Below are 42,054 nucleotides of genomic sequence, written 5' to 3'. Positions count from 1 at the left end.
AAAAGTTAATTGGGCAAGGACTAGAACCCCGCACTTAGGAGAAGGGCAGATCTAAGGTCTGGAATTCAGCGTTTAGAAGAATAAAAAAACTGGGATAAACCCAGTTTTGTGCTTTGCGGCGAGCCGTTCACCTTATCCGGACTCAGAATTGAAGTAAAAGAAAAAAGGTGGATAGCAATATAATTTAATACATAATTATATAGCATAAATATATAACATTGACAATTATTTTAAATAATATATACTTAATATATAATAATTATTCAAAATATATATATGAAATATAATCCGTTTAATCCAAATTCAGTTGTTGCTCCGAATTTATTTGCAGGAAGAACAAGTCAAGTAGTAGATATTTGTAAAAAATTATCCCTAGTACAACATAATATGCCTGCAAGCTTCTTTGTTTATGGAGAAAGAGGAATAGGTAAAACTGCTCTAGTAAAGCTTATAAAAAGCGTTGCGGAAAAAGAGAACAAGATCTTTAAAGACGTGAGAATGCTCACCTCATATTATTTAGTTGAAAATGGTCAAGACATTGGTAGTGTTCTCCAAGAAAGTGTAAATCGTTTGACTGCTCAAATGAGTACAGGTGTTATAAAAAGACTTGGCAGTAAGCTTGGTGACCTTTTTAAGAATGGAAAATTTACTATTGGGGCTTATGGATTAAGTGCTGGTGTTGAAGCGGGTGAAGTTGAAAAAAGAAACATCACGATTAAAGATCAAAGTGTTGCAGTTCTTTCAAGTATTATTGAGTCAATAAATGAGGACAAGGGCGCTGAAGATGGTGTAGATGATAAAGCTGAACCAATAGACAAAGAAGATGGTGTTTTAATTATAATTGACGAAGTCCACAACCTAAAAGACAAAGAAAATGTAGCTTCAATTTTAAGGAACATAGTAACGACACTTGATGTAGAAGGCCTCGGTTCAATTTCTTTTTTGCTTGTTGGTTACAAAGAAGATATGGAAATATTTTTTGCTGGAGACCCATCAGCCCACAGAACATTTGATGCAATTCCCTTAGGAACTATGCCCGACAATGAAGCGTCGGATGTATTAAAAAAAGGTTTTGAAAAAGCGGAGGTTGGTTTTGAAGACAAAGCATTAAATGAAAATATTTCAGTAGCAGGAGGTTACCCACATTCACTTCAAATGTTAGGACATAAACTTCTAGAGACTGACAACGACAGCAATGTAGGCGACAAAGACTGGAAAGATGCTATTTTTAATGCATCTATGGAATTACGAACAAAAGAATTTTCAAGAATGTATTCTTTTGATAAAAAAAGGACAGCTAAAGATAAAATACTTGATTTTTTAGCTGTAAAAAATGAACCGATGTTTAAAAAAGAGATACAATCAGAATTTGAGAAATGCAATGCTTACCAATATATAAAATCACTAAAAAAATCTGGTGCTATAAGGGAAAACAGTGATGGCAAAATTTATTTACAGTCACAATTATTTAGAACAGCAATTTTGGTTGATATATTTATTAGAGAGGGAGAAAGAAAAAAAGTGAGAGAAAATTCCAGTAACATAAAAGAGGAAGAAAATAAAAAACGGCCATCCTAAAAGATAGTTTATTATTCTATTTAAATTGGGACTGTCAAGAAAAGATTACAAATAAAAAGAAGTCGCAATAATGCAAACCGCAGGACTTCCCTAATTAACAAAACAACTGCTAGACAATAAGGCTGATCAATAATAATAATGTTGATTAATTATTAGCTTTACAACATTTTACTTGTATGTTGCTTGGGCTTAAGCTTTTTTATCTTGGAATAATGCCGATATTATCAATTATGACAAATATCAGTATAAATATTAGAATTAACATTGAATTAGCCGTGATGTAGAGGTTGGTTACTAAAATTATTCGGTGTTATTGGTAAGGTAAATAATTTTGCTCAACTTCATAATACGCGGCTACGCGGGTTCAATTCCCCCGCTCTACAAAAATAATTAAGTTTAAATATGACATCAGAAATTTCATCTGAGGATGTAAAAAAATTTTTAGAATCTACAGGGTTTCCGTTTGAAATGTCTGCAAAGGAAACTCTTGAAAAAAATGGATTTAAGGTTGAAATAAATAATGCCTTTTATGACCTGGAAGAAAATAAGGACAGGGAGTATGACCTATTGGCTACTAAAAATATTAACGGGGTGAAGGTGTATCTGACTATTGAGTGTAAACAAAGCAAAGAGGATTGCTGGATTTTTATTTGTCCTGAAGCAAGCCCAGCTCGATATTATAGTTTTTTAGAGTATTATCCTAGTTTTGTTAATAGTGAGGTTAAGAATAATTTCTTTAATAATTTTTATTTATTAGATTCAAGAATTCCTTTAGCCAATAATTTTATAGCCTTTAAAAAAGGTAGCAAAAAACCTACCAACAATACTCAAATAAAAGACGGGGTTTCAAAAGTTGTAAAATCAAGCATATCTGTAATTGCAAATAATAGATATGATGAAGAAAATGCACTTTTCATAAAAGCCTTATTTGTAAACGCTCCAATTTTTTTAGCAACCTATGATAAAAGGTTATCTATTAAAAAAACAAACTACCTTCAATATAAACACTTTTTCAGAAGTCAAAAATATGAAATAACCAAAGAAGAGGCTAAGGAAGATGCGGAAGAAAATTCTGTTAATTCTTTATACTCATTCAACACACTCTATAATCGTTATGCAAAAAATGGAAGAGAGAAAGATGTTGCAGAACAAAAATTAATTTATAAGCAAAATGGGGGCTACAAAAATATTGATATTGTTAGAAAAGAAGGTATTGTTAGTTATTTGAAAAAACTAGAGAAGAGCGTTGATGATTTAAATATGGATTTGTGGAAGGCAGAGAATCCAGAAAAAGTTTTAAGCGATATTTTAAAACCAGAGAAAAAACAGAAATAAACCAACTTTGACAACGCAGATATTGTCTGCTATAATTTTAATTAGTTCCGAAACCAAAGATCAAAGTGTAAAAAGATCGGATCGAGTAAAGATGTTTTGCTTGGGATCCGAACTATTCAAAGTCCCAAGTTGGGGACTTTTTTGTTTGCCCTAAACTGTTTTAATCAGTATGGCAATGAATATCTTTTTCGGGTGGGTTTGCCCACCCGCCCGAAAAAGATGTCGTGCCGATTGAAAAAGCAGAAAAACAAAAGCTCCCTTTGACTGTTATTTTGAACATAAATAATAAAAAACAATAATATGCCATACTTTAATACCAATGATAAAGAATTAGCGAATAATTTCGTTAATCTCATAAATAAAAAGCTCGGTTATAACGGTGCTGTATATTTCGTTCGTGTGAAGCCCGAATTTATCGAGAAATACGGACTATACAGAACTGGCCTCAACATGGGTCAAGCCACAAAAACTGGAATCGATCCAAAACTTGGTTCTGGCTTTACCGAGGAAGAAGTAATTGAGCTACTCAAAGACAATCAATAGTCCCGTTCTCTCTTCTATAACTGGATTATATACACACATCTAACCGCTACTACGGTACTCTTTGTTATGGCACATTCTACAATTTAACCTATGGCCGAATCCTACGATTTTAAAGTGATTAAATCAGGAAAAGAAATCGAAGTATACGATTACAAGGATAAGGAAGTCCTACGAGGATACAAAAGAAAAGAGAGAAAGAAGAAAGAGAAAAAAGTGTTCAAAGGTCAGCTCGATATGAATGAGTACAAAAAAGAACTCAAACGTATTAAAGAGCAAGAAGCCGAACACAAGATCAAAAGCAAATTCTCAATCTCTCGTACCAGAACAAACATTCGTCGACTAACAAACTCAAACCCGAGCTTGGATAAGTTTTTAACTCTCACTTTTGCCGAAAGCACCACCGATCTCACAAAAGCCAATTATCTTTTTAACCAGGCGATGAAAAGGATTATTCGAAAAAGAACATCCTTTGAATATATTGCCGTGGTTGAATTTCAAAAAGATGTTGACTATCATGGAAGACGAAAAGAGAAAGGCGGGTCAGCTCACTATCACCTGCTTTGTAACTTGGAAATGCCCCAAACCAAGGATCTCAAGGATTTGTTTAGTTGGGAAAGATGGTTTGCTCTCCGCTATTGGAAATATGGCTTTATCAAAATTAAGAAAGTTGATCAAGTCACGAACATGGGGGCTTACTTTTGTAAGTACCTAGGCAAAGATATGTTTGACCGACGAATGTTTGGCAAGAAGAAATTCTTTTGTTCTCAAAAACTCAAAAAACCAGTTGAGTTAACTGGTTACAAAGCTGTACTATTTCATGAACAACACATAAGCGGACTTAAGCCTGTATTTGAAAAAACTTTTTCAAGCGAGTATGCAGGCACGATTAATTATTCCGCTTACACGCTTCCAGAGGACATACCTGTTATTTTGAACATTGCAAAACAAAAATGCTCAAAGAAAAATATGTTTTGGAATACCAAAGACTCTACAAGAAAAATTTCAACGAAGAGATAAGCTATGAAAAAGCTTATTCACTACTAGAAGACCTAGTTGAACTAGGAAAAATCGTATATAGCCCTATATACAAAAAAGACCTAGAGGTCTTGAGAAATTAAATAATTCTGCTACTATATAAATGCTTACTCGAAACAATAAAATAATACCAAGAGGATTTTTTTATAACTACATCCCAGAGATGGGCGGTTCTTCCGATGAAGTTATCTTTTTGGTAATTGTTTCGGGTAAGCTAGAACCGTCCTTTTTTGTTTTTAATCTTTGAAAAAAATAATGGGCAGCTAAATATCAGCTGCCCAAGAGCATTGCAATCTTCCATAGTGTTATGTCAGCAGATATGCAAACCACTGTAAGGTGAAAGAATTGCCGGTTAACAAAAAAAGAAACTCATCAATCATGCCCACAACATTGCATAGCAATAAAACAACTATGCATGTAACTTGCACACTTTTGGGAATGAACATTCCCACTCTTCTTTTGTATACTTTGTGTGTTCGGTCAAAAATTCGACCAAGTTCTTTTTCCTCTTTTTTCACGCGAATTAAATTTATCAAAATGTACAATGTCCCAAGCAACAGAAAGGCTAGGATCCCTGACAAGAAAAACGCACCAATAGTCATAAGTACATAACTTGTATAAATTGGATGTCTGACATGGGCATACGGACCCCAGGTCACAAGTTCATGTTGTCGGTATATTGCCATTGTTGCTGACCAGTTTTTGTTTATCGTTCCATAGGACCAAGCTTTTAGCACAACAGAGGTTAGGGCTAAAAATATTCCCATGTAGGAGATCGATGACGGAAACTTAACCTTCATTAAGAATGAATAGCTACCGTCAAAAAGATAAACAATAGAAACAGTCACAATTGTAAGCATTACAACATAATCCTTTACAAACATGACTACACGAAGAGAAAAGCCAACTTTCACGATGTTTTTTCTTACACCGTATCGGTTGTTTTTAATCCACTGGAATAAAGATAAAAACACATGCGAAAGAACGATAATAAACAACCAAATCTCCATGACCACCCCCCCCTATAAAAAAGTTAGATTTTAATCATTGCTATATCTCAATAATAATTAACAAACAGCTAATTGTCAAAGATTTATTATAAATAATTGTATGAAGTATTTTGTTTATGTAAGAAAATCAAGTGAGGGCGAAGAAAAACAAGCCCTATCTATTTCCAGTCAATTAGACAAAGCGAAAGAGTTTTTTAGCGATCTTGATATTTTGGAAGTTCTGGAAGAAAAACACTCTGCTTTTAAACCTTACAATCGCCCTGTGTTCGAAAGTATGATCAAGCGAATACGAAAAGGCGAAGCCACGGGAATAATCGCTTGGCACCCTGATAGACTGTCCAGAAACGAGATTGACGCTTCGACTATAACTTACTTGGTACGAACTGGTGTAATTGATGATTTGAAATTCGTATCATACAATTTTGATAATTCTCCCGAAGGAATTATGATGTTGCAACTGGCATTATCTCAATCACAATACTTTTCTTCCAAACTAGGAAAGGATGTTCGACGTGGACTAGAAAAGAAATTCCAAATGGGCTGGCAACCAAACATTGCTCCGAATGGTTACAAAAATGTCATGCTCAAAGACAAGGGTTATCGGATTATCAAAGTTGATAGAAAAAGATTTGATTGCTTACGAAAAGCTTTTGACTTAATGCTCACTGGCAACTATTCGGTTCCAAAAGTCCTTGATATATTAAATGACGAATGGGATTTTAAAACACGAATCAAAAATAAAGAACTTTCTCGTTGTTCCATGTATCGAATATTTACCAATCCTTTTTATGCAGGCATTATTCAATATGACGGAAAACAAAAACAAGGCAAACACAAAGCAATGATCACTTTGAAAGAATTCGACCAGATACAAGAACTACTTGGCAAAAAAGGTAGACCTAGAATGAGAAAGAACAAGTTTGCCTATACTGGATTAATCCGTTGTGCAAATTGTGGGTCTCTAGTTAGTGCTGACAAAAAAACAAAAATAATCAAAAAAACTGGTAAAGAAAAAACATTTGTATATTATCGCTGTAATCACAAGAAGCCTCGTATAAACTGCCAAGAGAAAGCTGTTAGTCTTCCTGTGCTAGAAGAACAAATTGAAAAGGAATTAGAAAAATATGATCTTCTGCCAGACTTTCAAAAATTGTTATTCAAAATTATGAAAGAGACAAAAAACGAAGACCCAGAAGAAAGACAAAATATCATTGATAATCTCAACAAGAAGATCGAGAAGAAGAAACAAGAAAAAAGCAACTTAACCAAATTAAGTTGCAGAGGTTTAATTTCAGACGATGAGTTCACGGATCAACGAAATGACTATGAAAAAGAGATAAACTTGTTACAAGAGAAAATCACCTCTCTTAAAGGCCAAAATTCCACGAACGATGAAAAATTGGAAGACGTTAAATTCGCCACGCGCGCTTTAATCAAGTTCAAAAAAGGTGACGATGATACACGTAGAGCCATCATTAACAGATTAGGCTCGAACCGAATGCTAAGTACAAGAAAATTGCTAATACAACCGCATAATCACATCTTGGCGATTGAAAAGTATCTTAAACCCCTAGAGGCCAAATTTGCTACGCTCGAACCAGAGAAAACCCTTGTAAAGACAAAACAAAACCCGGCTTACACCAGGCTTTGTATCGATATGCGGGGGGTAGTGAAGCTGATTATAACCTACTTCCAGGAGCTAGACCGATATTATATCGTGCCAAAGATTGGGGAATATTCGGTGTAATATGGTTATTTAAGTTAATCATGATGAACGGCTCACAAATGGTGAGAATCGGGCAAGAACGGGGTTACACGGGGTGGAATGGGAGGAAATTGGGAACTGTTGGGAATTGACTAGAACTGCTCAGGAATGGGTGGTTTTTTCATAACCTGATCTGGGTATATATTTTCAAAATCATTTGGAAAAAAATAGTCTAGTGATTTAAAATGCTTTGAATAATTTGAAAATAAAAATTGACCAAAATTATGCCCGTTATGCTCAGGCTTAAACCAATCATTCATAATAACATTGATTTCTATATTATTTATAACTTGTACTAGATGTTCATAATTTTTTATTGAGCAGGTGGTATAAGGCATCTCATCTAAACAATTTAATGATAATTTAGCGGTAATTAATTTTTGTTTTACTTTTTCTTTTAAATTATTTACATCTTCACCGAACAAATACCAGTCTTCAAGAGTAACTAATAAGGGATATATGATTATCGATTTGTCATATTTGAAATGCTTATAGCATCCGTTTTTGTAATCTCTTATTGTTTTATATATCTGCAAAATATCTTCAGCAAGAATATTCAAATCTTTTTCCATTGTTTCGTTTGATAATAATTGGGTCTTTGATTTGTTCTGAATTCTTTTTGCTTTGGCTTCAACAAAAAATGCTAAGTTATTTTTCTTTATTATAAAATCGACACTATCTTTTTGAGTTTTTGTATTTACATAATATTTCTCTTCAGGGATAAAAGCTATTTTTTTATTTTTAAAAACCTTTTTAGAAATTTCTTCTATATAATCTTGAAAGGCGAATCCAAAATTATTGCCAAAATTTTTTTCATTTACTAAATCAAAATAAATTCCGGATGTCATCCGCCAAATTAAAAAAGTAATTATTGGACAATAATAATATTTTTTTATTTTTATCAACGGGTAATATTCAAGAGGGTTAAATGCATATACATATTGGTCATCATAATCAACATCTCTCTGAATTATCTCCTTTAAATCTGTTAAATTAGTAGATGTGAAATTTATAAAAATATCGAAATGTTTTTTTGTAATTCCGGCTATGGTTATTTCAGAGTCTATGTTCAATTTTGGATGTGAAAGAATGCCACCTGTAATTGCTGTTCCGATTGTGTACCATTGTTGAATTGATAATTTTAATTTATTCTCAGCTATTTCTTTTAATCGTTCATTATTATATATTTTATAGTATCTAATAAAATCTACAGAGTTGGGTTTTTGTTGCCAAGGGAATTGTCTATGTGACAATCTACGTAATTCAGTTAAAATATTATTTTTATTTATATATAATTTGCTTAAGTTGCTTTCGAACTCTTTTATTTTATTTATTGCATTAGAAAAATAGTTGTAATTCTGAAAATTTTTTGTCGCACCACTTAAATTTTCTTGTCCGTTGACTATCATTTCCCTTGCCAACAATGACAGCTCCCATTCTGATAAAAATCTTCTAGCATCGTTTTTGCTATCGGTAATAATCTTATCTACCTGTATGTTATTTGGAATAGCGTTGTTAAACTGAAAAAAATTCAAATAGGCCCAAATCGCATAAAAAGCATTTTCAATACCAACCGGCCTGAGATGATTTCTGAGTGGCTTATATAAATTGTAAACTTCTTTTTTCATTGTCTTGGTCGTTCTAGATGTTTTTTGAATTTTTCCTTATTTAATGATTCAGCTTTTATCTCATCATTTATTTTCCGGTATTCTCTTAACTTGGAAATAAAATCATTGGTAAAAATAAGCATATTGCTATCTCTATTTACTCCATAAATAATATCCATAATATTGCCGGAAATATGAGCAATATTCCATAAATATGCCTTAACTAAATCTTTATCATCTTTATCAAAAAACGAATAAGAAAATTTATCTCTTTCTAATTGAAATTCTTGAAATGCGTAAGCAAGACTGGCATGAGAGCAACTTGAATTAATTTGGTCTTTCGATATTTTTATTGCTTTCGAAGCATCTGGATATTTTTGCTCTAACCATTTATAGGACTTGTTTAGGATATAATCTTTAAAATTTTTATCATCTTTCATGAAGTTTTCTTTTTCAGTATGAACTAGCGAATAACAAGCGAGGGAAGTTGCTTCCAATGCTTGTCTTAAATTAGCGTCTGATTGAACATGATGTAGTCTTAAGGTTGAAAAAAAACTTAAAACGATATGTTTTCTTATGTATGATAGAAAAATATTAAATAACCAGCTATCAAGTTTAGTGCTCTTGATAAAATTTTGGAGCAAAGAAACTAAATTAAGACAGTTAATATATTCTTTATCATACTCATTTTTAGCTTTTAGCAATAATTCGTTCTCTGTATCAATTAAATCTTGAAATGTCATATATTTTTATTTAGATTATGTAATTCTTTGGAATAAAGTTTTAGGTGGCTTTCTAGAATATTTATATTACGAGAGAAAACATTGTCAGTACAGCATAAATATTGGCCGAAATTTAATAGTTGAACAAGGTCATTATTATTATTTTCTATTGGGCCGTCTTTCTTTTTAGATTTACAACAGTAAAAGATTGCCTTTCGAGGAGAAATTGGCATAAATATCCAAAAATCTTTTTTACCTATTTCCCACCAAGGAACAAAATGCAAAATAGATTGACGTTCGAAGTCTAAAAAAATAACAGGATTATCGGAAATAACAAATTCATCATTGGAATTTTGAGGAATTTCTAAAATATGTAAATTGCCTCGATTAATTTTTTCTCCTACATCTGAGGCAATAACTAATGATAACAATAATTTTTGTGGTTTACCTCCAGAAACTCTTGTGTGTATATTATTTTTTAATAATTGATCATAAGTAATCCCTATTTCATTATTGGCGACCTTTTTTGTAAGAACCTCTTTGTTGCCCAAATCATTATACGTAATAAGTCCTTTGGAATAGCCGATTGAAAAAAAGCGCAGTAGATATTCGTGAAATAATGGAACTCTTGTTATTTGATGACCAATAAAAACAGCGAGCGTGCTTTCCTCTAAATACGTTAAATCTAAATTATCTGTAGTATTAATTATTTTAATGACGCTGGAAGCTTTATCTTCCAATAATTCAGCAAATAACTTTTTTCGAACAAAATCGCTTGGCTCTCCATTCGCGCTAGCAACCTCCCAATCGATTTCACCGGCAACGCTTTTTATAGGTGTTTTTTCAATCATTGCTTTGTTTTTTGACCAGCAATATAATTGCCCTTTATCTGTACCGGATTCAGCAATGCGCCAACGATTCAATAAAAGCCTAGGAACATAATGGTCAAATTTATTAACTTCGCCTGTATTTAAATAAACTCTTGTTTGGAAAAAGTCAAAAAAACTCATAATAAAAATAATAAGTTTTGCAGACCACCTTTTTCTGCCAAGCCGTTTTCGAAATACCAAGTTCCTGAATTTATTTCCGGTTTTATAAAAAAACCAAATAAGAAAATTTGTTTTATTTTTTTTCATTTAATTAAATTTTGCTTTTGAACTTTTTTAAGCATAATGTTATTTTAATTTAATATTCATAAATTTAATATAGAACATAAACTAGAACAAGTCAATACGTTCTTGCACACATCTTATTCACATGTTATAATTATTATAGTTATTAACAGGTATGTTTTATGAAAAAATTACATCCAAAACAAGAAAAACTATTGGAATTACTTAAAAGCAATATTGAAGAGCCTTTAACTATTCGTGAGCTTCAGGATGAAATTGGTGCCTCATCTCCTAGTATTGTCCATCATCACATCAAGCAATTAGAATCAAAAGGGTATTTAAGGAGAAATCCGCATAATTCGCATGATTATCAAATTCTTGCTGATGACCCGGATAAAAAAATTGCTTTTTTGAATCTCTATGGCATGGCACAATGTGGTCCTAACGGCTCAATGCTCGATGGTAATCCTATTGATAGAATACCAATCTCAACAAAAATTCTAGGTTTTTCATCTTCTGAAGCTTTTTTAGTAAAAGCCAAAGGAGATTCAATGGAGCCAAAAATTAAACAAGGCGATTTAGTAATTGTAAGAAAAGATATAAATCCAGAAGATGGGAATATTATTGTATGTGTAAATAACAATGAAGTGATGATAAAAAAAATTCAAAAAATTGATAAAGATAATATCTTTCTCACTTCATTAAATCAGGCATACAAAGCAATTTTAGCGAGCAAGGATAATTTTAAGATTGAAGGAGTGGTAAAAGGAATTTTATCATACACGATATAAATTTTAATAAAAATAATTTTAAATATTACAATGATAAAACTATTTCAAACATACAATTCAATATGTTCAAAATATATTAATAAAAAAGAATTGATTAATTTACTCTTTAGCTTTCTAACCGAAAAACCTTTAATTAAAAATACCGTTGATGATTTTTTATATAAGAATTTGAAAAAAAATAATAAGATTGACCCAATTTCTGTTGTTCAATTAATTGGATTGATTCATCAAAAAGAAAAGGAAAATACCAAAATGGATAAAACAGATGAAAGAAAACATTTTGGTATTTATTATACAGATTATGAAATTGCGAAACAAATAACAAAGGAAGCTTTAAAAGATAAAAAAGATTTATTTGATTTAAAGTTTTTAGAACCTTGTTCTGGTATTGGTATTTTTGCATTAGCATATATCGATTATATTTTTTCTTCAAGTTCAAAACTAACTGATAAAAAAGTTCAACAGGTTGTTGAAAATATTTATTGTGCCGACATTGATCAAGAAGCAATTAGACTATTAAAAAATATAATTCCTCTGTATATCAATTTTAAATATAAGATAAAAATTGAATTAAATGAAAAGAATTATTACGCTGGCAATGTTCTTTTTAATATTACAGAAAATGAAATTATAAAAAATGATCTTAGAAGTATTTTTAAAGTTAAAAATGGTTTTGATATAGTTTTGACAAATCCTCCGTACAAACTTTTAAAGGAGAATTCAAACAAGTATGCCCAAAAAGTCGATTTTAGAAGTATAAAAAATTTAGTTAATTTTATTAAAATAAATAAAGTTTATAAATATAACGAAGGAACTTTAAATTATTATAAAATTTTTATTGAGGAAATATTAGAAAATTATACAAACGGGAATAGCAATGTTGGACTATTAATTCCAATAACATTATTAAATGATTGTCAAAGTGAGAAATTAAGAAAAAGAATGATAGAAAATTATTCTTTTTCAAAAATTTATATTATTCCTGAAAAAAATAGTTTTTTTCCTGATATTTCTCAAGCCTTTTGTTTTTTTGCATTAGATAAAAGCAGGAGAGGTAAAATACTTGAAATAAATCCTGAAGTAATAAGTTCTGACGACATGGAAAAAAGAAGTATTAAAATTAATATAGAAACCATTAAAAGTATTTCTAAATCTGCTCCAATCATTGTGGAAGATGAGAAGGGGTGGGGCGTTCTTGAAAAAATAAATAACCATCCAAGAGTTAAATCATTTTCTGATATTAAAAATTTACGAGGAGAGCTAGACTTAACTTTAGATAAATCATTTATTACTGATAAAAAGACAAACTTCCCTTTATTAAAAGGAATTAATATAGCAGAATTTGATTTTGAGTTAGGTAATTTATATGTTGATGATAATTTCATTATGAAATTAAATGGAAAAAGAGAGCATGTTTTAAGAGATAGGATTGTATGTCAACAAGTGTCAAATATTCATGGTAATAAACGATTAAAGTTTTCAAAAGTTCCAGCTAATATTGTATTAGGAAATTCATGCAACTATATTTCAAAACATGAAAATCTTTTTGAGGATAAAAACATATCTCTCGACTACTTGTTGGGAGTTTTAAATTCATTACTTTTAGATTGGCGATTCAAAATAACAAATTCAAATAATCATATCAGTAATTACGAAATTGATGAACTACCAATTGCAGTACCTAGTGAAAAACAAAAAAATAGAATTGAAGCCCTGGTAGGTAGAATTAAAAAAGAAAAAAAAGATGAAGATGTTGCTAAATTAAATTTGGAAATTTTTAAATTATATAAACTAACAAAGGATGAAATTAGTTTTATCTTGAGTAAGTATCAAGAAGGAAGTTTAATAAGTACAATAAATAAAAAAGTTAATTATGCTATATAATCACATAACCTACTCTCTTAGCGAGAACGATTTAAAGATGGTCGTATCTATTCCTGCGGGAGGAAATTGGAAAAATATTCCTTTAAATATACCATCTAAACGGCTTGAGAGAATAAGAGAAACAGGTGGTAGGACTACCTTATATGGAAGATTAAGATGGGAGAAACCAAGCTACACAATTACCACATATTTTAATAGGCCAGGAAACGGAGCTTATATTCATCCCAAAGATGATAGAGTAATAAGCGCGAGGGAAGCGGCTAGATTACAGTCTTTCCCTGATGATTTTATTTTTGAGGGTTCAAAAACCTCTCTTTGTAAACAGATTGGTAATGCTGTCCCTCCCTTGCTCGCATATTTTATTGCAAAAAAAATAAAAGAGCAAACTAAAACAAAAAATGTGCTTGATCTTTTTTCTGGTTCAGGTGGCTTGAGTAAAGGATTTGAATGGGCAGGATTCAATATAATTGCAGCCAATGATAATTTTAGTCATGCTTGCAAGACTTATGAAAAAAATCATAAAGGTACTACTATGGTTGAGGGGGATGTGACTGATGTAAATGTGAAAAAAAGAATTTATAGTGCTATTAAAAATAAAAAGGTTGATATAATAATCGGCGGACCCCCTTGCCAGGGATTTTCTTATGCCGGCAAACGTCTTGTAGATGATCCTAGAAACTTTCTCTTTAAAGAGTTTGTTGAAATAGTAAAAAAAATAAAACCAAAAACAATTTTAGTTGAGAACGTCGAAGGTATTTTGACAAGCAATAAAGGAAAAACATTTGAAAGTATAAAAGAAAGTTTTTCAGAACTTGGTTATAAAATGCATGGAAAAAAAATGTTAGCAGTTAAGTTTGGTGTTCCACAAAAACGAAAAAGGGTTGTCATAATAGGGGTTTTAAAAGGTGATCCTGAAAAATGCTACCCTGAAGAAATAATTGCGAATGAAGACAAGTTTGTTTCTGTGAATGATGCTATAGGAAACCTTCCATCAATTGAGGTTAATGGAGGAGAGAACTATTTGAAACAAAAAATAGCCCCAAAAGGACTCTATCAAAGATTAATGGCTGGACTAATTACTCCAGATAAGTATGAAGAGGAATTGATTAAAAATCTTTAGCTAATTCTTTACTTAGCTCAGAACACACATTAAGCAAACTCTTTTTAGCTAGTGAGTGTTTTTTGTTTTTAAGTAATAGTAAAGTTTTATCCAAAGTATTTTGGACATTTTTTGATTTAATTGCTTTTGTATTTCGATTTTTAACTTTTTTATAAGATTCAAGCGACTCAATAGATATTCTGATATATCTTTTTGCGTTATTTTCATATTGTTTTTTCTTGCCTGGTGTTTTTATCATTTCTTTATACGTTCCATCTTTAGAATTAAAACCCTTAAATGAAATTGAAAAATAAGCAAATTCTGGATGCAGAAAATTTGATATTAAAAACTTGTCATATCCAGCTTCTGAAATTTGGGAGAGAGATATTAAAATATTATGTAAATTCCGACCCATTATTTTGCTAAGTTTTAAAGCATCCGAATTATTTTTAACTTTATTTTTCAAAAGATCCCAAATGTATTTTGAGTGCCAAGATACAACACTTTTTCCCTCTTCCTCGAGTTTTATTAAAGTTTTAACATCTACAAGTGTCATCCGGTTGTTCTTAGCAGAGTTTTTTGCAGGAGTCATTGGGTTAAATTGAGGATTATGTGAAAATCCAAGAGATATTGGTCCAATATGATCTGGGCTAACTTTATGTTTATTAAAAACTTTCATCAGCCAGCTGGCCGCTTTCCAATCGCCATCAGCCCAATTTTCATAAGCCCGCCTATCTTCTCCATAACGATTTAAGTTTTCCTTATGCCTCCCTGTATCTTGGGTACTTCGACAACATAAATTATAAGTATGAAATCCATCAAGACGATCAGGAGCATTACTCATAGCTCCAGGGCTAAAACCGTTTCTTTTATTTGGATAAATATAGTCCAAGCTCATTTCTTTGCCACATATTTGGCATGGTTTTTTTCCTGTTGGGTGAATAGCTCTTGCAACTTTTGATATCCAGGGACCATCCTTTTTTATCTTTAATTCTTTTCTCTTATTATCCCACCATTTATATCGCCTTTGTCCAATCTCACTTTTGCCACTGCAAATCCACCTGATATTTCCATCAGTCTTTCTCAAGTCAGGCATTCCTTTGTAGTTAGGATGACTAACAATAAATTTCATGTATTTAAGAAAATTTTTATGCCACGTTCTTTTTATCTTTTTTGCCATATATCTAAAGGAAGTAGTTAATATCTTTTTTATATAAATCAGCAAATTTTTTCATTTCAATAACATCAATTCTTTGTTCTCCATTTTCAATCTTGGAAATATAAGACTGAGGCTTTTTCAGCCTTTTAGCAACATCACCTTGTGTAAGGCCAATTTTGAGTCTGGCATCTTTCAGTCTCGTAACCAGTGCCTTGTATTCTTTTGAGTATATTGACTTATTCATGCATATATTATATATTCTAAATATGAATATTCAAAATTAGAATAATATATTTATTACTAATAATTACAAAAAATATGAACAATATAAATTTTGCCAGAAATTTAGTAAAAGGAAAAATAGCTGAAACTGTATTTGCTCAAATGCATAGAGAGGCGGGAGAATTTACGGTGCTGGAGTTTGGATATGAAAAAATTATCCCCGAGCTTGTCCAGCAGGGATATAAAGAAAATAATGGAATGATAGAAACTTTGAGAACGGCGCCAGACTTTGCAGTAATTGATAGAAGAACAAGGAATGTAAAGCTTATAGAGGTTAAGTATATGCGCGCTTTGAATACTGGCTATGTTTTTAAAGATGCTGAAAGAATGAGCCAATCATGGAATCCTTCATATTTATTTATAGCCACTCTTGAAGGATTTTATTTTGATGAAATAAATAAAATTATCGACTACAAAGGAGATATTTCTAAGCTTGATAACTCTCATATTTCAGATGATTTGCAAAAACAATATTTGCAGATTTTAATTGATTTTGAAAAGAATAATTAAAGTATTTATGAAAGATAAAATCATTGAATCTTCCGTTGACGAAATAATGGGTGCGCCAGTTGATATTTCAAATTTCAACGAAGAAAATTGCTCAAGAATTGCATTTGATTTATACAAAGAGGCAATGTCTGCAGTAACTGTTGTCTGCGGATTATGTAATCCTGATGATAAATCGGAATATATTTACGGACGTGATCAATCATTGATTGTTGGCCTGCTGGTTAGGATTGTGAAATTTATGGCATCGGCTACGGCTTTGTCTGTAGATAAAGTTAAAGAGCATGGCGAAGTAATTTTAGCCTTGAACCGAAGTATCGTAGAGTCTGCAATAAACGTTATTTATTTTTGCACAAAGGCAAAGCCAGAAGATGTTGATATTTTTGTTAGGTCAGCGCTTAAAGCTGAAAAAAATTTATTTAATTCAATACAGGAAAATATCAAACAGAGAGGTAAAAAATTACCAATTGAAGAAAGAATGCTGAAGTCAATTGATCGTTTGTTTAGGGCATCAGAAATAAACGGCATTGAAGATCTAAAACAAATTCCAAGGTGGAAAGATTATAAAACCATCCTAAGGGAAATTAATCTCGAATGGGCTTATCCCGTTTTACAGCAAATTCCTTCCCATTCAATTCATGGAACATGGTCAGACATTGCGATGCACCATTTAGAATACAATGGTGAAAAATTTTCTGCCAAACTGGAATCGATTAGAGTTGATGCTCGATTACTTTCACCAATAAGCAAATTAGTTTTGATTGCATTAAAAGCATACTTGGAAAAGTATTATGGTGATGTTGAAAATCATCCTTTGCTATTGAGGGTAAACGATTTAATTGAACGCAATGAAAAAATTGAAAAAATGCACGAGGAAATATTATCAAAAGACAAAAAGTAGAAATTAAATATATTTAAATAAGTAAATAATACAAATGCCGGCCAATTATCCGGCATTTTGTTTACCATTTGATTTTTTTATAGTTTTTTACTAAGATAAACTAAATATTACAATTATTATAAATATTACAATTATTATTAAACTATGTTGATAAATAAAGAGTGCATAGAACTTTTGGAATCATTTTTTGCTTATAAGCCGGACATGGAAATAGAGCTGAAAGGAGAATTTGAAAATAATCAATTTAAATCATTTTTAAAGAGATTGGAGGGCAGAAAACTGATTAAAAATTTAGAGATAAGTAATATTCCAAAAACAGAAGCATATAAAATAAAATTTGAAATAGTTGATTGGGCAGAGTTAGAGTCTTTTGCTCAATATACTTTTGATGACCTAATAGAAGAGCCTTACGGCATCAATAGACAATTATCAATCGTAGCAGATCGCATACTTGAAAAAGCGATTGAATTAGATAGTATTATATTTACAGTTACAGAGGCAGACTTTGAACAATATGAACGGGAGCATATTCAGTTTTTAAAAACTTTTGAAATACTGGAAAAACAAAAATTTCTATTCCAAAGAGAATCAACCTATTATTTAACTGATCAATCTTTTTCATTCAGAATACTTTTATTTAAAAACCTAGATGATCATAAAAAGGAACTAAATAAAGAGGTGATTAAAAAATCTAAGAAAGAAAATGAAAAGCAAAAACTAGTATTTGAAAATGGAATTTTAAAAGGAGGCTGGAGCAATAGCGAGCTAAGAATAAAAAGTGAAAATAGTTTTGAATATCAATTATTAAGCGTAGCTCTAAATAGCCCTTTGGGAGAAAAGATTGACTGTTCAACGGAAAGCATCGATATCCCAAAATTTCAAAAGATTTATGACACCGCCTTAAGGTTGAATAAGAAAATAGAAAAATCTTTAGGTATAAAGGATTTTTTTGACATAGATTATTCAAATAAAAACATCATGAGGACTGTTGAGTAGAACACTCAAAATTTGTCAGCGTTGAGTCAACAACTTTTTGATATAGTCGAAGTATAATAAGCTTCGGCTTTTTGTTTTGAAAAATTAATCTCTAAATTATGATTACGCAAAAAGATAAATTTTTAACATTTGATTTAGGCCTGGCATCTGCTTTGACCACTTTAGGTTATGAACTTTGGGAGATTGATAAAACAAATCCTAGAAAAGCCCAGTTTATTTTTAAAAGAAATAAAGATATCGATATAGCAGTTAATGATTATTGGAACAATAATTTAATGGTAAATGCCAGATCAATTGTAGATAATCAGAAAATGATAAAGAACCGATTGTATAGCCAATAAATTAAATGAATATATTTAAATTACTATTACTATGGAAAAATATCCAAGATTCTGGATCCGAAAGGATTTTATCAGGCATCACGCAAAAAATATTAAAACGATAGATCAGACAGTTTATATGGCTCTGTCTTTTTTTGTGAACAAAGAGAGAAAAACTTTTGTCGGTTACAGGACGATTGGAAAGATTTTAAAAATTAATAAAAATACTGTCATGAAAGCGGTTAACAATCTGATAGCGTATGGTCTGGTCAGACGGTTAGACAAAAAGGAGAATGGGAGACCGTCTGAATTGCAATTAACCACCGTCTTATTTGGAGAGCTTGAACCGTCTGAAACTGTCAGACCTAAAGAATTAAAGAAAGAATTATTGAAAGAAGAAAAACGTTTTTTCAAAAACAATAAACCAGAATCAGTTGGTCAAATAATGGAAAAATATAAAAATATATCAGGTCTAGAGCGATTAAGGGAAACAGCCGAGAATTTGCGCCAAAATCAGATAAAAAAGACGAAAAATGGCATGAGCAAAGGTAATGAAAGTAACACTATAAAAAAGGGAGGAATTTTGACAGATTGAGCATATAATTGTGTCAGCAATTTTTGATGAAAAAAATATGATTTCAGATCAAGGTTTAAACAAATTTATAAAACTGTATGAGCAAAAATATTCTGTAAAATTGAAAAAACAGGAGGCTTTGAATTTGTATATTAAACTTTTGAGAGCGGTAAAAATAGCTGTTTCTGATAAAAACCAAACTTGAAAACTTGAATAAAATTACGAAATCAGGTTTGCTAAACAAAAAATAACTAACTTTAGACAAATAAATTCTTCAAAAATTGCTTTTGCCAATTAATCAAGTTTACGTTAACATCATCTCCATATAAATTATAATTAAAATTAATGGAAAATAAAGACAAAAAAATTAAATATGTCATATATCGGCGGAAATCATCTGATTCGGAAGATAGACAAATATTAAGTTTAGATTCACAAAAAAGAGAATTAGCGGAATTTGCCAAAAAGGAGAAATTGAAAATTGTGGGAGATTTTCAAGAGTCAAAATCAGCTTATAAACAAGGACGAGAAGAGTTCGCCAAAGTTATTAAAATGATTCAATCTGGCAAAGCAGATGGTGTGTTGGTTTACCATATATCTCGCTTAGCCAGAAACATGACAGATGGCGGAATTATCATAGACATGTTAAAAGACGAGATTTTGCAGGAGGTGCGTACTCCATCGGAAATCTACGCCAAGAACTCAGGACAGGAATTTTTCCTGGCCTTGCAGTTTGCCATGTCCAAGAAATCATCAGATGATACGTCGGAGTTTGTTAGACGGGATTTACAAGCCAAAATTCTCAAAGGCGAATATCCCGGTTTTGTTCCGTTGGGATATTTAAATATGGATAAAGACGGGAAAATATCAGGTAAGCAATATAAATTTGAAAAACAAGAAGCATTAGAAAAACTTAATCGAACACTGAGAAGAATTGAAGTTGATCCGATGATGGGCCCTTTGGTTCAAGAGTTGTTTGAATATTGCGCTACCGGCCAATATTCTTTGGCCAGGCTAAGAGAGATAACTAATGGTTGGGGATTAGTGGGAGAAAGAAGTAAAAAAATGCTTTCTAAAATTACTATTTATAGATTGCTTTCCAATCCTTTTTATTATGGGGCGATTTTATGGAAAGGAACTTTGATTGAGCCGGAAGAACTTCCAGACGGGAAACATGAGCCCATTATCAGCCGTGAGCTTTATCATAAAGTGCAGGAAGAGCTACATGGTAAAAGACGGCCGGTTATGAAAAAAAGATATTATACCTATACCAATTTTATAAAATGCGGAACATGCGGAGGCAATATTTCAGGGATGATGGCCAAGGGCATTACTTATTATCGATGTACCAAATGCACTGGACTTTCATATATTCCTGAGTCGGAGCTGGAAGAACAGATTATTAAAACTATTAAAGAGATGACTATTGATGAAGATTTTTTAAAACTTGCCCTAGAGGAGATTAATAAGGCTAATGAAAAAGAAATCGGTAATCGTGATTTGATTTTAAAAAAACAAGAAGTTGCTTTAAAAAGATGTCAGGCACAATTGGATAATCTGGTTAGATTAAAAATTTCACCAGACAACTCTGATGGCTCTCTTCTTGGCGATGAAGAGTTTGTGGGTCAGAAGAAAGAAATTTTATTGGAGAAAGAAAAAATCCAAGAGAAGATGGGAGATGTTGATGATAATTGCCAGAGCTGGTTTAACTTGGCGACTGATTATGTAAACTTCACTTACAAGTTAAGCGAGAAATTTAAAACCGCTAGTCCTGAAGAACGGCGAGAGGTGTTTCAATTCATTTACTATAACCCGCTTTTAAGCAATAAAAGGCTAATGAATTCAGATTCTGCACCTCATAATTTCATAATTTCTTTCAATACTGAAAAAATGGCCACTACAACCACAGAAAATCTTTTAGGTAAGCAAAAAGAAGGCGATTTAGTGCCTTCTTGTTTACTAGTGCGGAACGGACGGGACTCGAACCCGCGACCTCCTGCGTGACAGGCAGGCATTCTAACCAACTGAACTACCGCTCCATGATTTTAAAACCCCCGCATAGCCCTTCGGGTGCGGGGTGATTGACTAATTCATCAATCAAAAAATAGCCGTCATTGACTATCAAAGATATTCTATCAAAAGTAGTTAAATTAGTCAATATTAGTAATTTACAGATTTGTGTTGTGCTTACTGTTTCTAACTATTCGCCTTATTAAGAAGAAATACTGAAAAGCTCCGATAATTCCAACTAATAAAAAAATATTTAACAACAAGTTTGTGAAACCTTTGACGCTTAATCCCATATGTAAAATAAAAATAAATAAATATATTATTAAAAATAAATAAGCTGTAAAGTTGTTTCTAAACTTATAGGCGAAAGAAGCGAGTAAAAGAACTATAAAAAACGGGGCTGGGATAAGCAAAAAAGACAAATATCCACTTGAAATAACTGGTACTAAATATATAAAAAAATTTATTACGCTTAATACGATGTAATAGCTAAGCCAATAAGTAAATACTTTGTCTTTGTTTATTGCTAGTTTTTTATTCATAATATATTTATTTAATTTTAGTTTTCTTGTTTTTTTCTCTCCATTCCTCTATATTTTTGTGATTTCCGGATAACAAAATTGAGGGGACTGGGTATTTTTTGTTTTCCACTTCAAAAACTTCTGGTCTCGTATATTGTGGATATTCAAGAATGTTTTTTTTGCTGTGAGACTCAGATATTGAGCTTTCCTCATTTCCAAGTACCCCTGGAATAAGTCTTGTAATTGAGTCTATTAGGGTTAGTGCCCCAATTTCTCCGCCGGTTAAAACAAAATCTCCAATGGAAATTTCCTCATCAATAAAATTTGAAATTCTTTCATCTACTCCTTCGTATCGACCACAAATAAGAATAATATCCGTATAATCTGTAGAGAATTTTTGAGCAGATTGTTGATTCCAAGTACTACCCTTAGCGGACAATAGAATTGTTTTTGTTTTGCCACTTTTAACTTTTAACTTTATACTTTTAACCGCCCCGTAGAGTGGCTCAATCTTAATTAACATTCCAGCACCACCACCGTAGGGAGTATCGTCGACTGTTTTGTGTTTGTCTGTAGTCCAATCACGAAGATTATAAGTTTTGATATTAATTAAATCTTTTTCTTGAGCAAGCTTAATAATTGACTCGTTAATGTAGGAGTCAAAAATATTTGGGAAAATTGTGATTATGTGGAAATTCATAAATTAATTATATCAGATAAACAAAAAACCACGAACTAGTTAGTTGTGGTTTTTTGAGTATGTAATGTGTTTGAAATTAGATTTTTAAATCATCTACTGATGATGTGTCAATTTCTTCTTCGACTGCTGGAGCTTCTTCTGTTCTAGCTGGTCTTTCTGGTCTTGTTGAACCTTCTGGTTCAGCAATTTTTAGATTAACTCGAGCGTTGTTTTTAGCACCAACAATTTTCAGTAAAGTTCTGATAGCTTGTGCTGTTTGTCCTCTTCTTCCGATTACGAATCCCATATCTTCAGGATTGATGTTTAGAGTCAATAAAACTCCTCTTTCATCAATTTCTCTGTCGATTTTTACGTCGTCTGGATGAGCCACAATTGTTTTTACAATCATTTCTAGGAACTGTTTGTCATCTTCCATAGGTTTTTGGTTTTCTTTCTATCTTGAAATTTAAGTTAGAAAGAGCTCTTATTAAATTAATTATTATGCTAAATATAACACAATATTATTCTTTGTCAAAGTATTATTTTTTGTCTCCTTCTTTGGTTTCTTCTTTTTTATCTTCAGTAGGGGACTCTTCTTTAGCTTCTTCAATTTTTTCTTCTTTCTTTTCTTCAGTAGGAGCTGCTTTTTTAACTTCTTCCTCTTTCTTTTTCTTCCCTTTTTTTGAAGCGACTACTTTTTCTCTTTTAATAATACCGTTTTCTACTAGTAGATTATTTGCAGTAGGGGATATTCCTGAACCATTATCTAACCAATGATTGATTCTCTCTCCTTTTACAATTAACTCTTTAGAGAACGGGTTGTATGAACCTAAAATTTCTAAAGCCCTTCCGTAGGGATCTTTAGATTTTTCTGAAACAATTAGCCTGTACATGGGCTTTTTCTTTTTTCCAATTCTTGATAATCTGATTGTTAACATATTTTAATTTAAATCATTATAGTCTTTTGAAATTAAATGTTAGCTTTTTTAGGGCTAAAAGTCAATACTTAAACGGGGAGACAATCTCGTCAAACAAGAGTGACGAGGGATAATCAAGTTTTGAGCGACTTGATTCTGCCCTGTAAGCTATTTCGGTTAGAAATAGGATATTGAGCGGGTAGAGGGAATCGAACCCTCATCTTCGGCTTGGAAGGCCGACATAATAAGCCATTATACTATACCCGCCTGCGCTGAAGCTTCGGCGGGCAGGCCCGCTGATATTTCAGTTAGACGTTTTTGCTATTTTTATAATATTACAAATTAACATTTATTTCAACTACTTTTAGTTTAATAATATGGTAATTATAACTCTTATTGTCGGGGCACTGCCTGCCCGAACATTCGTGAATACGAACTGGGCGGGGGACTCGAAGGGGTGAACCCCAACAAATCAATCGAACACGTGTATGTTCTTTCCGAGATTTTTACTGCCAAGCAAGGTTTTACTAATAGTAATATTTACTCCAGGACTGAATTCTCGATACAACACACCAACTATTTAATATTTTATAGTCAGAGACTAAAAACACTAAATTGTCGGGGCGCTGGGACTCGAACCCAGGGTCTCATGCTCCCAAAGCATGCGCCTTAGCCAACTAGGCCACGCCCCGATGGATTAATCATAATTAAAACGAAAATAAAAAGAGCAATTGAAATAAAATTCGTTTCTAAATTGTGATTAAACCTGTGCCGCGAGACAGATTTGAACTGTCGACACAAGGATTTTCAATCCTTTGCTCTACCCCTGAGCTACCACGGCTCAAACACATAGCATAAAACATGTAACACGTAACATAATTTAGTATTATCACAAAACATTGTTACGTGTTGTGTCTTTTGTGATTGATGGTTGCGGGAGTTGGATTCGAACCAACGGCCTCCAGGTTATGGGCCTGGCGAGCTGCCAACTGCTCTATCCCGCGTTGTAAAACTCTAAATTCTAAAACATAAACTCTAAAAATTAGGATTTAGAATTTAGAGTTTTGGATTTACCGCCCTTGGCGGTTTTGTGGGCGTACATAGATTCGAACTATGAACCTCTTCCTTATCAGAGAAGCGCTCCCTGCCTGCCGGCAGGCAAGTAACCAGCCCCGGCTCAGTTCACCATTTACTAAATGTGGGCGATGGAAGATTCGAACTTCCGACCTCTTCCTTATCAGAGAAGCGCTCTAACCAACTGAGCTAATCGCCCATTATGATTAGTGAACTGAGGCGGAGTAAGTCTTTAGACAGTGAATATATAATAATTTCTATTACTACAAAAAAAGACTAACTCTAAATTTTAGGACCAGTCTTTTTTTATCGAAACGGTCCCATAAAACCGTAAATTTCGAGGCTAATTGGCATCAATACTCAGACATTTTCGACATTGGAGCAATTCCAAAATTTCGAAAATGTACGACCTTAGTGTTCTAAGTCATTTTATCAATGACTTCACCGATCTCCCTAGAAAGGAGGTGATCCATCCACAGCTTCCGCTACGGATGCCTTGTTACGACTTCGTCCCTATCGCCAATCCTACCTTCGTCCCTACTATGTAGAGCCTTCGGGTATTACCGACTCTCTTGACGTGACGGGCGGTGAGTACAAGACCCGAGAACGTATTCAACGCGCCGTGGCTGATACGCGTTTACTAGCGATTCCGACTTCATGAGGTCGAATTGCAGACCTCAATCCGAACTGAGGAAAGTTTTGGGGGGTTTGCTCCACCTTACGGTTTGGCGTCCCTTTGTACTTCCCATTGTAGCACGTGTGTAGCCCTAGGTATAAGGACCATGCTGATTTGACGTCGTCCCTACCTTCCTCCCACTTAAGGCGGGCAGTTTCCTATGACATATAAAACATAGGATAGGGGTTGCGCTCGTTTTCCGACTTAACGGTACATCTCACGACACGAGCTGACGACAACCATGCAGCACCTGTATAGCACCCTCGAAGGCGATCTTGTTTCCAAGACTTGCAGCTATATTTCAAACCTAGGTGAGGTTCCTCGCTTATCGTCGAATTAAACCACATGCTCCACCGCTTGTGCGGGTCCCCGTCTATTCCTTTGAGTTTTAAGCTTGCGCTCGTACTCCCCAGGCGGGATGCTTAACGTGTTAACTTAAGTAGACAGCACTGAAAGGGTCGAAACTTCCAATGCTTAGCATCCATCGTTTACGGCGTGGACTACTGGGGTATCTAATCCCATTCGCTCCCCACGCTTTCGTACCTTAGCGTCAGTATCGTTCTAGCAAGTTGCCTTCGCATTTGGTGTTCCTGCTGATATTAACGGATTTAACCCCTACACCAGCAATTCCACTTGCCTCTACCGAACTCTAGTCTGTCCATCTCTTCCGCAGCCTCGATGTTGAGCACCGAGATTTAACGAAAGATGTGACAAACCGCCTACGTACCCTTTACGCCCAATAAATCCGGATAACGCTTGGGGCCCTCGTATTACCGCTGCTGCTGGCACGAGGTTAGCAGCCCCTTATTCATTAGGTACCGTCATTGTTTCGTCCCTAATAAAAGTACTTTACACACCGAAATGCGTCTTCATACACGCGGCATTGCTCCTTCAGCCTTTCGGCCATTGAGGAAGATTCGTGACTGCAGCCTCCCGTAGGAGTCTGGGCAGTGTCTCAGTCCCAGTGGGACGGGTCGTGCTCTCACACCCGTTACCCGTCATTGCCTTGGTGAGCTTTTACCTCACCAACAAGCTGATAGGCCATAGGCTCCTCCCGGGGCGCCGGAACTTTAAGTGGGAATGTCATATGACCCCCCACTGTTATCGAGTATTATTCCGAATTTCTTCGGGTTATTCTCGTCCCCAGGGTAGATTACCAATGTGTTACTCTCCCGTTTGCCATGCTTAGTAAACTAAGCATTCAACTTGCATGCCTTAGCCATGCCGCCAGCGTTCATCCTGAGCCAGGATCAAACTCTCTGAAAGTTTTTGACTAGGTTTACTTACCTAGTTATATTATCTAATGAGATCAAATAATATAAATGTGAAGTATATTAAATACTTTAATTTGGATTTTGTTGAGTAATTGATGCCAATTAGCATCAAAATTGTTATTCAAATGTGAATGGTCGTTTAAAACGAAATAAAAACAGCGGATTTGATCACTGCTATTATTGATCGATGATAAATTGTATATACGTTTTTTTTAACGTAATTGTATATTAGATGATTTTCACTGTTGTGTCAAGGTTTTTTGTTAATAAAGTATTTATAGTTAAATATACTAATATTAGAGAATAAGGCAAAAATATAAAACTAGTATCAACAATTTGTTAACAGTTTAAAATTTTTTTCTTTATTTTAGTAAAAAAGCTAAAAATAATAATTTTTTTATCAGAATTACCTCGAAATTTTTAACTAAAGTAAAAATATTATTGCTTGGAAAGATTTTTTAAAATAATTACTAATAAAAGTATCAAAAAAATGTTATAATAATGATAAGTTAATTCAAAAAAATCTTATGTCAGATAAAAAACAAATTCTTAACTTTCCAAAAAATTTTATTTGGGGAACATCAACAAGTGCCTACCAAATCGAAGGAGGGATTACTTGCGATTGGAGCGAATGGGAAAAGAAAAGAGTAAAAACAAAAGAATTTATTGACAGCGGAAATGATCCTGATAATTTTATTTGTGGTAAAGCTTGTGATTCATACAATAGATATTCAGAAGATCTTGATTTAGTAAAAGAACTAAACTGCGGAGCTTTTAGACTTGGGATTGAGTGGGCGAGAATTGAGCCAGATGAGTTTTTTTGGAACGCTATTGAAATAGAACACTATAGAGCACTTTTAACTGAGGCCAGAAAGAAAGGAATTAAGACGGTTGTGACTCTTTGGCATTGGACCAATCCAGTATGGTTAAGTGAGCGAGGTGGCTGGGCAAATCCTTCGGTCATAAAAAGTTACTCAAGATATGTATTAAAAGTTATTGAAGAACTCGGGGGCCTGATTGATTATTGGGTTACCCTGAATGAACCATTGGTCCATGTTTTTAATGGTTATATTATAAAAAAATTTCCTCCACAAAAAAGTTCCTTAAAAGAGGCGTCAAAAGTTTTTAATAATCTCTACAAAGCACATAATCAAGCCTACGAAATGATACATGAAATATTTCCATATGCTAATGTGAGCATTACCGAAATTACAAGTTACTATGAGCCAGCGAGGAAATGGAACCCCCTTGAAGTTCTGATGGCTAAGACAATTCAATATTTAGTTAATGAAAGATTTTTGAATAAAATTAAAAAACACATGGACTATATTGGTATTGATTATTATTTTCATGACAGGCTAGTTTTTTATCCCCCCTTTAGAAAAAATCGTAACAAGGAAATAAATGACATGGGATGGGAAATATTTCCCGAAGGAATTTATCATGTTTTAATGCAATTAAAAAAATATAAGCTACCAATTTTTATAATGGAGAACGGTATTCCAGATAGAACGGACGAGAAAAGAGAGGCTTTTATAAAAGACCACCTAAAATACGTGCACAAAGCCATAGAGGGAGGAGTTGATGTCCGAGGATATTTTTACTGGTCTCTTCTTGATAACTTTGAATGGGCTGCTGGTTTCGGACAAAAATTTGGTTTGTATAGTGTGGACAGAAAAACATTTGAAAGAAAAGCAAGACCAAGTTCAAGAGCGTATGCTAAAATTTGTTTAGAAAATAAGATAGAAATTTAGATGATAGAAGAACTTGTCTATTTAGGTTTAACTTCTTTTTTAGTTTTAACTATCCCTATTTTGAGAAAAATATATTTTTCAGAAGAACGGGGTGTTTCAATAACTAGTGAAAGAAAGGGAAGATATGACTTTTTTGACTATTTAAGAGGGCTGGCAATTATCGCTGTAATCGTTATTCATATTGGAGATAGTTTTTATGTAGAACAATCTGGTAATCAAGTTTTTATAAAACTAATAAATAATATTTCTAGATTTGCTGTACCGTTCTTTTTTATTAGCTCAGGAATACTTCTGGTAAGAGGAAATAGCTTGAGGCAATTTTTTCTCAATAAGACAACAAGAACCTTTTTACCTTATTTTTTAATAACTATTATGGTTGGGGTATATTATAATGCTGGAGTATTAGAAATAATTCGGGGATTTTTTGCTGGGAAAGCAAGTCTACCATATTATTTCATGGCAATTCTTTTGCAATTTTATTTAATCTATCCTTTTTTAGTAAAATATTCAAAAAAGAAATATTTTTTGCACATCACTTTTCTAATAACCATTATTGCACTTTTTATTGAAGCAAGTTGGAGTTTTTATGGCATACCTCTTTTCCCGCGCTATTTGTTTTTGTTTGCTTACGGAATATCTCAAAAGGATAGATTTTTATCTAATAGCTTTAGCCTAGGCTTAAAGGGAAAATCTTTTTGGATAATAGTTGTTCTTTATTATCTTTTTTCTTCTATTTATTTCCAGGCCTATCTTTATAACGTTAGAATATTTTATGCTATCGCCCTTTTTAATCTCCTTTTTTTGCTAAAAGATACATTAAAAAATATCCCTAGTTATTCATTCTTTTGTTATTTAGGTAGGAACAGTCTTTGGATATATTTAATTCATTATTTTATTATCCAGTTAATTTATCCAATTGCTAAGCAAGTAAGTGACAATTTTTATTTACAATATCTTTATTTTATTGTAGTTGGTGTTCCTGTCTCGATTTTATTATCACTTGGATTTAAATTAATTTATACTTTAATAGTCAAAACTGTTAAAATTAACCCAGTTAAATAACTATGTGGATATTCATTGCAATTTCAGCTTATTTTATAAATGCCGGAGTTTACGTGGCCGACAAATTCTTGTTGTCAAAAAAGATTCATTCTTCCATTTCTTATGCTTTTTTTGTAGGGATTTGGAGTGTTTTTAATTTTCTTATTTTGCCTCTCGATTTTTGGATACCGACTTTTCAAGAATTTTCTCTAGATATCCTTGCTGGCCTTTTATTCTTAATAACCTTAATCGTCTGGTATAAAGCCCTCCATCAGAGTGAGGCGACAAGAGTTATCCCGGTTGTTGGGGCGCTTACACCGATTTTTTCATTTGCACTGTCATATATTTTCTTTGGTGAAGTGTTTTCAGAAAGGCAGTTTTTAGCTTTTATTATACTTGTAATTGGGGGAATTATGATTTCAGTTAAGCAAACAAAAATATATATTCTAAAAGAAGTTAGTGAAAAGTTTAGAAGTATTTTTGGAGACGTTCTTGGCCATGTCCATGCTCAGTACAGGCCCACAAGAAGACTCATAGTTAATTCAATGGCCTCTGCTCTTCTCTTTGCTTCTTATTATGTGTTGATGAAATATATATATTCTAGCCAGCCTTTTATTGGTGGCTTTGTTTGGTCTAGACTTGGGACGTTTGTCGGTGTTTTGTTAATGCTTTTTGTAGCAGACTGGAGAAGGAAAATTGTTGAACAACAAAAGGGACAAAAGAGCCCAAAAAATATGGGATTCTTCTTTGGGGTCAGGCTACTCGCAGCACTGGCTTTTATTCTTTTGAATTGGTCCATTAGTCTTGGCAATGTCGCGATGATAAACGCTCTTCAAGGAATCCAATTTTCTTTTTTGATAATACTTGTATTGGTTATGTCTAAAAAATATCCCAATATCCTTGACGAAGAAATGGGGAGAGGTGTAATGTTTCAAAAAGGGGTTGGAGTTGTTTTGATTAGTTTAGGACTTTATGTTTTGGTAACTTAAGACACATAGCACATAACTTGTAACACATAGGACAAATTAATGAATATTTTTTTTGAAAAAATAAATAAATATGGTCTACCGATCTTGATAGCGGGCCTTCCTCTGTATCTAGTAAGATTTAAAATTTTTGGAGTTCCAACAACTTTACTTGAGCTAATGTTTTGGTTTGTTTTTTTATCTTGGTTTTTTAACAATTTCAAGTCTATCAAAGAGAGAATAAAAAATAAATCGAAAATTGAAAATCGAAAATCGAAAATTGGCATATACCCCTTTAGTATTCTAATCATTTTGTTTGTAATATCTAGTTTTATTGCCTTGACGATGAGTGGTTTTTCTATCACTGCACTCGGGATTTACAAAGCATATTTTATAGAAGCAATTCTTTTTTACGTTTTAGCTTTTAATTATTTTAAAAACAGAGAAAATAGAGAAAAGGTATTTTGGGCCCTGGCTATATCTGCTTTTGTAATATCAGTCTTTGCGATTTATCAAAAAGTAACAGGCAATTTTATCGTCAATCCTTTCTGGCAGAATGAAGCCACAAGAAGGGTAACTTCATTTTTTCTTTATCCGAATGCATTAGGACTATACCTCGGACCGATCACGACTCTTTTGTTTTTTTTATTGGTAAAAAAAACAAAAGAGTTAATTACGAATTACGAATTACGAATTACGAATAAATGGTTTAATTTAGAATTGCTTAAAATAATCTTTTATCTTTTCACTTTTATCTTTTCACTTTTATCTATCTATTTTGCAAAAAGTGAAGCAGCCCTAGGCGCTATTTTAATTTCGATATTTTTCGGGTCGTTATTTATTTCAAAAAGATTTGCGATTGGGTTTATATTATTGGGGCTTATTTCTGGGGTAGTTATTTTTACAAATACAAACCTAAGGACATTTGCCTTGGAAAAGATCCAGCTTAAAGATTTTTCTGGTGAAGTTCGAAAACAGCAATGGAGAGAAACTACGGAAATGTTAAAAAACAATGGGGCAATTTTAGGGGTTGGATTATCTGGATATCAAAAAGCAGTAAATCCTTATCATCAAGAAGGAATATTTTTTAATGAATCACGTGATCCAGATTTTAGAAGAAAGATAGTAATCTTTGATGATAAATATAGAGCCGAACATTGGCGACCGGTTGAAGTTTATATGTATCCCCACAATATAATTCTTAATTTTTGGGTTGAGCTTGGATTACTGGGAGTAATTGCTTTTTTTGGTCTTGTGATTCAGTTTTTTTATTTTGGAGCGAAATTAATTCAAAATTCAAAATTCAAAATTCAAAATTCTTCTTTAAAAAATAATAAAATATTGATTATCGGAGTAATGTTTTCAATGGTGGAAATACTTATACACGGCATTGTCGATGTTCCATATTTTAAAAATGATTTATCATTTTTGTTTTGGTTAATATTTGCTATGATGGGTGTGTATTGGGTTGAGTATAAAAATAGCAACAGGAGGTAATTTCACATTAAACGCACTAAACAAATAAAATATATAAATGAAGATACCCGTCTTGACGTCTTCGACATAAGGCCGGGTACTTGCTCGCACGCAAGCATGAAAATAGTCTTACAAAAATATATCGCAGATTCTGGACATTGTTCTCGCCGTCAGGCAGAAGAGCTTATTCGGAGTGGAAAAGTATCTGTAAACAAGAAAAAGGCTGAGCTTGGGATGAGAGTAGGTGAAAGGGACGATGTTTTTATAGGAAATGAAAAAATTGGAGAAAAAAAAGAGCATATATACATTATCCTAAACAAACCAGTCGGCTATGTATGTACAACCAAGAAATTCAAAGGAGAAAAAAATGTTTTTGATTTAGTTAAAACAAATGAGAGGCTTTTTATTGTTGGAAGACTTGATAAGGATAGTCAGGGATTGGTGCTTCTAACAAATGATGGTGATTTAGCACAAGAGATGACCCACCCAAGCTTTGAGCACGAGAAAAAATATATTATAGAAGTAGATAAGGCGAGAAAAGACATTCAGGAAATTGTTAAGAATTTTCTGAAAGGGGTTGATATCGGGAGAGACCCTTCGACAAGCTCAGGGCGAGGAGATGGAATAGTTTGGACAAAGAACGCAAAACATTTAGGCGGGAAATTGTTTGAAATTATTTTAGTTGAAGGGAAGAAAAGACAAATCAGACGAATGTTTGCAACTCAGGGATTGGAAGTTAAAAGATTAACTAGGATTTCTCTTGGGAAATTAAAACTTAGTAAACTGGAAAATGGGAAATGGAAAAATATTAATAAAAATCAAATAATATAAATATGCAGGATATTGTAATTAGTGATAAAGAGGAATTTGAGAGAAAAAAAGAAAGAATAGCAATGGATGGGCTAAAAAATCTTTTTGTTGTTAGTGATTTTGACAGAACACTCACAAGCGCTTTTCACGGAAATAAAAAAGTATCAAGTTTAATTGCAATTCTAAGAGAAGGAGATTATCTAGGAGCTGAATATACAAAAAAGGCAACTGCTCTTTTTCAGAAATATCATCCATTTGAAATTGACATGGAAATAAGCTTTGAAGAGAAAAACACAAAAATGAATGAGTGGTGGGGAAACTATAACGAATTATTTGTTGAGTACAGACTTAGTAGAAAAATAATAAATAAAATAGTTGAAGAAAGAAAAGTTGGTCTCAGGGATGGATCAAAACAATTTATAAAGAACCTAAATAAAAGTAATATACCCCTACTAATTGCTTCAGCCTCAAGTCTAGGAATGGTAATTGATGATTACTTGGAAAAAAATAATGTATATTTTGATAATACAAAAATATTAACAAACTATTTTAATTTTGACGAAAAAGGTGTTGTGGTTGGAGTGATTGACCCAATTGTCACAACAACAAATAAATATTTAGTTATAAACGAACACTTAGCTGAAATTGAAACAGTAAATAATAAAAATAAAAACGTATTATTGCTTGGGGATAATTATGAAGACGAAAAAATGGCTAATGGATTTCACTGCGCAGATATTATGAAGATTGGTTTTTTAAACGAAGAAGTTGATGAAAATATAGATAATTATAAAAGGGCTTTTGACGTAGTTATTTTAAATGATGGTAAAATGGATTTTGTTAATGAGTTTATTAAAGATTTGTCATAAAAAAGGCGGCCAATAGAGACCGCCTCGGTGTTAATAGGGAAAAGTGAGAAATGAAATGATAATTAAAAACGCAAGCAAGAGATATAGGGGAGCACTTAGAATAGCTTCTGTCGAAATTTTTTTAAGATAGTTGTCTTTTGTTTCGGAATATTCCATATTTATACCTCCTTTTAGAATGATCAATATAATTTTATTCTATCATAGAAAATAGTTTTGTAAATGGAGAAATGCCGGAGCGGTTGAACGGGACGCTCTCGAAAAGCGTTGGACCTGAAAAGGTCCCGAGGGTTCGAATCCCTCTTTCTCCTCAGAGAAAAAGGGGTGAGGACCCTCTAGTGTGGTGAGTATATGGAAATAAAAATGCAGTGCTTCTAGGCAAAAATATACAAAGATAAAATTATCATTTACGATTGATTTGTTGGGATTTATCCCTTCGACCTGCCCGAAATGCCGTTTACGAATTTTATCAATAAAATAAATATATTTGGAAAAATTTTTATTAATAAATAAAGTGTTAAAATCGAGGCAGGCGGGATCCCTCTTTCTAATAAAAGAAGCCCTAATCGTTGTTGGCGACTAGGGCTTAAAAGAAGGAACTTAGTAAATTGAAACATCTTTTATTTTAGATAGCGGGATCTCAACATACTCATTATGACAACCTTTGCCAATCAAAGTCCCCTCAAGAAAATTAAAATAATTAGCATGGACAACTATGGTCCTGTTATTGAATTGTTTAACACGTATTCGTTTTTCAGAGACGTAATAAACAGATAGTTTTTTAACAAGATCCAGTATTCGGTCATCTTCAGTTTTCTTTGGTGGGTAGATAACATTGTAGTTTTTAAGATCAGTTCCATGGTTTCTATAGAATGTTCCTTTCCCAACAGCCAAAATTGCCTTTTGAGCGCTTTCATTGAAGTCATCGAAACAAGATGATGAACAGCCCACGTCAATTTGAGATTTTTTTAAGTCTGTAGAATCAAGTAGTAGTTTCATTTTTTCCTCCTAGAGTTAGTAAGACATTCCTACACACAAGACTGAGTTGTAAAAGTATTTTAGTGAAATGAAAGAACAAGTAATCCATATGATATTGATACAAAATACTAACATAAATAAATTTTATTGCAATAGTATTTATAACTTGTCTATTTTTGTGATACTATGTAGGTATAAGAAATAACGATAAAATATGTACGATGCAAGTAAATATAAACCAATATTTGACCAGCTAAAATTAGATAAGCCGATTATTATTTTTGACCTTGAAACTACAGGTCTCATCATGACAATGGACAGGATAATTGAAATTGCCTATATTAAAATTTTTCCAAATGGAAAGGTCGTGAAAGAAGATATATATTTGAATCCAGAAATGAAAATATCTGAAGAGTCTATGGCCGTTCACGGAATAACGGATGAACAAGTTGCAGATAAACCAACATTCAAAGATAAGGCTCAAGAGTTTTGGGATATTTTTGCTAATAGTTATTATGGAGGATTCAATGTGATTGGTTTTGATCTGCCTCTTTTGAAAAGAGAATTTGTAAGAGTTGGTATGGATTTTGAATATACAAATGATGACATAGTAGATTCTAAAACAATTTTTCATGAGATGGAAAAAAGAACTCTTTCAGCTGCTTACAACTTTTATTGCGGGAAGGAACATGTTGACGCTCACAATGCATTGGCTGATGTAGAAGTTTCGGCAGAGGTTCTAATTGGTCAGATTGAGCAATATAAAGATATTTTAGATTGGGAATTTATAAACAAAATTCACAATAATTCAAATTCGGATAGATTCGTTGATAACGATAGAAAATTTTATTGGCGAGATGGAGAGGCGTATTTCTCTTTTTCAAAGTTTAAAGACACTCCATTGAAGAAAGTTGCAGAAACTGAAACCGGCTTTTTAAATTGGATTATCGGAGCTGATTTTTCTGAAGAAACAAAAGACATTGTCAAGAAGGCATTGTCAGGAGAATTTCCTAAAAAAAAGGCCGTGGATAGTCACGACCTTAGTTAATCTATTCTGTTAACCCCGTATGGAATTTACTGCAGTAGATTATTTTTTTAGTTTTTGTAACCATTCGAGTATTGCATCTAAACCCCATGAACCATTGGGATGGCACATATGAATTTTCCTCGTAGGTCATTCTATCAAGAAGTTTTTTGCCAGGACAATGTGGACATTTGCCAATTTCTTCAGTTATGATATTCAATTATTCCTACTTTGGTAATGTAAAAAAGAGCAAATGCTCTTTTTTATTTTGTAGTTGATTCGTTTAGGGCTTGATGTAATCTTGATTTCTTTCTGTCTTTGGTGTTTTTTTTGATTACTCCTTTCTGTGCTGCCTTATCAAGACTCTTTAATGCTGATTGAACTAATTCTCCAGCCTTAGGGTCATTTGCTTCAATAGCCTTTTTGCTTCTTTTTATTAGGCTCTTTGCAGTATCTTTTATTTTTTTGTTATACGCTTCATTTGTAGCGTTCTTTCTAATTTCTTTGTTTGCTGATTTTGTGTTAGCCATATAGCTTTTTGGTAAACATTAATTTCTAAAATTCACGTAAATGTGAGAGCGATGAAAATATATTAACACAAAGCTTAGTTTTTTTCAAGTGTATTTTTTTGTCTAAATTTATAGAGAAAATATAGAGAAATAATAACAATTAAGATACTTACTATCTGAGGAAGTCTAAGTCCAAACATCTCGGGTGTTTTGTCTATACGAATAAATTCGGTCGTAAATCTTAATAGTGAATAGAGAAGTAGGTACACAAAAGTTAATACTTCTAACTTAATTTTCTTAAATTTCAAGATTAGATAATTTAGATAAATCAATATTAAGAAAATAAGCAGATTCCCGATGCTCTCGTATAAAAACGTTGGGTGAAAGTAGGTAACACCAAGATAGTCAGGAGGAAGACGAAAGGGGTTGATAGGGATGCCCCAGGGGAGATTTGTTGGCCTACCAAAGAGTTCTTGATTGAAATAATTTCCCCAACGACCAATTGTCTGGGCCAGTGCAAGGCTAGGGACGATGATAGAAGTAATTTTTAGGAGCGAGAGTGAGTGTTTTTTAGAATAAAACCAAATTGTAAGAAGTCCAGCAAAAATAGCACCATGAATTGCAATGCCTCCATTCCAAAGCATAAATATTTGCAAAGGATTGTCTAGATAATAGGGAAGTTCAAGAAGAACGTGATAAATACGAGCACCAATGATAGAGAAAATAATAAGCCAGAAAGATAGATCAATTATCTTGTTCTCGTCAATTTTATATAATTTAGCTAATTTTAGTGTCAAAACTATCCCAAGCATCATACCAATGACAATAAAAACCCCATACCAGTAAATAGTAAATGGTCCCAGACTGAGTAACACCGGGTTTGGAGTGAAATAATGTAAAAAGTTTAAACTAGACATCTTGACAAAATTAAGAAATTATGCTATTGTTAGAATCAGTACCTTGAAATTTCGGCGATAAAATAATTATAGCAAAAAATAGCAAATCTTTCGAATATAACTTTTAAAACTTCAAATGAAAAGGAGTTCGAGATGTTGAATCTAATATTGTCGGTTTGTTTAATGGGGTCATTGGGATATATTTATGTTCTTCATAAAAGAATAAGTCACATGAAAAGGGAAATGGGAATTGACCCATTAACCGGAATTCCAGACAGGAGATTTCTCGAAACACAAGCAAAGAGATGTGTTGAGCTAGCAATGAGGAGGAAAGTTTCATTTGCCTGCCTCGCGATCGACCTAGATAAGTTTAAGATGGTCAATGACACAATGGGGCATCAGGTTGGCGACGAGGTCCTAAAGGACGTTGCTAAGAAGCTTCAGGAATGTTGTCGTGAAACAGATTATGTCGCTAGAATTGGCGGCGATGAATTTGTTCTTCTCGCTCTAGGTGAGAATGAAGAAGGACTGAAAATACTTTCGAAAAGAATAAAAGAAAATGTTGAAAAAGTAGCCAAAAAACACATGATTCCAAGCGAATACAATTTTGGTGTAAGCGTTGGTATTAGTGTTTATGGTGAAAATGAAAACCATGGGTTTTCCGGAATGTTCAAGTCTGCTGACGACAATCTATACGCAGAAAAAAAGTTAAAAGATCGTCGGCACAGATAAAATTTATAACGCGTATTCAATAATAAAATTGAATACGCGTTTTTTCTTTGTAACAACGTTAGACCTCGGAGGTCTTTAAGGACCTCCGAGGTCTAGATTCGCTTAGTAGTGCTTTCTTGTTTTTTGAGGCAAGCCTGCTATAATTAAAGTATTAAATTAATTATTAATATTAGTTACCCGTCTTGAAATCTTTGATTTAAGGCCGGGTACTGACTCACACGTCAGTATGAAAAGAATATTTTCGGGAGTACAACCAAGTGGTGAGCTACATTTAGGCAATTATCTCGGAGCAATAAAACAATGGGTTGAAATGCAGGATGAATATGAGAGCATTTTTTGTGTTGTTGATTTGCATGCCATTACCGTAAAACAAAAGCCAGACGAACTTAGAAAAAAGATAATTGAAATAGCAAAAATATATTTAGCATTTGGAATTGATCCAAAAAAGTCAGTTATTTTCCAACAATCAGATATTTCAGAGCATGCTGAAGTAGCTTGGATTCTAAATACAGTTGCTAGGATGTCTGATTTGAATAAAATGACCCAATTTAAAGACAAGGGGGGTGAGAGTGAGAACATAGGAGTGGGCCTTTTTGATTATCCTGTTCTTATGGCTTCTGATATTCTTTTATATAATACAGACGTTGTTCCTGTTGGTGAAGATCAGAAACAGCACGTAGAACTTGCTCGTAATTTAGCGAAAAGATTTAATCACCAATTTGGAAAAACATTTGTTGTTCCTGATGTTAGCATTCGCAAAGAAGGGGCTCGTATAATGGGCTTAGACGACCCATCTAGTAAAATGAGCAAAAGCGCTAGCTCCGAGCTAAATTATATTGCTCTAACTGACGACCCAGAAAAAGCAGTTAAGAAAATTATGAAAGCAGTTACTGACACAGAGGCAGTTGTAAAATATGACAAAGAAAATAAACCAGGAATATCTAATCTCTTAAATATATATCATTTACTTACGGATGAGAAAATTGAAGATATAGTTAAAAAATATGAAGGAAGGGGTTATGGTGATTTTAAGAAAGATTTAGCTGAAATTGTGAAAAACTTTTTGATTGATTTTCAGGAAAAATATAATAATATCAGCGACGGGGGAGTAAGAAATATTCTAGATGCAGGAGCCAAGAAGATAAAACCAATAGCCCAGGAAACATATTTAAAAGTTAAAAAAATAATGGGAATAAAATAATATGAACCTAGATAAATTTTTTGACAACATAGAACATACCCCAAGCTATCTTATAAAAAGAAATTTTAATGATTTGCTTCGCTATAAATCAAAATATAAAAACCTCGATCAAAAAAACAAGGATTTACTTTTTGATTTAGTAGAAAAATATATAGACAAAAAAAAGAAATATCACAGAATTAATTCCACAACGATAAGGCTCGAAATGAATAGTTTGAGAAAAAATATGGTGAAACTAGATTTAACTCTTGATGACCTGAAAGACTTTGAAGAAATTTTAAAAGAGTTTACTAAATAAACAATCCTACATATAAAAAAAGCATCGATTTGATGCTTTTTTGTTATATAGTTTTAAAATATTTATGGTCCAGTCGAACTGTTTAGTGCTCCAAAAACAAAATAGGTGATAGCATATGACGAAACAATAATAATCAGCCCAATCATAGCTCTGAATATTGTTGTTCTTGCTTTTGTAACCTTTTCTTCGTTTCCTCCAGCAGTCATCCAATTATAACCTGCCCATATAATAAGAATTATAAATATAATTCCTAGAAAGCCAAGAAATACTTTTATTATTGATGCTATTATGTCGGTTGCTGTTGTATCTGAAACATCAGTAGTGAGTCCAGTCGAGCCAACAAATGCTTGAGTTTGAGCTTCCATTGCAAAAGAAATCTTATAGAAACTCAAAGCACTAAAAGAAAAGAGAAAAAGAAATATTTTTTTTATTTTAAGAAGTTCTTGCATATGTTTTATTCTACCGTTTTAACTACTCTTTCAAAAATGAAAAACCAAATTGCATATGATGAAATAATAATTATTAAACCTATTATAGATCTATAGATTGTTGATTTTGCTTTAGTTAATTTCTCTTCATTCCCTCCAGCTGTCATCCAATTATATCCTGACCAAATCATTAGAACTATAAAAATTATTCCAAGAAATCCCAAAAACACACCTATCAAAGTTCCTAGGGTTGAAGCGAATGTTGTATCTGAAACTGTTTCAGAATAACCACCTTGAGTAGCGACGCTTGTTAATCCTTCCATGGGATTTGCAAATACAAAATAAGGAAGAGTGAGAACGCCTATTAGGAATATAGCGACGAAGATGTGTTTTAGAATTTTTGTCATATTTATTTAACTTATAGATTCTGTAATTTTATTGAGTGTGGTTGTTTCTTGAAGAGCTCCTTCTTGAAGAGAGCTTAGAACGAAGAATGATATAGAATAAGCAGACAGAACAATAACGAGGCCAATTATGGCGGTGGTTATCATCGATTGTGCTTTTGTGACTTGCTGTTCATTCCCAGCAGCAGTCATCCAGAGATATCCAGCGTAAATTAACAATATTAAAAATATAATTCCCAACAAAGAGAGTGCTGCCATGATAATTTTCCCGATCATTGAGTCAAAAGTATTTGTAGAATCATATCCTGCACCAGACGCAACGGTTTCCAATACTCCTCCATATTGAGGGCTAGTAGATGGTTCATCGCTTTGCGGTGCTACAAAAGCATCCTGAAGATTTTGTGCAAAAACAGGAGTGCTCATTAACACAAAGCTCGCAATTAATAAAATAAATAATTTTGTAAAATATTTTTTCATAAGTTTAACTAATAGATCTACCGACGAAGGCAGTAATCGCATATGCAGCGAGGACTATAAAAAGCCCAATAATTGCTCTTGTGATAGTATCTTTTGCCTTTTGGGCTTCTGTTTCATTTCCTCTGGCTAACATCCAAGTATAACCAGCGTATATTATTAAAATAATAAATATAATTCCTACAAAACTTAGGAGTATTTTAATTGCGTTTCCAATCGTATTTGAAAACAGGCCACTTGCTTGTTGGGATGTAACTATCTCGTGGCCAGTGCCAGCACCAGCCTCTGTTAAACTCGTATTGAATTTATCAATAGCCAAAGCAGGACTATAACACATGAAGATGCTAAAAAAAATGAAAAACGTACTAGCTATAATTGTTTGAATATTTAGTTTCATTTTAATTTGCTAAACTATTTCCCACAAATGCAGTAATTGCGTATGCCGACATGATGATAACGAGCCCAATAATAGCATCGTACATTAAGTCCTTTGCTTTTTTAACATCAGCTTCATTCCCACGAGCCAGCATCCAGGTAAAACCTGCATAAATTATTAAAATAAGAAAAATTACACCGACGAAAGAAAGGACATAGCCAATAACCTTTCCGACGGTTTGTGATATAGAGCTACCCTCTGTTATGTGACTATCAAACCCTTCTTGAGCAGTTGTGTTTAATCCTCTCTTTGCACTATCTAAAGCGAGAGCGGAATCAGCAATAAATCCAGAGAATAAAAAGAAGGCCATGATTATTATCAGTAAATGTTTTATTGAAAATATTTTAGACATAGCCTTCTTTTTATTTATTTGAGAGTTTAAGCAGTGGCAGTTACTAGAGCATTCATTACAAATGTAGCAATACCGAATGCAGCCAAGATAATGATTAAACCGATAACACCGGCTGACATCATATCTTTAGCACTTGATACTTTATCATCATTACCAGCAGCTGTCATCCACAGGAAGCCAGCATATAGGATAATTAAAACAGCGATAATACCTAGAAATCCAAGAGCCACACGAATTACAGAAGCTGCGATTTCACGAGGGTCTCTATTCCCTAGACCTGTTTCTGTTTGAACATTAGTCTGGATACCCGCGTTTCCCCAGAGATCACCAGCTGTTAAGTCCCCAGCTGAAACCACTGGAACAAAAAGGAATGCTGGAATGATAAACATTGAAAAAACCATTAAGGATATAATTGATTTTGCGACCCTATTTTTTAGAGAGAACATAGTTTGTATATTTATTAATAATTAAAAATTTCCAAGTAAAACTTGAATTATTGTTTTCACTATTCTATCCACAATATTTATGGACAGGATAGTGAAAACCAACGAGGTTTTCACTAATTAAAACTAGCTTTAATACACTAAGCAGTGGCAGTTACTAGAGCATTCATTACAAATGTAGCAATACCGAATGCAGCTAAGATAATGATTAAACCGATAACACCGGCTGACATCATACCTTTAGCTTGACTTATTTTGTCTTCATTACCAGCAGCAGTCATCCAAAGGAATCCGGCGTACAGGATAATTAAAACAGCGATGATACCTAGGAATCCAAGCATAACCCTAATTACAGCAGCTGCGATTTCACGTGGGTCTCTATTACCTAGACCAGTGGTGTCTGAAACAGTGTCGTAAATTGCATCATTACCCATTAAATCATTTGACACTAAAGGACCTGTTGCATTAGCAGGAAGCGCTACTACAAAAGCAGGGACCAAAAGCATCATGATCACAGCAAAAGCTGTAAGGTTTTTTAAAAAGATTTTTCTCATATTTCACCTCCCTTCTAAATATAAGATTAATTATTAACATTG

Annotated in this window: 44 protein-coding genes, 8 tRNA genes and 1 rRNA gene; 25 read left to right on the top strand and 28 right to left on the bottom strand. The window is 32.9% G+C overall.

Annotated elements, in window-relative coordinates:
* The first annotated feature begins 276 nt into the window (after nucleotides 1–276).
* The 4 genes from PF572_05810 to PF572_05795 all read left to right on the top strand — a co-directional run bounded on the left by PF572_05810 (nucleotide 277) and on the right by PF572_05795 (nucleotide 4,473).
* Nucleotides 277–1,578 carry an ATP-binding protein gene (locus tag PF572_05810; GenBank protein MDA3840575.1) on the top strand — a complete coding sequence of 434 codons (1,302 nt, stop codon included), beginning with the start codon at nucleotides 277–279 and terminating at the stop codon, nucleotides 1,576–1,578.
* Between the two features lie 402 nt (nucleotides 1,579–1,980).
* Nucleotides 1,981–2,913, top strand: a complete 933-nt coding sequence (locus tag PF572_05805; GenBank protein ID MDA3840574.1) for a hypothetical protein — start codon at nucleotides 1,981–1,983, stop codon at nucleotides 2,911–2,913.
* 300 nt (nucleotides 2,914–3,213) lie between these two features.
* Nucleotides 3,214–3,456, top strand: coding sequence for a hypothetical protein (locus PF572_05800; protein ID MDA3840573.1), 243 nt, complete (start codon nucleotides 3,214–3,216; stop codon nucleotides 3,454–3,456).
* Nucleotides 3,457–3,546: 90 nt separating this feature from the next.
* Entirely contained in the window at nucleotides 3,547–4,473 is a 927-nt protein-coding gene (locus PF572_05795; GenBank protein ID MDA3840572.1) for a hypothetical protein, read from the top strand.
* A gap of 323 nt (nucleotides 4,474–4,796) precedes the next feature.
* On the opposite strand, the gene PF572_05790 is transcribed toward PF572_05795, so the two are convergent.
* On the bottom strand, nucleotides 4,797–5,465 hold the full coding sequence (locus PF572_05790; protein MDA3840571.1) for an isoprenylcysteine carboxylmethyltransferase family protein: 669 nt from the start codon (nucleotides 5,463–5,465) through the stop codon (nucleotides 4,797–4,799).
* A 136-nt stretch (nucleotides 5,466–5,601) separates the two neighbouring features.
* Here PF572_05790 and PF572_05785 point away from each other — a divergent pair, with 136 nt between their 5' ends.
* The gene (locus PF572_05785; GenBank protein ID MDA3840570.1) at nucleotides 5,602–7,248 is read left to right on the top strand and encodes a recombinase family protein; all 1,647 of its coding nucleotides are present in this window, start codon (nucleotides 5,602–5,604) and stop codon (nucleotides 7,246–7,248) included.
* A 110-nt stretch (nucleotides 7,249–7,358) separates the two neighbouring features.
* Here the strand turns inward: PF572_05785 and PF572_05780 are convergent, their stop codons facing one another.
* The 3 genes from PF572_05780 to PF572_05770 are packed head-to-tail and all read right to left on the bottom strand — an operon-like array spanning nucleotide 7,359 to nucleotide 10,731.
* The gene (locus PF572_05780) at nucleotides 7,359–8,894 is read right to left on the bottom strand and encodes a hypothetical protein (protein ID MDA3840569.1); all 1,536 of its coding nucleotides are present in this window, start codon (nucleotides 8,892–8,894) and stop codon (nucleotides 7,359–7,361) included.
* Complete coding sequence (locus PF572_05775; protein MDA3840568.1) at nucleotides 8,891–9,616, bottom strand: hypothetical protein; 726 nt, start codon at nucleotides 9,614–9,616, stop codon at nucleotides 8,891–8,893. The genes PF572_05780 and PF572_05775 overlap by 4 nt, the downstream gene beginning before the upstream one ends.
* The gene (locus tag PF572_05770; protein MDA3840567.1) at nucleotides 9,613–10,731 is read right to left on the bottom strand and encodes a DUF4238 domain-containing protein; all 1,119 of its coding nucleotides are present in this window, start codon (nucleotides 10,729–10,731) and stop codon (nucleotides 9,613–9,615) included. Before PF572_05770 ends, PF572_05775 begins: the two co-directional genes overlap by 4 nt.
* A gap of 158 nt (nucleotides 10,732–10,889) precedes the next feature.
* Here PF572_05770 and PF572_05765 point away from each other — a divergent pair, with 158 nt between their 5' ends.
* The 3 genes from PF572_05765 (at nucleotide 10,890) to dcm (ending at nucleotide 14,502) form a co-directional block, all read left to right on the top strand.
* Nucleotides 10,890–11,498 carry a LexA family transcriptional regulator gene (locus tag PF572_05765; protein MDA3840566.1) on the top strand — a complete coding sequence of 203 codons (609 nt, stop codon included), beginning with the start codon at nucleotides 10,890–10,892 and terminating at the stop codon, nucleotides 11,496–11,498.
* Nucleotides 11,499–11,666: 168 nt separating this feature from the next.
* Nucleotides 11,667–13,382 (top strand): Eco57I restriction-modification methylase domain-containing protein, encoded by a 1,716-nt coding sequence (locus PF572_05760; GenBank protein MDA3840565.1) that lies wholly within the window; start codon nucleotides 11,667–11,669, stop codon nucleotides 13,380–13,382.
* A complete protein-coding gene (dcm, locus tag PF572_05755; GenBank protein MDA3840564.1) occupies nucleotides 13,372–14,502 on the top strand; it encodes a DNA (cytosine-5-)-methyltransferase in 1,131 nt (376 codons plus the stop codon). Before PF572_05760 ends, dcm begins: the two co-directional genes overlap by 11 nt.
* Here the strand turns inward: dcm and PF572_05750 are convergent.
* Together PF572_05750 and PF572_05745 are read right to left on the bottom strand one after the other, a co-directional pair.
* The gene (locus PF572_05750; protein ID MDA3840563.1) at nucleotides 14,489–15,661 is read right to left on the bottom strand and encodes a hypothetical protein; all 1,173 of its coding nucleotides are present in this window, start codon (nucleotides 15,659–15,661) and stop codon (nucleotides 14,489–14,491) included. The genes dcm and PF572_05750 overlap by 14 nt on opposite strands.
* A 4-nt stretch (nucleotides 15,662–15,665) precedes the next feature.
* A complete protein-coding gene (locus tag PF572_05745) occupies nucleotides 15,666–15,884 on the bottom strand; it encodes a helix-turn-helix transcriptional regulator (GenBank protein MDA3840562.1) in 219 nt (72 codons plus the stop codon).
* Between the two features lie 74 nt (nucleotides 15,885–15,958).
* Between PF572_05745 and PF572_05740 the strand changes: the two genes are divergently transcribed.
* The 6 genes from PF572_05740 to PF572_05715 all read left to right on the top strand — a co-directional run bounded on the left by PF572_05740 (nucleotide 15,959) and on the right by PF572_05715 (nucleotide 19,425).
* Nucleotides 15,959–16,432: a hypothetical protein gene (locus PF572_05740; GenBank protein MDA3840561.1), complete on the top strand. Its 474-nt coding sequence runs from the start codon at nucleotides 15,959–15,961 to the stop codon at nucleotides 16,430–16,432.
* A 7-nt stretch (nucleotides 16,433–16,439) separates the two neighbouring features.
* Nucleotides 16,440–17,330, top strand: a complete 891-nt coding sequence (locus PF572_05735; GenBank protein MDA3840560.1) for a DUF5677 domain-containing protein — start codon at nucleotides 16,440–16,442, stop codon at nucleotides 17,328–17,330.
* 144 nt (nucleotides 17,331–17,474) lie between these two features.
* Nucleotides 17,475–18,326, top strand: a complete 852-nt coding sequence (locus PF572_05730; GenBank protein MDA3840559.1) for a hypothetical protein — start codon at nucleotides 17,475–17,477, stop codon at nucleotides 18,324–18,326.
* A gap of 98 nt (nucleotides 18,327–18,424) precedes the next feature.
* Nucleotides 18,425–18,667, top strand: coding sequence for a DUF5659 domain-containing protein (locus tag PF572_05725; GenBank protein MDA3840558.1), 243 nt, complete (start codon nucleotides 18,425–18,427; stop codon nucleotides 18,665–18,667).
* 31 nt (nucleotides 18,668–18,698) lie between these two features.
* On the top strand, nucleotides 18,699–19,241 hold the full coding sequence (locus tag PF572_05720; protein ID MDA3840557.1) for a helix-turn-helix domain-containing protein: 543 nt from the start codon (nucleotides 18,699–18,701) through the stop codon (nucleotides 19,239–19,241).
* Between the two features lie 37 nt (nucleotides 19,242–19,278).
* A complete protein-coding gene (locus PF572_05715) occupies nucleotides 19,279–19,425 on the top strand; it encodes a hypothetical protein (GenBank protein ID MDA3840556.1) in 147 nt (48 codons plus the stop codon).
* Nucleotides 19,426–21,185: 1,760 nt separating this feature from the next.
* On the opposite strand, the gene PF572_05710 is transcribed toward PF572_05715, so the two are convergent.
* The 12 genes from PF572_05710 to PF572_05655 form a co-directional block, all read right to left on the bottom strand.
* A tRNA-Asp gene (locus PF572_05710) sits at nucleotides 21,186–21,259 on the bottom strand.
* A 129-nt stretch (nucleotides 21,260–21,388) separates the two neighbouring features.
* Nucleotides 21,389–21,772, bottom strand: coding sequence for a hypothetical protein (locus PF572_05705; protein ID MDA3840555.1), 384 nt, complete (start codon nucleotides 21,770–21,772; stop codon nucleotides 21,389–21,391).
* Nucleotides 21,773–21,779: 7 nt separating this feature from the next.
* A complete protein-coding gene (gene trmD, locus PF572_05700; GenBank protein MDA3840554.1) occupies nucleotides 21,780–22,451 on the bottom strand; it encodes a tRNA (guanosine(37)-N1)-methyltransferase TrmD in 672 nt (223 codons plus the stop codon).
* Nucleotides 22,452–22,527: 76 nt separating this feature from the next.
* Nucleotides 22,528–22,866, bottom strand: a complete 339-nt coding sequence (locus PF572_05695) for a KH domain-containing protein (protein ID MDA3840553.1) — start codon at nucleotides 22,864–22,866, stop codon at nucleotides 22,528–22,530.
* Nucleotides 22,867–22,969: 103 nt separating this feature from the next.
* On the bottom strand, nucleotides 22,970–23,368 hold the full coding sequence (gene rpsP, locus PF572_05690) for a 30S ribosomal protein S16 (protein ID MDA3840552.1): 399 nt from the start codon (nucleotides 23,366–23,368) through the stop codon (nucleotides 22,970–22,972).
* 173 nt (nucleotides 23,369–23,541) lie between these two features.
* Nucleotides 23,542–23,614, bottom strand: a tRNA-Gly gene (locus PF572_05685).
* Between the two features lie 351 nt (nucleotides 23,615–23,965).
* A tRNA-Pro gene (locus tag PF572_05680) sits at nucleotides 23,966–24,039 on the bottom strand.
* Nucleotides 24,040–24,116: 77 nt separating this feature from the next.
* Nucleotides 24,117–24,188, bottom strand: a tRNA-Phe gene (locus tag PF572_05675).
* Nucleotides 24,189–24,275: 87 nt separating this feature from the next.
* Nucleotides 24,276–24,351: transfer RNA gene (locus PF572_05670), tRNA-Met, on the bottom strand.
* Nucleotides 24,352–24,438: 87 nt separating this feature from the next.
* Nucleotides 24,439–24,520: transfer RNA gene (locus PF572_05665), tRNA-Ile, on the bottom strand.
* Between the two features lie 26 nt (nucleotides 24,521–24,546).
* Nucleotides 24,547–24,620 (bottom strand) — tRNA-Ile (locus PF572_05660).
* A 258-nt stretch (nucleotides 24,621–24,878) separates the two neighbouring features.
* Nucleotides 24,879–26,363, bottom strand: a 16S ribosomal RNA gene (locus PF572_05655).
* 535 nt (nucleotides 26,364–26,898) lie between these two features.
* Here PF572_05655 and PF572_05650 point away from each other — a divergent pair.
* The 7 genes from PF572_05650 (at nucleotide 26,899) to PF572_05620 (ending at nucleotide 33,594) form a co-directional block, all read left to right on the top strand.
* Nucleotides 26,899–28,125 carry a glycoside hydrolase family 1 protein gene (locus PF572_05650; protein ID MDA3840551.1) on the top strand — a complete coding sequence of 409 codons (1,227 nt, stop codon included), beginning with the start codon at nucleotides 26,899–26,901 and terminating at the stop codon, nucleotides 28,123–28,125.
* Nucleotides 28,126–29,187 (top strand): acyltransferase, encoded by a 1,062-nt coding sequence (locus tag PF572_05645; GenBank protein MDA3840550.1) that lies wholly within the window; start codon nucleotides 28,126–28,128, stop codon nucleotides 29,185–29,187.
* 2 nt (nucleotides 29,188–29,189) lie between these two features.
* A complete protein-coding gene (locus PF572_05640; protein MDA3840549.1) occupies nucleotides 29,190–30,155 on the top strand; it encodes an EamA family transporter in 966 nt (321 codons plus the stop codon).
* Between the two features lie 39 nt (nucleotides 30,156–30,194).
* Nucleotides 30,195–31,628 (top strand): O-antigen ligase family protein, encoded by a 1,434-nt coding sequence (locus PF572_05635; protein MDA3840548.1) that lies wholly within the window; start codon nucleotides 30,195–30,197, stop codon nucleotides 31,626–31,628.
* A 96-nt stretch (nucleotides 31,629–31,724) separates the two neighbouring features.
* Nucleotides 31,725–32,438, top strand: a complete 714-nt coding sequence (locus PF572_05630) for a pseudouridine synthase (GenBank protein ID MDA3840547.1) — start codon at nucleotides 31,725–31,727, stop codon at nucleotides 32,436–32,438.
* 2 nt (nucleotides 32,439–32,440) lie between these two features.
* On the top strand, nucleotides 32,441–33,286 hold the full coding sequence (locus PF572_05625; protein MDA3840546.1) for a hypothetical protein: 846 nt from the start codon (nucleotides 32,441–32,443) through the stop codon (nucleotides 33,284–33,286).
* 221 nt (nucleotides 33,287–33,507) lie between these two features.
* Nucleotides 33,508–33,594 (top strand) — tRNA-Ser (locus PF572_05620).
* 289 nt (nucleotides 33,595–33,883) lie between these two features.
* Here PF572_05620 and PF572_05615 read toward each other — a convergent pair.
* Entirely contained in the window at nucleotides 33,884–34,282 is a 399-nt protein-coding gene (locus PF572_05615; GenBank protein ID MDA3840545.1) for a hypothetical protein, read from the bottom strand.
* A gap of 193 nt (nucleotides 34,283–34,475) precedes the next feature.
* On the opposite strand from PF572_05615, the gene PF572_05610 reads away from it, so the two are divergent.
* Nucleotides 34,476–35,309: a 3'-5' exonuclease gene (locus PF572_05610; protein ID MDA3840544.1), complete on the top strand. Its 834-nt coding sequence runs from the start codon at nucleotides 34,476–34,478 to the stop codon at nucleotides 35,307–35,309.
* Nucleotides 35,310–35,548: 239 nt separating this feature from the next.
* On the opposite strand, the gene rpsT is transcribed toward PF572_05610, so the two are convergent.
* Nucleotides 35,549–35,815, bottom strand: a complete 267-nt coding sequence (rpsT, locus tag PF572_05605; GenBank protein ID MDA3840543.1) for a 30S ribosomal protein S20 — start codon at nucleotides 35,813–35,815, stop codon at nucleotides 35,549–35,551.
* Between the two features lie 74 nt (nucleotides 35,816–35,889).
* Nucleotides 35,890–36,711 carry a prolipoprotein diacylglyceryl transferase gene (gene lgt / locus PF572_05600; protein ID MDA3840542.1) on the bottom strand — a complete coding sequence of 274 codons (822 nt, stop codon included), beginning with the start codon at nucleotides 36,709–36,711 and terminating at the stop codon, nucleotides 35,890–35,892.
* A gap of 132 nt (nucleotides 36,712–36,843) precedes the next feature.
* Between lgt and PF572_05595 the strand changes: the two genes are divergently transcribed.
* From PF572_05595 to PF572_05585, 3 genes are all read left to right on the top strand, one after another.
* Nucleotides 36,844–37,422, top strand: coding sequence for a GGDEF domain-containing protein (locus PF572_05595; GenBank protein ID MDA3840541.1), 579 nt, complete (start codon nucleotides 36,844–36,846; stop codon nucleotides 37,420–37,422).
* Nucleotides 37,423–37,648: 226 nt separating this feature from the next.
* A complete protein-coding gene (trpS, locus tag PF572_05590) occupies nucleotides 37,649–38,623 on the top strand; it encodes a tryptophan--tRNA ligase (protein ID MDA3840540.1) in 975 nt (324 codons plus the stop codon).
* A 1-nt stretch (nucleotide 38,624) separates the two neighbouring features.
* A complete protein-coding gene (locus PF572_05585; protein MDA3840539.1) occupies nucleotides 38,625–38,921 on the top strand; it encodes a hypothetical protein in 297 nt (98 codons plus the stop codon).
* Between the two features lie 62 nt (nucleotides 38,922–38,983).
* On the opposite strand, the gene PF572_05580 is transcribed toward PF572_05585, so the two are convergent.
* From PF572_05580 to PF572_05550, 7 genes are all read right to left on the bottom strand, one after another.
* Nucleotides 38,984–39,370, bottom strand: a complete 387-nt coding sequence (locus tag PF572_05580; protein ID MDA3840538.1) for a hypothetical protein — start codon at nucleotides 39,368–39,370, stop codon at nucleotides 38,984–38,986.
* A 5-nt stretch (nucleotides 39,371–39,375) separates the two neighbouring features.
* Nucleotides 39,376–39,756 carry a hypothetical protein gene (locus PF572_05575; GenBank protein MDA3840537.1) on the bottom strand — a complete coding sequence of 127 codons (381 nt, stop codon included), beginning with the start codon at nucleotides 39,754–39,756 and terminating at the stop codon, nucleotides 39,376–39,378.
* A 6-nt stretch (nucleotides 39,757–39,762) separates the two neighbouring features.
* The gene (locus PF572_05570) at nucleotides 39,763–40,230 is read right to left on the bottom strand and encodes a hypothetical protein (GenBank protein MDA3840536.1); all 468 of its coding nucleotides are present in this window, start codon (nucleotides 40,228–40,230) and stop codon (nucleotides 39,763–39,765) included.
* Nucleotides 40,231–40,234: 4 nt separating this feature from the next.
* Nucleotides 40,235–40,624 (bottom strand): hypothetical protein, encoded by a 390-nt coding sequence (locus PF572_05565; protein MDA3840535.1) that lies wholly within the window; start codon nucleotides 40,622–40,624, stop codon nucleotides 40,235–40,237.
* A 1-nt stretch (nucleotide 40,625) separates the two neighbouring features.
* On the bottom strand, nucleotides 40,626–41,015 hold the full coding sequence (locus tag PF572_05560; protein ID MDA3840534.1) for a hypothetical protein: 390 nt from the start codon (nucleotides 41,013–41,015) through the stop codon (nucleotides 40,626–40,628).
* A 26-nt stretch (nucleotides 41,016–41,041) separates the two neighbouring features.
* Entirely contained in the window at nucleotides 41,042–41,461 is a 420-nt protein-coding gene (locus PF572_05555) for a hypothetical protein (protein MDA3840533.1), read from the bottom strand.
* A gap of 137 nt (nucleotides 41,462–41,598) precedes the next feature.
* Nucleotides 41,599–42,012: a hypothetical protein gene (locus PF572_05550; GenBank protein ID MDA3840532.1), complete on the bottom strand. Its 414-nt coding sequence runs from the start codon at nucleotides 42,010–42,012 to the stop codon at nucleotides 41,599–41,601.
* Between the last annotated feature and the right edge of the window lie 42 nt (nucleotides 42,013–42,054).

Source organism: Patescibacteria group bacterium, assembly GCA_027858235.1.
Classification (GTDB): domain Bacteria; phylum Patescibacteriota; class Patescibacteriia; order Patescibacteriales; family BM507; genus BM507.
The sequence above is the reverse complement of the archived record's forward strand: the minus strand, read 5'-3'. Positions and strand labels throughout refer to the sequence as shown.

Bases quoted from the DNA above. Each gene is read 5' to 3' on its own strand.
- PF572_05575 (MDA3840537.1), bottom strand. From the start codon at position 39,756: ATGACAAAAATTCTAAAACACATCTTCGTCGCTATATTCCTAATAGGC.
- PF572_05610 (MDA3840544.1), top strand. From the start codon at position 34,476: ATGTACGATGCAAGTAAATATAAACCAATATTTGACCAGCTAAAATTA.
- PF572_05580 (MDA3840538.1), bottom strand. From the start codon at position 39,370: ATGCAAGAACTTCTTAAAATAAAAAAAATATTTCTTTTTCTCTTTTCT.
- PF572_05785 (MDA3840570.1), top strand. From the start codon at position 5,602: ATGAAGTATTTTGTTTATGTAAGAAAATCAAGTGAGGGCGAAGAAAAA.
- lgt (MDA3840542.1), bottom strand. From the start codon at position 36,711: ATGTCTAGTTTAAACTTTTTACATTATTTCACTCCAAACCCGGTGTTA.
- PF572_05615 (MDA3840545.1), bottom strand. From the start codon at position 34,282: ATGAAACTACTACTTGATTCTACAGACTTAAAAAAATCTCAAATTGAC.
- PF572_05625 (MDA3840546.1), top strand. From the start codon at position 32,441: ATGCAGGATATTGTAATTAGTGATAAAGAGGAATTTGAGAGAAAAAAA.
- PF572_05715 (MDA3840556.1), top strand. From the start codon at position 19,279: ATGATTTCAGATCAAGGTTTAAACAAATTTATAAAACTGTATGAGCAA.
- trmD (MDA3840554.1), bottom strand. From the start codon at position 22,451: ATGAATTTCCACATAATCACAATTTTCCCAAATATTTTTGACTCCTAC.
- PF572_05735 (MDA3840560.1), top strand. From the start codon at position 16,440: ATGAAAGATAAAATCATTGAATCTTCCGTTGACGAAATAATGGGTGCG.
- PF572_05750 (MDA3840563.1), bottom strand. From the start codon at position 15,661: ATGGCAAAAAAGATAAAAAGAACGTGGCATAAAAATTTTCTTAAATAC.
- PF572_05800 (MDA3840573.1), top strand. From the start codon at position 3,214: ATGCCATACTTTAATACCAATGATAAAGAATTAGCGAATAATTTCGTT.
- PF572_05805 (MDA3840574.1), top strand. From the start codon at position 1,981: ATGACATCAGAAATTTCATCTGAGGATGTAAAAAAATTTTTAGAATCT.
- PF572_05640 (MDA3840549.1), top strand. From the start codon at position 29,190: ATGTGGATATTCATTGCAATTTCAGCTTATTTTATAAATGCCGGAGTT.
- PF572_05560 (MDA3840534.1), bottom strand. From the start codon at position 41,015: ATGTCTAAAATATTTTCAATAAAACATTTACTGATAATAATCATGGCC.
- PF572_05725 (MDA3840558.1), top strand. From the start codon at position 18,425: ATGATTACGCAAAAAGATAAATTTTTAACATTTGATTTAGGCCTGGCA.
- PF572_05765 (MDA3840566.1), top strand. From the start codon at position 10,890: ATGAAAAAATTACATCCAAAACAAGAAAAACTATTGGAATTACTTAAA.
- dcm (MDA3840564.1), top strand. From the start codon at position 13,372: ATGCTATATAATCACATAACCTACTCTCTTAGCGAGAACGATTTAAAG.
- PF572_05795 (MDA3840572.1), top strand. From the start codon at position 3,547: ATGGCCGAATCCTACGATTTTAAAGTGATTAAATCAGGAAAAGAAATC.
- trpS (MDA3840540.1), top strand. From the start codon at position 37,649: ATGAAAAGAATATTTTCGGGAGTACAACCAAGTGGTGAGCTACATTTA.
- PF572_05730 (MDA3840559.1), top strand. From the start codon at position 17,475: ATGTTGATAAATAAAGAGTGCATAGAACTTTTGGAATCATTTTTTGCT.
- PF572_05745 (MDA3840562.1), bottom strand. From the start codon at position 15,884: ATGAATAAGTCAATATACTCAAAAGAATACAAGGCACTGGTTACGAGA.
- PF572_05550 (MDA3840532.1), bottom strand. From the start codon at position 42,012: ATGAGAAAAATCTTTTTAAAAAACCTTACAGCTTTTGCTGTGATCATG.
- PF572_05595 (MDA3840541.1), top strand. From the start codon at position 36,844: ATGTTGAATCTAATATTGTCGGTTTGTTTAATGGGGTCATTGGGATAT.
- PF572_05570 (MDA3840536.1), bottom strand. From the start codon at position 40,230: ATGAAAAAATATTTTACAAAATTATTTATTTTATTAATTGCGAGCTTT.
- PF572_05555 (MDA3840533.1), bottom strand. From the start codon at position 41,461: ATGTTCTCTCTAAAAAATAGGGTCGCAAAATCAATTATATCCTTAATG.
- PF572_05740 (MDA3840561.1), top strand. From the start codon at position 15,959: ATGAACAATATAAATTTTGCCAGAAATTTAGTAAAAGGAAAAATAGCT.
- PF572_05585 (MDA3840539.1), top strand. From the start codon at position 38,625: ATGAACCTAGATAAATTTTTTGACAACATAGAACATACCCCAAGCTAT.
- PF572_05635 (MDA3840548.1), top strand. From the start codon at position 30,195: ATGAATATTTTTTTTGAAAAAATAAATAAATATGGTCTACCGATCTTG.
- PF572_05650 (MDA3840551.1), top strand. From the start codon at position 26,899: ATGTCAGATAAAAAACAAATTCTTAACTTTCCAAAAAATTTTATTTGG.
- rpsP (MDA3840552.1), bottom strand. From the start codon at position 23,368: ATGTTAACAATCAGATTATCAAGAATTGGAAAAAAGAAAAAGCCCATG.
- PF572_05720 (MDA3840557.1), top strand. From the start codon at position 18,699: ATGGAAAAATATCCAAGATTCTGGATCCGAAAGGATTTTATCAGGCAT.
- PF572_05705 (MDA3840555.1), bottom strand. From the start codon at position 21,772: ATGAATAAAAAACTAGCAATAAACAAAGACAAAGTATTTACTTATTGG.
- PF572_05775 (MDA3840568.1), bottom strand. From the start codon at position 9,616: ATGACATTTCAAGATTTAATTGATACAGAGAACGAATTATTGCTAAAA.
- rpsT (MDA3840543.1), bottom strand. From the start codon at position 35,815: ATGGCTAACACAAAATCAGCAAACAAAGAAATTAGAAAGAACGCTACA.
- PF572_05565 (MDA3840535.1), bottom strand. From the start codon at position 40,624: ATGAAACTAAATATTCAAACAATTATAGCTAGTACGTTTTTCATTTTT.
- PF572_05645 (MDA3840550.1), top strand. From the start codon at position 28,126: ATGATAGAAGAACTTGTCTATTTAGGTTTAACTTCTTTTTTAGTTTTA.
- PF572_05630 (MDA3840547.1), top strand. From the start codon at position 31,725: ATGAAAATAGTCTTACAAAAATATATCGCAGATTCTGGACATTGTTCT.
- PF572_05770 (MDA3840567.1), bottom strand. From the start codon at position 10,731: ATGAAAAAAAATAAAACAAATTTTCTTATTTGGTTTTTTTATAAAACC.
- PF572_05780 (MDA3840569.1), bottom strand. From the start codon at position 8,894: ATGAAAAAAGAAGTTTACAATTTATATAAGCCACTCAGAAATCATCTC.
- PF572_05695 (MDA3840553.1), bottom strand. From the start codon at position 22,866: ATGGAAGATGACAAACAGTTCCTAGAAATGATTGTAAAAACAATTGTG.
- PF572_05810 (MDA3840575.1), top strand. From the start codon at position 277: ATGAAATATAATCCGTTTAATCCAAATTCAGTTGTTGCTCCGAATTTA.